Annotated in this window: 72 protein-coding genes, 1 tRNA gene and 4 pseudogenes (2 of these 77 only partly in view); 11 read left to right on the forward strand and 66 right to left on the reverse strand. The window is 40.1% G+C overall.

The features are described 5' to 3' along the window. The 12 genes from M2369_RS03410 to M2369_RS03465 all read right to left on the reverse strand — a co-directional run. Positions 1 to 440, reverse strand: partial view of a hypothetical protein gene (locus tag M2369_RS03410; protein WP_056702528.1) — the 5' portion only. It extends 409 nt beyond the left edge of the window; 440 of the gene's 849 nt are visible here — the first part of the coding sequence; it begins with the start codon at positions 438 to 440; its stop codon lies beyond the left edge, outside the window. A gap of 201 nt (positions 441 to 641) precedes the next feature. Continuing rightward, positions 642 to 1,346, reverse strand: coding sequence for an MBL fold metallo-hydrolase (locus M2369_RS03415; protein ID WP_056702533.1), 705 nt, complete (start codon positions 1,344 to 1,346; stop codon positions 642 to 644). After that, entirely contained in the window at positions 1,343 to 2,266 is a 924-nt protein-coding gene (locus M2369_RS03420) for a recombinase RecT (RefSeq protein ID WP_056702535.1), read from the reverse strand. Before M2369_RS03420 ends, M2369_RS03415 begins: the two co-directional genes overlap by 4 nt. Positions 2,267 to 2,334: 68 nt before the next feature. Then, positions 2,335 to 2,496 carry a hypothetical protein gene (locus M2369_RS03425; protein ID WP_226650601.1) on the reverse strand — a complete coding sequence of 54 codons (162 nt, stop codon included), beginning with the start codon at positions 2,494 to 2,496 and terminating at the stop codon, positions 2,335 to 2,337. After that, a complete protein-coding gene (locus M2369_RS03430) occupies positions 2,493 to 4,475 on the reverse strand; it encodes an AAA family ATPase (RefSeq protein WP_056702537.1) in 1,983 nt (660 codons plus the stop codon). Before M2369_RS03430 ends, M2369_RS03425 begins: the two co-directional genes overlap by 4 nt. Positions 4,476 to 4,576: 101 nt before the next feature. Then, entirely contained in the window at positions 4,577 to 4,795 is a 219-nt protein-coding gene (locus M2369_RS03435; RefSeq protein WP_056702540.1) for a YqaI family protein, read from the reverse strand. Beyond that, positions 4,792 to 4,989, reverse strand: coding sequence for a helix-turn-helix domain-containing protein (locus tag M2369_RS03440; RefSeq protein ID WP_056702543.1), 198 nt, complete (start codon positions 4,987 to 4,989; stop codon positions 4,792 to 4,794). Before M2369_RS03440 ends, M2369_RS03435 begins: the two co-directional genes overlap by 4 nt. Positions 4,990 to 5,167: 178 nt before the next feature. Continuing rightward, positions 5,168 to 5,290, reverse strand: coding sequence for a hypothetical protein (locus M2369_RS03445; RefSeq protein WP_259253392.1), 123 nt, complete (start codon positions 5,288 to 5,290; stop codon positions 5,168 to 5,170). Between the two features lie 54 nt (positions 5,291 to 5,344). Then, on the reverse strand, positions 5,345 to 5,620 hold the full coding sequence (locus tag M2369_RS03450; RefSeq protein WP_056702549.1) for a hypothetical protein: 276 nt from the start codon (positions 5,618 to 5,620) through the stop codon (positions 5,345 to 5,347). A gap of 2 nt (positions 5,621 to 5,622) precedes the next feature. Continuing rightward, entirely contained in the window at positions 5,623 to 5,868 is a 246-nt protein-coding gene (locus tag M2369_RS03455) for a helix-turn-helix domain-containing protein (protein WP_226650616.1), read from the reverse strand. Between the two features lie 108 nt (positions 5,869 to 5,976). Further along, positions 5,977 to 6,174 (reverse strand): helix-turn-helix domain-containing protein, encoded by a 198-nt coding sequence (locus tag M2369_RS03460; RefSeq protein WP_056702556.1) that lies wholly within the window; start codon positions 6,172 to 6,174, stop codon positions 5,977 to 5,979. A gap of 54 nt (positions 6,175 to 6,228) precedes the next feature. Then, entirely contained in the window at positions 6,229 to 6,468 is a 240-nt protein-coding gene (locus M2369_RS03465; RefSeq protein WP_056702559.1) for a helix-turn-helix domain-containing protein, read from the reverse strand. 121 nt (positions 6,469 to 6,589) lie between these two features. Between M2369_RS03465 and M2369_RS03470 the strand changes: the two genes are divergently transcribed. From M2369_RS03470 to M2369_RS03490, 5 genes are all read left to right on the forward strand, one after another. After that, complete coding sequence (locus tag M2369_RS03470) at positions 6,590 to 7,009, forward strand: helix-turn-helix domain-containing protein (RefSeq protein WP_003213755.1); 420 nt, start codon at positions 6,590 to 6,592, stop codon at positions 7,007 to 7,009. Positions 7,010 to 7,027: 18 nt separating this feature from the next. Next, positions 7,028 to 7,678: a hypothetical protein gene (locus M2369_RS03475; protein WP_056702562.1), complete on the forward strand. Its 651-nt coding sequence runs from the start codon at positions 7,028 to 7,030 to the stop codon at positions 7,676 to 7,678. 77 nt (positions 7,679 to 7,755) lie between these two features. Next, the gene (locus M2369_RS03480) at positions 7,756 to 8,250 is read left to right on the forward strand and encodes an ImmA/IrrE family metallo-endopeptidase (protein ID WP_226650599.1); all 495 of its coding nucleotides are present in this window, start codon (positions 7,756 to 7,758) and stop codon (positions 8,248 to 8,250) included. Continuing rightward, a complete protein-coding gene (locus M2369_RS03485; protein ID WP_056702570.1) occupies positions 8,243 to 9,526 on the forward strand; it encodes a tyrosine-type recombinase/integrase in 1,284 nt (427 codons plus the stop codon). The genes M2369_RS03480 and M2369_RS03485 overlap by 8 nt, the downstream gene beginning before the upstream one ends. Before the next feature lie 98 nt (positions 9,527 to 9,624). Further along, positions 9,625 to 9,697: transfer RNA gene (locus M2369_RS03490), tRNA-Ala, on the forward strand. Between the two features lie 59 nt (positions 9,698 to 9,756). Here M2369_RS03490 and M2369_RS03495 read toward each other — a convergent pair. The 20 genes from M2369_RS03495 to M2369_RS03590 form a co-directional block, all read right to left on the reverse strand. Continuing rightward, a complete protein-coding gene (locus M2369_RS03495; RefSeq protein ID WP_058336837.1) occupies positions 9,757 to 10,203 on the reverse strand; it encodes a hypothetical protein in 447 nt (148 codons plus the stop codon). Positions 10,204 to 10,291: 88 nt separating this feature from the next. Beyond that, entirely contained in the window at positions 10,292 to 11,119 is an 828-nt protein-coding gene (locus M2369_RS03500; RefSeq protein ID WP_259253393.1) for a peptidoglycan recognition protein family protein, read from the reverse strand. 19 nt (positions 11,120 to 11,138) lie between these two features. Next, positions 11,139 to 11,402, reverse strand: a complete 264-nt coding sequence (locus M2369_RS03505; RefSeq protein WP_019743388.1) for a phage holin — start codon at positions 11,400 to 11,402, stop codon at positions 11,139 to 11,141. A gap of 12 nt (positions 11,403 to 11,414) precedes the next feature. Further along, entirely contained in the window at positions 11,415 to 11,627 is a 213-nt protein-coding gene (locus tag M2369_RS03510; protein ID WP_008344062.1) for a BhlA/UviB family holin-like peptide, read from the reverse strand. 56 nt (positions 11,628 to 11,683) lie between these two features. Beyond that, the gene (locus M2369_RS03515) at positions 11,684 to 11,830 is read right to left on the reverse strand and encodes an XkdX family protein (RefSeq protein WP_079920581.1); all 147 of its coding nucleotides are present in this window, start codon (positions 11,828 to 11,830) and stop codon (positions 11,684 to 11,686) included. Then, complete coding sequence (locus tag M2369_RS03520; protein WP_058336839.1) at positions 11,831 to 12,169, reverse strand: hypothetical protein; 339 nt, start codon at positions 12,167 to 12,169, stop codon at positions 11,831 to 11,833. A 14-nt stretch (positions 12,170 to 12,183) separates the two neighbouring features. After that, a complete protein-coding gene (locus tag M2369_RS03525) occupies positions 12,184 to 13,605 on the reverse strand; it encodes a pyocin knob domain-containing protein (RefSeq protein WP_259253394.1) in 1,422 nt (473 codons plus the stop codon). Next, a complete protein-coding gene (locus M2369_RS03530; protein ID WP_058336841.1) occupies positions 13,577 to 13,786 on the reverse strand; it encodes a hypothetical protein in 210 nt (69 codons plus the stop codon). Before M2369_RS03530 ends, M2369_RS03525 begins: the two co-directional genes overlap by 29 nt. After that, positions 13,783 to 14,112, reverse strand: a complete 330-nt coding sequence (locus M2369_RS03535) for an XkdW family protein (protein ID WP_058336842.1) — start codon at positions 14,110 to 14,112, stop codon at positions 13,783 to 13,785. Before M2369_RS03535 ends, M2369_RS03530 begins: the two co-directional genes overlap by 4 nt. A gap of 10 nt (positions 14,113 to 14,122) precedes the next feature. Beyond that, positions 14,123 to 14,995, reverse strand: coding sequence for a hypothetical protein (locus M2369_RS03540; protein WP_259253395.1), 873 nt, complete (start codon positions 14,993 to 14,995; stop codon positions 14,123 to 14,125). Between the two features lie 15 nt (positions 14,996 to 15,010). Beyond that, complete coding sequence (locus tag M2369_RS03545) at positions 15,011 to 15,394, reverse strand: phage tail-collar fiber domain-containing protein (RefSeq protein ID WP_017359000.1); 384 nt, start codon at positions 15,392 to 15,394, stop codon at positions 15,011 to 15,013. Between the two features lie 11 nt (positions 15,395 to 15,405). Continuing rightward, positions 15,406 to 16,329, reverse strand: a complete 924-nt coding sequence (locus M2369_RS03550; RefSeq protein ID WP_178929944.1) for a YmfQ family protein — start codon at positions 16,327 to 16,329, stop codon at positions 15,406 to 15,408. Further along, positions 16,316 to 17,362, reverse strand: a complete 1,047-nt coding sequence (locus M2369_RS03555) for a baseplate J/gp47 family protein (RefSeq protein ID WP_039169972.1) — start codon at positions 17,360 to 17,362, stop codon at positions 16,316 to 16,318. The genes M2369_RS03550 and M2369_RS03555 overlap by 14 nt, the downstream gene beginning before the upstream one ends. Beyond that, the gene (locus M2369_RS03560) at positions 17,355 to 17,777 is read right to left on the reverse strand and encodes a DUF2634 domain-containing protein (RefSeq protein WP_024719684.1); all 423 of its coding nucleotides are present in this window, start codon (positions 17,775 to 17,777) and stop codon (positions 17,355 to 17,357) included. The genes M2369_RS03555 and M2369_RS03560 overlap by 8 nt, the downstream gene beginning before the upstream one ends. A 14-nt stretch (positions 17,778 to 17,791) precedes the next feature. Continuing rightward, positions 17,792 to 18,058, reverse strand: a complete 267-nt coding sequence (locus tag M2369_RS03565; RefSeq protein ID WP_039169977.1) for a DUF2577 family protein — start codon at positions 18,056 to 18,058, stop codon at positions 17,792 to 17,794. After that, positions 18,055 to 19,065 (reverse strand): XkdQ/YqbQ family protein, encoded by a 1,011-nt coding sequence (locus M2369_RS03570; protein WP_017367933.1) that lies wholly within the window; start codon positions 19,063 to 19,065, stop codon positions 18,055 to 18,057. The genes M2369_RS03565 and M2369_RS03570 overlap by 4 nt, the downstream gene beginning before the upstream one ends. Positions 19,066 to 19,076: 11 nt before the next feature. After that, entirely contained in the window at positions 19,077 to 19,745 is a 669-nt protein-coding gene (locus M2369_RS03575; protein ID WP_007500584.1) for a LysM peptidoglycan-binding domain-containing protein, read from the reverse strand. After that, the gene (locus M2369_RS03580; protein ID WP_483861612.1) at positions 19,738 to 23,877 is read right to left on the reverse strand and encodes a transglycosylase SLT domain-containing protein; all 4,140 of its coding nucleotides are present in this window, start codon (positions 23,875 to 23,877) and stop codon (positions 19,738 to 19,740) included. Before M2369_RS03580 ends, M2369_RS03575 begins: the two co-directional genes overlap by 8 nt. Position 23,878: 1 nt before the next feature. Next, positions 23,879 to 24,016, reverse strand: coding sequence for a hypothetical protein (locus M2369_RS03585; protein ID WP_008344097.1), 138 nt, complete (start codon positions 24,014 to 24,016; stop codon positions 23,879 to 23,881). Positions 24,017 to 24,057: 41 nt separating this feature from the next. Beyond that, positions 24,058 to 24,498: a phage tail assembly chaperone gene (locus M2369_RS03590; RefSeq protein ID WP_012011040.1), complete on the reverse strand. Its 441-nt coding sequence runs from the start codon at positions 24,496 to 24,498 to the stop codon at positions 24,058 to 24,060. A gap of 152 nt (positions 24,499 to 24,650) precedes the next feature. On the opposite strand from M2369_RS03590, the gene M2369_RS03595 reads away from it, so the two are divergent. Further along, on the forward strand, positions 24,651 to 24,740 hold the full coding sequence (locus tag M2369_RS03595) for a putative holin-like toxin (protein WP_072368332.1): 90 nt from the start codon (positions 24,651 to 24,653) through the stop codon (positions 24,738 to 24,740). Positions 24,741 to 25,015: 275 nt separating this feature from the next. Here the strand turns inward: M2369_RS03595 and M2369_RS03600 are convergent, their stop codons facing one another. The 18 genes from M2369_RS03600 to M2369_RS03685 form a co-directional block, all read right to left on the reverse strand. After that, positions 25,016 to 25,459: a phage tail tube protein gene (locus M2369_RS03600; RefSeq protein ID WP_003213309.1), complete on the reverse strand. Its 444-nt coding sequence runs from the start codon at positions 25,457 to 25,459 to the stop codon at positions 25,016 to 25,018. A gap of 1 nt (position 25,460) precedes the next feature. After that, positions 25,461 to 26,807, reverse strand: coding sequence for a phage tail sheath family protein (locus M2369_RS03605; protein WP_024719687.1), 1,347 nt, complete (start codon positions 26,805 to 26,807; stop codon positions 25,461 to 25,463). A 3-nt stretch (positions 26,808 to 26,810) separates the two neighbouring features. Beyond that, on the reverse strand, positions 26,811 to 27,023 hold the full coding sequence (locus tag M2369_RS03610; RefSeq protein ID WP_008344108.1) for a YqzN/YkzM domain-containing protein: 213 nt from the start codon (positions 27,021 to 27,023) through the stop codon (positions 26,811 to 26,813). Then, entirely contained in the window at positions 27,010 to 27,465 is a 456-nt protein-coding gene (locus M2369_RS03615; protein ID WP_047946736.1) for a phage tail terminator family protein, read from the reverse strand. The genes M2369_RS03610 and M2369_RS03615 overlap by 14 nt, the downstream gene beginning before the upstream one ends. Before the next feature lie 4 nt (positions 27,466 to 27,469). Further along, positions 27,470 to 27,967, reverse strand: a complete 498-nt coding sequence (locus tag M2369_RS03620) for an HK97 gp10 family phage protein (protein ID WP_025207873.1) — start codon at positions 27,965 to 27,967, stop codon at positions 27,470 to 27,472. Next, a complete protein-coding gene (locus M2369_RS03625) occupies positions 27,964 to 28,320 on the reverse strand; it encodes a YqbH/XkdH family protein (protein WP_056702588.1) in 357 nt (118 codons plus the stop codon). Before M2369_RS03625 ends, M2369_RS03620 begins: the two co-directional genes overlap by 4 nt. Then, positions 28,317 to 28,700 carry a protein YqbG gene (gene yqbG / locus M2369_RS03630; protein ID WP_024719690.1) on the reverse strand — a complete coding sequence of 128 codons (384 nt, stop codon included), beginning with the start codon at positions 28,698 to 28,700 and terminating at the stop codon, positions 28,317 to 28,319. Before yqbG ends, M2369_RS03625 begins: the two co-directional genes overlap by 4 nt. A gap of 13 nt (positions 28,701 to 28,713) precedes the next feature. Further along, on the reverse strand, positions 28,714 to 29,637 hold the full coding sequence (locus tag M2369_RS03635; protein ID WP_008344119.1) for a phage major capsid protein: 924 nt from the start codon (positions 29,635 to 29,637) through the stop codon (positions 28,714 to 28,716). 22 nt (positions 29,638 to 29,659) lie between these two features. Then, the gene (locus tag M2369_RS03640; RefSeq protein WP_259253397.1) at positions 29,660 to 30,748 is read right to left on the reverse strand and encodes an XkdF-like putative serine protease domain-containing protein; all 1,089 of its coding nucleotides are present in this window, start codon (positions 30,746 to 30,748) and stop codon (positions 29,660 to 29,662) included. A 35-nt stretch (positions 30,749 to 30,783) separates the two neighbouring features. Continuing rightward, entirely contained in the window at positions 30,784 to 32,241 is a 1,458-nt protein-coding gene (locus M2369_RS03645) for a phage portal protein (protein WP_259253398.1), read from the reverse strand. After that, the gene (locus tag M2369_RS03650; protein ID WP_256689362.1) at positions 32,238 to 33,539 is read right to left on the reverse strand and encodes a PBSX family phage terminase large subunit; all 1,302 of its coding nucleotides are present in this window, start codon (positions 33,537 to 33,539) and stop codon (positions 32,238 to 32,240) included. Before M2369_RS03650 ends, M2369_RS03645 begins: the two co-directional genes overlap by 4 nt. An 8-nt stretch (positions 33,540 to 33,547) precedes the next feature. After that, a complete protein-coding gene (terS, locus tag M2369_RS03655) occupies positions 33,548 to 34,195 on the reverse strand; it encodes a phage terminase small subunit (protein ID WP_008344125.1) in 648 nt (215 codons plus the stop codon). A 152-nt stretch (positions 34,196 to 34,347) separates the two neighbouring features. After that, complete coding sequence (locus M2369_RS03660) at positions 34,348 to 34,866, reverse strand: sigma-70 family RNA polymerase sigma factor (RefSeq protein WP_096881788.1); 519 nt, start codon at positions 34,864 to 34,866, stop codon at positions 34,348 to 34,350. Between the two features lie 124 nt (positions 34,867 to 34,990). Next, positions 34,991 to 35,176: an XtrA/YqaO family protein gene (locus M2369_RS03665; protein ID WP_370648332.1), complete on the reverse strand. Its 186-nt coding sequence runs from the start codon at positions 35,174 to 35,176 to the stop codon at positions 34,991 to 34,993. Between the two features lie 17 nt (positions 35,177 to 35,193). Then, on the reverse strand, positions 35,194 to 35,598 hold the full coding sequence (locus M2369_RS03670) for a RusA family crossover junction endodeoxyribonuclease (protein WP_041507685.1): 405 nt from the start codon (positions 35,596 to 35,598) through the stop codon (positions 35,194 to 35,196). Positions 35,599 to 35,700: 102 nt separating this feature from the next. Further along, positions 35,701 to 35,895 carry a hypothetical protein gene (locus tag M2369_RS03675; protein WP_226650593.1) on the reverse strand — a complete coding sequence of 65 codons (195 nt, stop codon included), beginning with the start codon at positions 35,893 to 35,895 and terminating at the stop codon, positions 35,701 to 35,703. Next, complete coding sequence (locus M2369_RS03680; protein ID WP_162835675.1) at positions 35,873 to 36,025, reverse strand: hypothetical protein; 153 nt, start codon at positions 36,023 to 36,025, stop codon at positions 35,873 to 35,875. Before M2369_RS03680 ends, M2369_RS03675 begins: the two co-directional genes overlap by 23 nt. An 18-nt stretch (positions 36,026 to 36,043) precedes the next feature. Continuing rightward, complete coding sequence (locus M2369_RS03685) at positions 36,044 to 36,283, reverse strand: helix-turn-helix transcriptional regulator (protein WP_017358976.1); 240 nt, start codon at positions 36,281 to 36,283, stop codon at positions 36,044 to 36,046. Positions 36,284 to 36,443: 160 nt separating this feature from the next. On the opposite strand from M2369_RS03685, the gene M2369_RS03690 reads away from it, so the two are divergent. The 3 genes from M2369_RS03690 to bioB all read left to right on the forward strand — a co-directional run bounded on the left by M2369_RS03690 (position 36,444) and on the right by bioB (position 38,557). After that, a complete protein-coding gene (locus M2369_RS03690; RefSeq protein ID WP_007500560.1) occupies positions 36,444 to 36,821 on the forward strand; it encodes a helix-turn-helix domain-containing protein in 378 nt (125 codons plus the stop codon). Positions 36,822 to 37,064: 243 nt separating this feature from the next. After that, positions 37,065 to 37,415, forward strand: coding sequence for a hypothetical protein (locus M2369_RS03695; RefSeq protein ID WP_003213146.1), 351 nt, complete (start codon positions 37,065 to 37,067; stop codon positions 37,413 to 37,415). 146 nt (positions 37,416 to 37,561) lie between these two features. Further along, positions 37,562 to 38,557: a biotin synthase BioB gene (gene bioB / locus M2369_RS03700; RefSeq protein ID WP_045034531.1), complete on the forward strand. Its 996-nt coding sequence runs from the start codon at positions 37,562 to 37,564 to the stop codon at positions 38,555 to 38,557. A 40-nt stretch (positions 38,558 to 38,597) separates the two neighbouring features. Here the strand turns inward: bioB and M2369_RS03705 are convergent, their stop codons facing one another. The 4 genes from M2369_RS03705 to M2369_RS03720 all read right to left on the reverse strand — a co-directional run bounded on the left by M2369_RS03705 (position 38,598) and on the right by M2369_RS03720 (position 41,802). Continuing rightward, on the reverse strand, positions 38,598 to 39,071 hold the full coding sequence (locus M2369_RS03705; RefSeq protein WP_007500557.1) for a hypothetical protein: 474 nt from the start codon (positions 39,069 to 39,071) through the stop codon (positions 38,598 to 38,600). Between the two features lie 171 nt (positions 39,072 to 39,242). Next, a complete protein-coding gene (locus M2369_RS03710; protein ID WP_024719699.1) occupies positions 39,243 to 40,076 on the reverse strand; it encodes an undecaprenyl-diphosphate phosphatase in 834 nt (277 codons plus the stop codon). Positions 40,077 to 40,200: 124 nt separating this feature from the next. After that, positions 40,201 to 41,343, reverse strand: coding sequence for an AI-2E family transporter (locus M2369_RS03715; RefSeq protein ID WP_061420059.1), 1,143 nt, complete (start codon positions 41,341 to 41,343; stop codon positions 40,201 to 40,203). Between the two features lie 54 nt (positions 41,344 to 41,397). Continuing rightward, positions 41,398 to 41,802, reverse strand: a complete 405-nt coding sequence (locus tag M2369_RS03720; RefSeq protein ID WP_259253399.1) for a DoxX family protein — start codon at positions 41,800 to 41,802, stop codon at positions 41,398 to 41,400. A gap of 200 nt (positions 41,803 to 42,002) precedes the next feature. Between M2369_RS03720 and M2369_RS03725 the strand changes: the two genes are divergently transcribed. Further along, positions 42,003 to 42,992, forward strand: coding sequence for a Gfo/Idh/MocA family protein (locus M2369_RS03725; protein WP_061420063.1), 990 nt, complete (start codon positions 42,003 to 42,005; stop codon positions 42,990 to 42,992). 55 nt (positions 42,993 to 43,047) lie between these two features. Here the strand turns inward: M2369_RS03725 and M2369_RS03730 are convergent, their stop codons facing one another. The 9 genes and pseudogenes from M2369_RS03730 to M2369_RS19445 form a co-directional block, all read right to left on the reverse strand. After that, positions 43,048 to 43,572, reverse strand: a complete 525-nt coding sequence (locus M2369_RS03730) for a type 1 glutamine amidotransferase domain-containing protein (RefSeq protein WP_008344162.1) — start codon at positions 43,570 to 43,572, stop codon at positions 43,048 to 43,050. A gap of 90 nt (positions 43,573 to 43,662) precedes the next feature. Next, positions 43,663 to 44,616 (reverse strand): methyl-accepting chemotaxis protein, encoded by a 954-nt coding sequence (locus tag M2369_RS19410; RefSeq protein ID WP_370529237.1) that lies wholly within the window; start codon positions 44,614 to 44,616, stop codon positions 43,663 to 43,665. Next, a pseudogene (locus tag M2369_RS19415) lies at positions 44,608 to 45,651 on the reverse strand (HAMP domain-containing protein); the annotation flags it as partial. The pseudogene M2369_RS19415 and the gene M2369_RS19410, both read right to left, overlap by 9 nt. Before the next feature lie 370 nt (positions 45,652 to 46,021). Beyond that, a complete protein-coding gene (locus M2369_RS19420; RefSeq protein ID WP_370539194.1) occupies positions 46,022 to 46,969 on the reverse strand; it encodes a methyl-accepting chemotaxis protein in 948 nt (315 codons plus the stop codon). Continuing rightward, positions 46,961 to 47,998 (reverse strand): annotated as a pseudogene (locus M2369_RS19425) (HAMP domain-containing protein); the annotation flags it as partial. The pseudogene M2369_RS19425 and the gene M2369_RS19420, both read right to left, overlap by 9 nt. Before the next feature lie 177 nt (positions 47,999 to 48,175). Then, entirely contained in the window at positions 48,176 to 49,126 is a 951-nt protein-coding gene (locus M2369_RS19430) for a methyl-accepting chemotaxis protein (protein ID WP_370529239.1), read from the reverse strand. Further along, positions 49,121 to 50,164: pseudogene (locus M2369_RS19435) on the reverse strand (HAMP domain-containing protein); the annotation flags it as partial. The pseudogene M2369_RS19435 and the gene M2369_RS19430, both read right to left, overlap by 6 nt. Before the next feature lie 126 nt (positions 50,165 to 50,290). After that, complete coding sequence (locus M2369_RS19440) at positions 50,291 to 51,241, reverse strand: methyl-accepting chemotaxis protein (RefSeq protein ID WP_370529240.1); 951 nt, start codon at positions 51,239 to 51,241, stop codon at positions 50,291 to 50,293. After that, positions 51,233 to 52,282: pseudogene (locus tag M2369_RS19445) on the reverse strand (cache domain-containing protein); the annotation flags it as partial. The gene M2369_RS19440 and the pseudogene M2369_RS19445, both read right to left, overlap by 9 nt. A 156-nt stretch (positions 52,283 to 52,438) precedes the next feature. Between M2369_RS19445 and M2369_RS03755 the strand changes: the two are divergent. After that, entirely contained in the window at positions 52,439 to 53,179 is a 741-nt protein-coding gene (locus M2369_RS03755; RefSeq protein ID WP_008345763.1) for a protein-glutamine gamma-glutamyltransferase, read from the forward strand. A gap of 21 nt (positions 53,180 to 53,200) precedes the next feature. On the opposite strand, the gene M2369_RS03760 is transcribed toward M2369_RS03755, so the two are convergent. The 3 genes in view from M2369_RS03760 to M2369_RS03770 are tightly spaced (at most 24 nt apart) and all read right to left on the reverse strand, a layout consistent with a single transcriptional unit that may run on beyond the window. Beyond that, a complete protein-coding gene (locus M2369_RS03760; RefSeq protein WP_041507693.1) occupies positions 53,201 to 53,449 on the reverse strand; it encodes a hypothetical protein in 249 nt (82 codons plus the stop codon). A 24-nt stretch (positions 53,450 to 53,473) separates the two neighbouring features. Beyond that, entirely contained in the window at positions 53,474 to 54,505 is a 1,032-nt protein-coding gene (locus tag M2369_RS03765; protein ID WP_041507694.1) for a nitronate monooxygenase, read from the reverse strand. Positions 54,506 to 54,520: 15 nt separating this feature from the next. Next, positions 54,521 to 54,822: the 3' portion of a secondary thiamine-phosphate synthase enzyme YjbQ gene (locus tag M2369_RS03770; RefSeq protein WP_041507695.1), read on the reverse strand. 100 nt of this gene lie beyond the right edge of the window; the window shows 302 of its 402 coding nt (coding positions 101-402); its start codon lies off the right edge, out of view — the gene reads right to left on this strand; the stop codon is at positions 54,521 to 54,523.

The raw sequence follows: 54,822 nt of genomic DNA on the forward strand, positions 1-54,822 counted from the left end.
AATTCTTGTTTTGGTTCTGCAATCGTTCCGCAATCGTTCTGCAATCGTTCCGTTGAAGGTTCATTAGCCGTTCTGTAATTAGAATTGTTTTGACCGTCTAAGCCTTGGTATGACTCGTATTTCACTATGGTGAATAGTGTTCCAATATCCGTTTCGCAAACGGTGACCATACCGTTCTCAACAAGTTTCTTTATGGAACGTAAAATTGTACTTTTAGATACTTTTTTCAGGGCTCTTCGTTCCTTATAACCAAGGTCCTCACACAACTTAGAATAGGAGCGGATATACTGACCCTTCTTCAATTCAATGCCGTTAATTTTGATCCCGTCTTGATGGCTTGCTTTCAATAACAACAATGTAAAAAGCCTAAAAGTAGTAACATCATTCCAGATTTCATGATCAAATATCTTTCGATGTAGTTTAATCCATCCAGTAGACAAACAAATTCCTCCTTCCCAACTATTTGCGTTTGAGTCTACAAATAGCGTATTTGCCTTTGATGTCGATCAATTCGAGATGCGGTTCATACTTGGCCATATATGTCGTGATATACATCATCAATACCTTTTTCCGCATTTGCGGAGCGGCTGACATCGCCAACGTAATAAAACAATAAGGATAAGCTGTTTTAAAAAGCTCGCTCATAAGGGAACATAGACAACCTTTCCTGTTTCTTTTGCTATTTCTTGTTTGAATAGTTGCTCATCACTGTTTGTGTCAGATAGGTGCAATAACCATATTTCCTGCACTTTTGACAAGTCATTTGCAGCTAGGAATGTCTTTACATTCTCAAGGCTGAAATGCGACTGGATGAGCCGGTTACGCATGCTTTTGTGAATACTCCCATTCTCAATATTTGCATCCAAGATTGCTTCAGAATAATTGCACTCAACCATGATGTGCGTGAGTCCAGGGAACTTGTATTTGATGTAATAGGTATCAGTAGCAAAGAGGAGCTTGTCTCCGTCTTCATTAGCCAATAGGAAGCCATACGGCTCTGATACGTCGTGTTGAACATCAAAGGGCATAATAAGCCACGTGCCGACCCTAAATGTTTGTCGGGCTTTTACAAGATTGATTCTGTGATGATTTTCCACTCCAAGAGCTTGTGCCGTCCCAAGAGACATATAACAATCGATTCCTGCACGCAAAACATCTTTTATAGCCTTGCAGTGATCACCATGCTCATGAGTGATGAGACAACCAGCAAAGCTCATATCGAAATCAAAAGCACGTTGCATCTCTTTGAAAGTGATACCGCACTCCAAAAGGAGCGGGGTTTTACCATCAGTCACCCGATAGCAATTCCCCTTACTGCTTGACGAGATAGCTTCGATCTCAATCAAAATGGTGGCTCCTCATTCAATGCAGAAGGCTTTTCATCATGTCCATTTGATGATTGTGGCTCAGGCTCTTCACGTTGCTTTATTTCAGGTGTTTCTTGGTGCTGTTCTGAATCTTCTTCAGGTTCATTGAAACCAACATCAATAATTTCTGAATTAGCATTCTCACTAATTTCTTTTTTCACTTCATCCGGTGTAACATCAACCCGCTCATTGTCATACTCATTCTCGGTTGAATTATTGATTGCTTGGACAAGTAGATCGCTGTCATCGCTTGTGTTTATATATCTTTTGGCAGCACGATTAATCACTGTTCTTTGGGCCATTTCCTGCGGAAACTTTTTCTGAACCGCACCACTTGTTTTCGATTGACTCCAAGCAGTTTCGATTTCTTTCTTTGTCATCGGGGTTAGTAGCTCAATGTCATCAATGGTTTTTACAACTGCATAAGCTCCAATGATGTCTTTATCTCGGTTTTCAAGCTTCGTTTCATGTTTAATAAGTTTTTCTTGCCCTCCATCAATCTCATATTCAAAGACATCCCCTTCATAAATCACGTTTGACCATATATCCTTGACATTGGTCAAACGTTTCAGCACTGCTTGTGTGCCAAAATATGAGCGGTTCATCTGCAATTTATTCCCGTACACAATGAAATAACATTGAGTTTTTGCAGGGCTTAAACCTTGAACGACCATATCTAGCAAGGAATTGGCAATAGATTCTCTGGTGCAGACTTCTAAAGCAGGCCTCCCTGATTTATCCTTCACTTCTTGAAGTTTAAAAAATGCACTCTTTAATGCATTGCTAGCATTATAGTTTGATGGCAGGACTAACCCTTCATCTTGTAATCTGCCTAGACTATTGTTCACATCATCAGTAATGTTTTTTTGTATATGTGCCAATTGATTCTGATTACTCATCCGTATCCTCCTCATAAATAAATCTGACCTTTTTGCCTTTATGCTCTCTTAGAAAGGTCTTTAGCATTTCAGCAAAATCCGATGGACCTTTTTTCCAAGATTGCATCTTCAGGACATTCAGAAAGCGGGCGAACGTCCATGACCTGTTTACCATCAATCAGAAGTTTTTCACGTTTGCAATCTTCCCAACCTATACCTGAAAGAACTTTCACCTCTACCACTTCACTCATGCGATCACCTCACAATCTACAGTCAGCAAGTTGTCATCAGTTTCAACTCGCAGCTGCTTGTCTGGTTTGGAAACTATCAAGCTGATAACTTGTGCATTGACTTCTATCAGATCAGTAACCGCCTCGCTGTTATCAACGAAGATCGGCGCAGAAATACCATAATGCTCATTTAACGTATTAATGATGTCTAAACCGACATTAATACGTGCCGCATTGTTTAGACCTTTAGAGTAAGGCACGCCTTCATAAAGCGTTTCACAGGTTTCTGTTAAACCGCCGTTGACTTGCTCTTCAAAGAGCTTGAAGCGGGCAAATTTGAATTTGCTGTTTATCTGTTCTTCCATAAGGTTCATTTTGGTGCGTATAAACTCCTCAATGAGATAAGTTTCTTGTTCTACTTCGTTATATTCATCAGCCATTTTACGTTCTTCTTCCTTTAGCTCCTCAATTCGGTTGAGGGCTTTTTGAGCTTGATCGATGCGAGAAAGATCATTGCGGATCAAGGTCATTTCCTGCTGTTTTCCCTTGATCTGTTCATTAATGGCTTGAACAGTTCCACTTGTCTCCTGCTCACCAGACTGGATCTCGTTATTGATCTTTTCAAGCTCCTCTACCTTGGCTAGATACTTTGGATTATCGGAAAGCGGAGCAATGGACGCTTCAGCTTGCTCCATATCTTCTTTCAGTTTTTCAACGGCTGCTGTCGTAAATTTCTCTTCCAAGATCAAAAGCTGAATCTTCTCATCAACCTCGTATAACTCGTTCTGCTTATTGTCATATTCAATCCCTAATTGCTTTCCCTTATCGACTATGCGCTCTAGGGATTCACTTTTTTGTAAATTGAATTTCTCAATAGCAGCTTGAATTTTTTCTTTTGGCAATGCCTGTCCACATGTTGGACAATCTGTTTGATGATCCTCAAACGATTCTTCGTACTTTTTAGACCATTCTTCTCGCAACTCAAAGCGCTCTTTATCTATTTGAGATAGAAAAGATGTTAAGTGCTCTTTCTTCGTGATCAAATTACTGAGATCATTCTGGATTTGAGAAAGATCGTTTTTCGCTTTGTAGTAGGCTTCTTTTTTCTCATTCACTACCTGAAATCTTTTTGAGTCATACTCATTCATAATTTGTTGCAGATCGCCTTCGAGCTGAAGCATACGCTTCTTTCTATCTGCTCCTGCATCCACTCTGATAGAGCGGGCTTCTTTCTCCAGATGATCTATCGATGTTTGGAGTGCTTTTAAATCTTCTTTCAATTGCTCCTGGTCTATATCCGTTACATCTTCAATAGAACGATTGATTTCGTCAATCCTGACTGGAAATTGCTCCAGGAGTTTAGTGATCTTTTTACGTTTTTCAGCAAGTATGCTCTTTTGTTCATCGAGACTTCTTTCATCTAAGATTGAATAGAGATCGGATAAAGAACTGTTCTTTTTAATTACGTCCTCATCAGTCACAGCTCCGCCGATCTCCATGAGTACGCCCAAACGATCCTGCCACTTCATCTGTTCATTGAAATAAGAAGGAGAAGTTATCAGTTTAAAAATATCCTCAGAGATGATCTCATTGACCTTCTCAGCAAACTCTTTTTTCTTAACTGGTACACCATTCACATGATAATTGGTGGTATGGCCAGAAAAGACTTGCTTTGCTGATCCCCGTTTCTTGGTCCATTTCTCTGAATAGACCTTTTTCAATTCGACAGACTTTCCGTCGATTAAGAGTACAGCCGATACCTCATGATCAACGCCGCTTACCGCTTTGTTATCTTTTGAGAGCGTCTTGATCTCAAAGTCTTTTTTGTTTTGACTATCTTTATCAAAGAGCAGCCACATGAAAGCATCAAATAATGTTGTTTTGCCTGTAGCGTTATCACCATAGACCTTTGCACTTTCTCCACCTGTTTCAAGGGTGAATGATTTTACACCCTTGAAATTCGATAGATGGAGTTCTGCCAACCTGATATTTTTGGTCATGAACAAGCCTCCATTGATTTACAGTGCCAACCTGCTATAATAGGGGTTGACACTTTTATTTTCTTTTTTTGTAATTGGTTCACTTGTGGGAGTGAACCTTTTTAATTTGCATTCACAAATTTGAAGTCAAGTTTCTCCTTCAAATAGCGGTTCAAATTGTCTAAGAGGATCATTTCTCCAACATTCTCATCAATGACGTATTCATCATTTGAGAAAATCTCATCCCCGAAGTAGTCAGTTCCAACAACATCAACCACTTCAACGCCCTTTGGGTATCCAGTGGCATTTATTTGAGTGATCATTGGATGTTCAATGTTCACGTTAAAACACCAACCTTTCTTCGGATCGCATCGGCTTTGAGCTTTTTGAATTTCTCAAAAGCCTCTTGATTAGGGAAATAGAAGTGCGGATTTCCATTGTTGTCCATGAGAATGGAGCCATTTACTTTAGATAGTCTTACTTGGTCGCCAGTGTGATCACTGAATGGTTGTATAACCGCTTTTTCAAAAAACATAATCTTCTTCCTCCTATGATTTATTGATGCTTATTCGCATCGTCCGACTGCGGATGGTGCATGATTTGAGGGGATGGGGTGTGTGCGCATTGTCCATCCGCAAGCCGGACGACAAGAATAAAACTTGTCGTGCTCTTTAAAGAGCGATATAATAAATTCGATCATTTCGATATTCGATTTAAGCAGTGAGTGTAGGAGCTTGCTGCTTTTTTCTTTGTCCTAAACCTAGTTGAGACTTTAAACGGGTTTCAGTTTGAAAATGAGAAATCTTCACAGCCTCGTCATCACGTAACTTACACATTTCCTTTACTTCCTTAGCCTTCATCAACTTGCTTGCAGTGAACATGTATTTCATTTAAATCAACCCTTTCATTTTGTTTTTTAGTGATTTTGGATATGTTACTGGCGTAATCTTTGCAACTGACATCAACAATTGCACCTTTGCTTGTTTTTCATAGCGCTTGATTTCTTTTAAAGATTTAGATATATCTTGATGAGTCGTTAACGCCGTCTCGGTATCACCTTTCTTTAAAGCTTTCATCAATCGTTTTTGCAGTTCTTCGATGCAAATCATTTCTCTTGTTATTGCATCGTTATTGATATTTTTGAAAATCGTATTTCGTTTCTTCATCTTCATCCTCCAAACAAAGCCATAATGGCGGTAATTTGCTGTGTGACTGCCAGTGGATCAATGCCGCATAATGTAGCAATCATTGCTTCTTTAGCGTTTGTGGCTTCCATCCACCGTACATATGTAGGTACATCAAGTACCTTCTGATCATTTTCGATCTTTGATATGCAGCTGCGAGAGCGGCTAAGCATTTCCGCTAACTTCTCTTGGGAAATGCCTGCCTGCACTCGGGCTTTACGAAGCACCACACCCAACTTCACAACCTCCCCACCCCCTTTCAATGTTCCTATCTGGAACATGTTCCGAATTGGAACAGCAAACCTCATATATCCGCTGTATTCTAAGGTGGTAAATTCTTAATCAATCACTGGCTGAAAGTTGGATTCCATTTGTGACATTTGCCATTCTTCAAGAATTTCTCGTTTAAAGAAAATTCTTTTTCTTACTCGGAAGAACGGTATTTGTCTTTCACGAACCATTGTGTAAACAGTGTCGTGATGGACTCCAAGAAAATCAGCCGTTTCTTGAACGTTCATAGTTGATTTTTCCGGCATTTTGAGAACCTCCTTCAGAATTTGTAAACCATAAGAACCGCAAAAATCAATTTATTAACCGGTATTCTCTTTTTCATTTTGTAATTCTTGTGTACCACTTAACTCAAAAAAAATATCCCTTGGATCTTTATTTAAAACACTTGCAATTCTCAGCATAGTGAAACCAGATGGCTCTTGTCCATGAAGTTCAATCTTCGTAATGTTTGCGCGAGACATTTCAGTTCTTCTTGCCAATTCAGATATTGACATTCCAACACCTTTTCTGATCTCACGTAATCTGTTAGTGAAAACCATGTGTTACACCTCCTTGAACAAATAGTAACACAAGGTTTACAGTAGTGTCAATCATGTTTTACACATTTTTTGTTTTAAAGAATTTAAATATAATGTAAACTACGTATTACAGGTGATGCTAATGTCCAAACTTGGAGAATATTTGATAAAAGCAAGAGGAAAACTGTCTCAAAGAGAAGCTGCCAAACGAATTGGCATAAGTCATACCTACCTTGGGAAAATTGAAAACGGGAAAGACCCAAGAACAGGTAAAGAAATCAAACCAACTCCAGAAACACTAAAATTAATTTCTAAAGCATATCAATGTGATTATGAAGAATTAATGATCAAAGCTGGTTACATCGATGAGAGTGAGACAAGTAATTCTGAAAGTCCCAAACTGACTCAGTATCAAAGAAAGATTTATGAATGGGCAAAATCCCATGATGGATTGTTCTTTGATAGTAAACCGGAAGATGTGGAAGAATTAATTGAAGAATTTGAAGTGGTATACGAGTTGTTTAAAAAGAGAAAAGAAAGAGAAAAAAAACAGAACAAATGATTCCTTTAGGGGGCAATTATGAGGAAGAAATTAATGTTTGTAATTTGCCTATCATTGCTCGTTCTCTTAGCTGGATGTAACTCAACTAAGACGACAGATGAACCTTCTGCAAACTCACAAGAAAAAGTTTCAGAGAAAAGGCAAAAAGAAGCTAATGAAAAACAGACAAATGACAGTTACAAAGATGATGAAACAGGAGAATTATTTAATTACTTAAAAAGCCAAGAAAAAATTAAATCACAGAAAATGGGCCCGCTCAATATAAATTTTGAACATGTCAACTTAATGAAGTTGTCAAATATTCCTGATGATCGACTAAATGAATATCAAAGTTTAACTGATTTAGAACTAACAAACCCTTTTCATTTTATTGATATTAAATTTTCTGTAGAGAATACAGATAAAGAAACTATCAATTTTTCTGGTATTAGTCATATAATTTTAGACACTAAAGAACAGATTAAGGTCAGTAATAATAACCTTTATACTGACATTGAACAATATGATATGAAACTTTTTGGTAACGCGAAAAGAGAATATCAAATTGCTGTACCTATTGATTCTGATGTTTCTAAAATACAAAGCGTTAGAATTGTGATGAGTGCTCCATTTGACGAAAATTTGGATAGCGTTTCCGAACCAAAAGAATTAACAGTTAATTTAAAATAAATGCTCGATAAGAGTATTTATTTTTACCCAAAAATAGAACACCAGTTCCTAAAACTGACTTGAAGGAGCTTATTAAATTGAAATATATCTATACTCATTTAGAAGATAACGTTAATAGACTATATGCAGAAATGAAAATCTTAAATCCTTCTGAACAATCTATTGATACTATTTCTGAAAAATTAGGGATTGAAGTTTGTTATAAAGACATTTCATCAAGAGCCATAATTAATCAAGATACCCAAATTATTATCTTAGATAAGAGGTTGAATAAAAGCATTAGATGGGAAAAGTTTTGTCATGAAGTTGGCCACATTCTTTTTCATAAGGGAAATCAACTGATGATGCCCGATTCATTTAGGTTATATCAAGAATGGAAGTCGAATAATTTTATGTACCATTTTGCAGTACCAACTTTTATGTTGAGATCAGTAAATATACCTGTGGACCCTGACCAAGCAATTCAATTTTTAACTAAAACTTTTAAAGTCACTCCATCATTTGCGAAGCATCGATTAAACCTTTACAATCAAAAAGTTTTTTCTCAGACAAGGAGCGTTTTATATGGCTAGCATTGAAAAAAGAGGCAGCAATTCTTTTAGATTAGTTGTTGAAACTGGATATGATGCTAATGGCAAAAGGTTAAGAAAATATAAAACTATTCGTATAGAGGATCATAAACTGTTAAAAACAAAAAGAAAATTGCAGGAATACCTTTCAGATCAACTCTATCAATTCAAGATGGAAGTCAATTCTGGAGAATATATCGAACCAGAAAAACTAACCTTTGAATCCTTCATCTATAAGTGGAAAGAAAAAAAGCTCTACCAAAAGAGTGGAAAACCTTATTCTTTGACAACATCGGATGTTTATTGGAGTCTCTTAAAAAATCACATTCTCCCCGTTTTTGGACATATGAGGATAGAACGAATAAAGAGTTTACATATCGTAGACTTTTTAGATGATTTATCAAAGGATGGTGCAAGAAAAGATGGTAAGCCAGGAGGATTAGGAGAAAGATCAATATTAGATATTTTTAAATTACTACAGGTGGTTTTTAAAACCGCAGCTGAAGAATGGAAGATTATCAAGATTGATCCAATGCAGGGATTGCCCTTGCCGATCAACGAGAAGAAGGAAATGAACTATTTTGAAGCTGATGAAGCTGCTCAATGTATTAAGGTTCTATATGAAGAAGTTGATATCAAATGGAGACTTTATTTCTTAGCAGCGATGATAGGAGGATTGAGACGCGGTGAAGGACTTGCACTCGAATGGCATTTAGATGTAGATTGGGATGCTGGTGGATTTAAAATTAATCGTTCACTTTCAAAGACAGTTGATGGCAAACCACATGTGAAAGAACCTAAGTCCAAAAGTTCAAAACGATTTGTGCAGATGCCAGATTGGTATATGAATGAATTGTCTCTGTTTTATCATATGTGGAAAAGAGAAAAGGAAAAGCTAGAGGATGCCTGGGAGGGTGGGGATCACCAATACATTTTTCATAGTGGGTTTGGAAAGCCTTATTATTACACAACACCAACTACCCAATGGAAACGAATCACACAAAAATATAAAATAAAAAATATCCGTTTACATGATTTGCGTCACACTATGGTTGCTTTATTGATGGAAGCTGGTGAAAGCATAAGTGCTATTCAAAGACGTGCTGGACATGCTAGCGCCAGAACAACAACTGATATATATGGCCATGTAACAGATGAAATGAAAAAGAGTGCAGCGAGTCACTTTAACAAGTTTGATCCTAAACATCTGAGAAACACAAATTCAGAGATAGGAAATTTCCGTCCCCAAGTCGTCCCCAAGGTTAAAAATAATGCATAATACAAATTTGAGAGTTTTCTCATCAAAAATAAAAAAATAGCCTTCCCCCTTGTATTCTAAGGGGGAATTAAATATAATAATATTTGTTGAAACATCCCGGGGCATTAGCTCAGCTGGGAGAGCGCTACGCTGGCAGCGTAGAGGTCAGCGGTTCGATCCCGCTATGCTCCATTATCAAAAGCCTATCCAATGATGGATAGGCTTTTTCATTTGATTTTACTCATAAAAGCTTATTTGTCTGGTTCTTGAATTTGATAACCAAAGACTCCTTTTATCTCAACATCCCCACAGCCTTCTTTTTTGGTCAGTTTAATACCATGGGGTCTATAAATGTAGCGCCCACTTGATAAAATTCGGTCTGTTGCACTTAGATCATATTGGTTACCTGTATACTCTTTGACTGATGACGGAAAATCCGTTCCTGATAAGGATGTTCTGAAGAGTGTCACCTCTAAAGTACAACCCTCTGCATTTAGTATAGAAAATTGGTAGCCGTGAGTAGATGGATATTGTTCAGGATTATTTTGACCTCCTGGTACCCACAGATATTTTTCCTGTTCCGTCATGATGAAATCAACTTCTACTTCTCGATAAATGGTCTTAGCTGCAACCTTTTCCATATTAAAATGGAACATGACAATGAACCAAAGAGACATCATTACACTTATCCGCTTCATACAACCCCTCCATTCATTTTTACCATTATACAACAAATAACACCAAAAATGGTTTTATTTTACTTTTTTATAATGAATAAGGGTTGCTTCATTCCATATGTGTTTCTATGACCTTTCTTAATGTTTCTTTGGTCTTTGGACCATATATGCCATCTGGGGTTAACCCATGCATCATTTGAAATCGAGACACTGCATTCGCAGTCTTGGGTCCGTAGTACCCATCGATTCCATTATTGATCGCTCCCTTATCAGGATAAAAATAAATCGATGCTAAGGCTTGTTGTACAGTTTTTACAGCTGACCCTTTTGTAAGAGGCTTCGTCACTTTTAAAATACCTGCGGGCAAACTGTATGTTTTTTTGACCTTGTTGGTTTTAGATGTTGATCTCGTTGATATGGTTTTGATAGATGTTTCTTTCACAGGTTTAGCTGTTGTCATTTGACTTGATGCTGATGCAATACCAGCCTTGAAGCCATCCCACCGATTTAACAGCTTACGCGGACACTCTTTCCCGCTCCAATGCTTATGCGGCACCACGTTTGATAAAGGAATTCCTAAATCCCCCATCAGTTTTCGAATGAGCCATTGGGCGTTTTTAACGGCTTGTTCAAAGTTACCGCCTGCATTTTCACAAATTTCAATTCCAATTGATTTCATATTGCCGGTTCCCCTGCCATCTCCTGCGTGCCAGCCATTTTCGTTTAAAGGTAAATGCTGATAAATGACCTGATCATCGACCGTGTAGTGCCAGCTAACCCCTGTACTTGCCCGAGCAACAAATGCTGCATGATTTGCCGCATCAGCCCCCCGTCCAGTGTTCGATGTATTATGCACCGTAATATAGAGCGGCTTCATCCTGTTTCCTGGTCTGTTGCGATTTTGTTTTGGGATGAGTGCTTGAATGATCTTCACCATATTGTTTCTCCTTCAAAAATTATTTTGTTAACCCTCTTTGTTTCAGGGCATCTTTTTGCAATTGACCTTTATAGGTCACATAATTATTTTTAAACCAAGCGATCACGGCAGTGACCATAGTGAAAATTGTGGAACCTGCCACATATAGTGCCTCTCCTGCGGTTTGCACTTGCTCCTCGCTAATCGGCAGCACTGTTTGTCCAAACATGACAAGCGTTTGGTTGATAAGCGCAATAAAAAGAAGCACTGTGCGAATCACAGTGCCTTTGTCGAATGTTTTCATGATGTTTTCCTCCTATTTTAAATTCCGTTCAATTTTATCGAGCTTGTCGATCACGACGTCATACTTCTCACTAAACTTTGCTAACACATCATTTTGCGCCTCGATTTGCTCATTGAGTTTGTTTTCTCTTTCCTTTGTTGTGTTTAATACGTAAAACAGCACCCAACAGAACAACACCGCAAACGGTCCTTGTGTCATTAAATATTGAGTCAAATCCATTTCCACTACACTCACCTACTCCCTCACTTTGCACATTCTAAAAGAAGGCAAAATAAAAACGCCTATTCAGCGTTAGTTGCATATTCTTCGTTTGTTATTTCTTTGTATTGTTTCGGCGTAATCTTCTCAAAACGAACAAATTTTGCTACATCTTCATTTTCATAACACTTCCATTGATAGAACAATGAAATACTATGGAACCAATTCAATTAAATTACCCCCTTTTCAGTCAGTAACATGACAAGTTCTGCTGTTGTTTTTGATTGTTCCTCTGCTCTCTTTTCTGACTCTGCAAGTTGCTGAAGCAGATTAGCATTTTGCTTCTTTAAAAGTTCTATATCACTTGGTGGAAAAGAGGCTGGCTTTAAGCTATCGATATACTCTTTGGATGATGATTCAAACCACTCTCTCGTTTCCTCATCATATTCAGGAACATATAAATTCTCTTTCGGTCTTACATCCGTCGCTTTTTTCGGCATCTCATCATAATCACTTATTACATCTTCGCCTTGATATTTAAACTTCTCGTCATAGTAATAAATGTGCATTTATCTTCCCTCCTTTACCATAGTGGAATAGATTCATTTAATTCAAATCTGCTTACATACGAGTTGTCATTGGCGGACATTCCATCAAAACGTAATGAACCATCTGTATCGAGTATAAATCTAGCAGCTCCATAGGACCCTACCGTTGCGCCGACAAACACAGTTTTAGCTGAAGGTTTTTGAGTAAAACGTGCTATGACTGTTTCATTTGCTGGAACTCCTTCAAACGATCCCCGAATGTGTAAAGTATTTAGACGTATGGAGAATTTGAGAGGGTTTCCCGCAAAATGTTTTATTGTTGTGCCAGCGACTAACGTTACTTGATTCCATATACTGCTTAAATCAGCATCAGTTATCACGCGTCGCCAACTAGTAAATATACCGTCAGTGTGGACAGTGCCGAACCAATGCGAATTATCAACACTTCTTATGACATGGAAATTTTTCCGTGTGTTCGCTTTTTCAATATCAATATTGAACCACGATGTATCGTTTGTGGTTGGCATGTTTGTAAGATATTGACCAGCTGCATAATACCGTCCAGGCGGTAAAGACAATATATCGGTTCCATTCAAAACAGTTGGAAGCGACTTACGGTCACCCGAATCTTGTGTGATTTTATAGAGTTGTCCATTGTTCCATTTATCTTTCTCACTCTGGGGTATTATATCTTCTTCTGTAAGGACACGTGTCCACTTAGTCCATGTAGAATCTGTTTTTTTAACTCTGTAGTACGATTTACTTCCTGCTGTCTCATATACAGTTTGTAATAGGGTAGTCCCATAACTGACTACAATCATAAAGGCTCCATCAATTAATTCAGGCGCATTTAGACCTTTGTTATATATAAGATAAAGACCGGTATCAGTTATCTCGTTGTAATCTGTGGTCTCACTTGTCCCTTTATAAATAGGCTTACCATTATTTTGAGTCAATCTATATAATTGACCATTATTCCATCTATCTTTATCAGCTTTTGTCGGCAACTGCGTCCAAGTGATAGATATATGGTCAGAGTTATAGTAGAAGTAATATGCATTTCCTGATGTATCAATCGCAAATCCAGTCCCGATCTTGTTTTGTCCCACCGTTTGTATTCCTCTTAAAGATGAGTTTGTAGGGGCGGGGGAATCCCCTATACCTGGAGGAGCATAAAATGTACATGTTCCTTTATCTCTTATCGCATCAAAAACACTTCCATTAGCTGGAACCGCAATTAAATGTTTACCGTCTTCAGCTGTGATCTTATATAACTGCGATTCATTCCATTTTTTCTTCTCTGCTGCAGATGCATGTGGCTGAGTATCACTAGTATGTCCAATGATTTGATCTAACAGAACAGAGTCATTTTCAAGCAGCACTTTAACCATTTCATTGAACAAATCCGCATGGGCTTTGTCGCTAACTTCAAATAACTTTGGTTTTTTTATCTCCATTTCGATCTACTCCTTCTTTTAAAACGTTTGGGTCAATTTCTTTTAATTGCTCTAAAGTCAGTATGTGCTGCTCATATCCCTCAATCATTTCTTCCGTTGTACAATCCCCTAATTCAATGGCTTGTTTCACCAAACCGGGTGTCACCCATTGAAAATATAATGCCATGACCCAATAATTCATGCTTCACTCCCTCCTTTAATTAAGAGGATCTCATTTTTCAGCGCTTTTAGTTCGTTTGTTAGAAGATCACATTGATGTTCAAGCTGTTTTCTCACTAGCTTTTCTTTGGCTACTTCTTGTGCTAGATAATCTAGTGGAAGAGGTGGTTGATACCTCGGGTTGGTTTGGGATTCCTCCCACCATTTTTTCAATTCTTCTGTCGTTGGCTTTTTCACATCTAAATGCCACTCGTTTATATACGAACCGTCACCATCATTTCTTAGTTCAAAATCCTTTTGTGGGTCCGCATCGGGGTATTTATACTTAATGGCTTCATATAAAATCATCTGAATCCTCCTACACTATCGGGAAATTTCGACCGCCTAATTCTGTAATATCGAAATAGTTGAACCAACCTGATTTATCTGATACATAACGACTAACGTCTCCCTCATAATTTACATAAATATAGATTTCTAAATAATCACCTTTATTAGCCGGTACATTGGCAGCACCATAAAGACCCATATTTAAAATCCCTGTATCAGAGGGGCTTTCAGGTCGTTGTCTGTGATGTGCAATGTTTTTATATCTTTTTCCATTCAAATAGATCGATAATTCAAAGTTGGTATATCGTTGAAAGCTTTCAATATAAACACCTGCATTTACTAAATACATTCCATTTTCAGGGCAGATGAACCGATTATTTTTGATATCAAAATTGTTATGACTGTCTTTAATTTTTCGATTAAAAAGGACTTTTTGATACTCTGCTTTGGTTAATAACTGCTTTCCAGTTGTACCAATATTGGTATTAAGGAACCCAGAGATTTTGTGCCACTCGGTCCACCCAGAGGCGATATACCATTGTCTAAACCAAATACCAGTACTAGTAAAATAACTAGTTGTTTCATTACCGTTGCCATAATAATATTGTATAAAACGATACTCATTCATTTTTTCGTTCTTCACAAAACCTAATTTTGTAGGATATCCGGTATCATTCGCTATAGCCATCAACGTAATCCCATTTGGATATTGCTCACCGCTGACTGATGCATCTTGAATGGCTTGGTCGCCTGTTAAAATAAACAAGCTTTCATTCGTGATCCCTGCTATTTGTTGACTGAGCGCATTGTCATTCTCCACAAGTGTGTTGACCATCCGGTTAAATAAGTTGGCATGGGCTTTGTCAGAGGTTTCAAACGGTAAAGGTGATTTTATGTCCACTTCTTTTCCCCTCCATTAATAAATATCATCAATCTCAAAAACAAATTCGATGTCGCCGTCTTTTTGTTTGTCTGTCATGGTGCGGATGGCGGTGAATTTGCCGGCCTCGTCGACAAGGGCTAGTTCATTGATGACTTCGCCTGCGAGTTCTCCTTCAGCGATGGTGCAGGTGTAGCGGATTTTTGCCGGTTCCATGAAGGTAAACGAGTCAATATTTTTTTGAATCAGTTCTTTTTTGAGTGCTTGTTCGGTTCCGTCAAGAGAGATCGGTTTTCCATCCTTTGTTCCTCCATTTCCGAATGCCATTTTGACGACTTTTGTGAGTTTTGTTCCTTCTGCTCGTGCCTTTGCCATTTGTTGACGTGCATAGAGTGTGGTTACGGTTAATTGATCAGCCATTGTGATCCTCCTTATAGGTCTATTTTTTTAGAAGTTGCTGCTAGCATTTTTGATCCATCAAGCGGAATGGATCCATCGAGAATCCAATAATGCTCCTTGATCAGTAAACTGCCGCCTTGTTCATTTTGAACATGTACCGGTAAGCGGAACGTCATCCTCTTTTTCGTTTGATGTGAAAGCTGGTTCTTTGCGCGCAAAGTCAGCGTAGCTGCTTGCTTCGTTTCATGCGATGCTCCAGTCATGACATAATTCAGACGATATGCTGTTTCTTTCTCTTGTTGAAGCGGCATTCTCATCTTTAATGAATGCCGAAAGCGAGCAGGGACCTCCGTAGTACCTCGTATCCCGCTGAGATAGAACGTTCCATTTAATACGAATTCACCATTGAGTAAAATTGGAATATGATCGAAAAAGCCCACTCTGCTTCGCAGTGTGAGCCGCTGGTGATGATCATTTGTTTCATGAACATCGGTATGATGAATGGCGGTGAACGTATACGCCAAATGTGCTGGCTTTAACGTTTCGAGTATTTCGACGATATATCTTGTGTTTTGCAGGTCATCCAGGTTCACACGCAATGCAAAATGATAACGGTTGACTGTAAGACGGATGATTGCACTCGGATTTTTAAGAAATCGATTCACAGATTTCTCTAATGACAGATACGTAATTGGTGGAATGTTCGACATCATATTGATTAATCGTGCCCTGCGCAGCTCAATCGAATCATCTGACTCTCGCTGCACCTTGAGCATTCTTTCCCAACGATTCAATCCCCACGTCGCTGTTAAAGGGAAAAATTGATCCGTTACATCAAAAATGGATTCGTCCAATTGTTCAAACTCTGGCGCCTCTGTTTTTAGTAAATGATCCACATCATAAATCTCTGTGAAATAAGGCGGCAAGTAGTTTTTCATTTCATCAAGTTTGCTCAATAACCTTCACCTGCCTCAGACGTGGTATCTCAATGTCCTGTAATACTAAGTTTTTTGACTCCCCATTCAATAAGACGTTTGCATAATCGGACACACTCTCTGAATGGTACAAAATATCATTTAAGGCGGACATTCGAATCGTACTTTTTTCAAATGCGATTGATTTTAACAGTGCTTTGACCTTTTCTTCTATTTCTTTTTGCGCACCCTCAAGTGTCCAGTCCATCTGAAGTTCGACGGACACTTCTACGTCAATATCCAGCCACTTGGCGCTTTCCACAGTTGCTTTTGAGCCAATAGGAGCTTGCCCTTCTCCTTCTCCCGGTACAGGATCGATATACTCCTGGACCCTTTTGACAAGAAGCTCAGATGCTACATCTAGATTGCCATCTGTGATGACAATTTTGACCGTTCCCTCTCCATTCCATAGCGGGAATACTTTCGCTCTGCCGACACCAACCACTTCCTCGGCCCACTTTTTGTAATGTGCTCTGTTGGCACTGACAGCCTCTCGCCTTGCGCGTATTAAATACCGATCGTATAATGACGCATCATCTTCTTCCTCTTGCCCTGGTATCACCAATTCCTTCATGATCATCGACTCTAGACCCGGAATGGTATCAAGCGATAGCAGCGGCTGACCTGTTAATTGCCCATTGCCGACTGTACCTGTTGTCTCGCATTCTAGTGTACCGTCCTTTGAAAATTGAAAATAAACATCTTCAATAAAGAATCTTGATCCTGCTGGAATGTTTACGTTCTCTGGTTGAATGGTTACGGACCAGACCGCTTTGGTGGCTGGCTTTCGTTCAATCCCCACTTCTGCTGCTCGTCGATCTAAAAATTCCCCCTGTGCTGTATCAGCAAAGACAAGCTCAAATACTTGATCAAGCCAAATATACGACTGAGCCAGTTCAGCAGCAGCAGGTGCCAAGGCATTCCAAATGACGCTGTTTTCTCTTTTATCTATGTCATCTGGCAGCCTGTCCAGCATTCTTTCCATCAACGCCTCATACGTTTGCTCCTCAAACATCTCCCTCCATCACCTCCTCTATTTCTAATGTGCCTTCATCTGTGACAATGGCTAGTTTGACTTGAAAGGCATCATTTTGCTTCGTGACCTCTATCTCTTCAATATGATCAATCCGCTCATCAACGACCAATGCTTCTTCTAGCAATCTTGGAATCTCCATTTCTTTGTATTCATCTGTTGCTTCTGTATCGGTCAATAGCTCCTGAATTTCAGTACCAATGTCGTGACTGTAAATGGGGTGTGCATAGCGCTCTGTTCGCAATGTCATATAAATAAATTGACGGATCGCTTCAATGCCTGTAATGGCTTCATTTGTCAGCCTACCATTTTCAAAATCTATGCGATACGTCGTCGAGGTTTCTACCTCTTCGTCTTCTTCTGTTTCCTCGATTTCTTCCTCTGGTGAAAGTGCCACATTCATCACCTCCCTTACAATTTGTCGATGATGTAAAAGGACTGCCCTCCTGCCATTGCAAGTACCATAATGCTGTCTCCCTTTTTCAACTCATCATCCTCACCCTTATTTAAGCGTTTAGGCCAAATAAGCAGTTCTTCTGGAATGATCAGCTTACTATTTTCATTTAATCGGATGTGAAGAGGCGAAGCCATTGTGACCTCTCCAATCACCAGATCAATTGGAGAAGCTGCATCTACTGCATTGACAGCGAGTCGTTTAATTGCTTCACTTAATCTCATGCTTGATCACCCTTTGGCATGGAATTTTTCTCAACGACGTCAATTGTCATGGTGTGCTTCACTCCATTGAATTCATGTTTGTCTTGATCGATCCAGTAGGTTTTTTTGATGTTGATTTCAGGGATTTTCAAATAGATTGGCAGACCGCTTTGCAGTTCAGGGATTCCTAGTGCTTGTATGCTTTTCACTTCTTGTTTGACGCCTTTTTTTTCAGCTAGACGTACTTTCGCTCTTTTTTGAAGCTGCGGCTGGTTGATTTGACCTGTGACCGTCTCCACATGCTGTAAAATGCCGTACTGACTCTGACCCGCTTTGTCCTGTTCGATCACCACAATATCTGATTTGCTACCTTTTTTCTTATTCTTCCCCTGTTCGTCTACAGACGTGCGCATCTTCACACGTGTTGCTGTCTCTTCAATGGAGGTGCTGTACTGATAACCGATGAGGTTGACGCCTGATTCAATGACCCACACGTCCTCTGGATCGGGCCAAGCTCTCAGTCCCATCTTGCCTTTAGCAGAATAAATTTGATAATTTCTACCGGTTTGCCGCTTCGTTTCTTTCAATGCTTTTAAAATGATGTCATATAAACTCGTGTCATTTTTAAAAACGAGAGACTTCATGACATGTCCTGTATTTGCGATGGATGTCATAGGAATTTGAAAGTCTGCCCCGATCCGCCTCAAAATTTGATCTGCCCGTTGATTTGAAAAAACATATACATCTTGGTTTTTCACTAAATATTGGAGCATATCGTATGCGGTAAAGGTCAGCTTTCCTTCAACAGGCGTCCTAGAAAACACGATGCCTCTGAACAGCTCTTTTCCTTTCCATTTAAAAAGAACCGTGTCTCCTTCTGAGACACGGTAATATGTTTGACTGCCTTGCTTTGTGATAATATTCGCCTGAATAGAGCGAGGGGCCTGATACCTTTGCCCCTGAAGTGTCACACTCTCTGTGACAAGCTCATACATCGTGCCGCTTCTGATGGCAAAAAGCTCAATCAATGTCAGCCCCCCTATTGTGGTATTTTCAATTTTTGCCCTGGAAAAATCCAATGTCCCGGCTGTTTAATATTCCGTTTACTTCGTTTGATCATCGCTGCTTTATTGGCATTCCAAATACGCCGCCATTTTGTACTATCGCCATAAAAACGGCCTGAAATGGCCCACAGAGTATCTCCCTTTTTGACAGTGTACAATTTTGGTGGTGTTTTTGAGGGTCTTTTCTTTTTGGTTTGTTTCGCTTTTTTCTTTCGTTTGATTTTCCTAGGCGATGCGGTTTTATATTCCTTTAACTCGATCGTAAATTCACGATCCCCTATGTCATAAGACCCTTCCTTGTGTGTGAAGCTCTCAATGCTGCACGTCATGTTGATTTTAGTCCCTGTCACAATCAGTCGCACAGACTTCTTTGAACGCATCATTCGTTCAATTTTCGCTATTGCATTCTCTGGTGATGGAATGCTTTTATATTCAGCAATTGGCGAATATTTCTTAGGAAATAATGAGGTGAATGATACTTGTTTAGCCGATGGTACATCAATAAAAGTCAGTTCTCCAAAGGAGGAGACCTTCACTGTTTCATTTTGTACGTTATTTGTAATCTCAAGTTCGGATGGAAGCACAGGGAATCGCAACTTCTCCTTGCCTTGGGAAATCCACAATTGATACACTGATTTACCCATCGATCACGACCCCTTTCGTTCCTGTCTGAAGCTCTACTTCCAGTTCGTCTACAAGCATTTGTCTAATTTTTTCGACAAGCGATTGCTGATCCTGTCCATTATGGAAATGCTGATCACCATTGAACTGGATGGTGATTTGTTTATTGCCTGACGTTGTTGCAGTCCCAGCTGGCTGTGCTGAGGTGACTTGCTGCATCTGTGATTCTGGTAAAGGAGCAGATGCATTTGATGGATCATAGACTTGCATCCCAAGTGCCTTTGCTGCCTGCGTCAATAAATATCTCCCGCGAATGCCTCTTTCTTCTGGAATAATCCATTCGCGTTTGTTTCCTTCACCGACTCTAGCTACCTGCTCCTGAGTAATCAGACCGCCATTGGCGTAGCCTTTATAAGGACCGCCTCTTCTCATACTCCGTAATCCCGGTGTATTGAAGACTGTTCCATATCTGCCCTTAATGTAGTTAATGGCTGCTACGGCATTATGAATTGGGTTCCAAATATCATTCATGCCCTTGCCTTTATTGGAATGGAAGGTCGGTCCAATGGTTTGCATTAACCCTTTAGAAGGCGTTCCCTTCTTGGCGTTGGAATCCCACAAGTTGATGGCTTTCGGGTTACCATTTGATTCGTGCTGAGCGATTGTCATAAGACCTGGAAGCCAGCTCATCGATGTGCCAGTCGCCATCAGAGCTGCCATGAGCCATTGCTGAACACTAAGACCTGAAGCACCCATACCGCTGAACGCTCCGATTAATGAACCCGCTTGATTTTCAGCAAACTTTTTCACATCAACTGAATCGAGCCCTTTGACGACACCGATCGATGCGAATTTCCCTAGACTCATCATGACACGCGAAGGAGAATGAATGTCTAGTTCTTCTCTAAACGCCTGTTCCACTTTCTTCGCCATTTCTTTGGCAGCTTGTGTGACTTCACTTGCTTTTGAACGCATGCCGCTATTGAAGGCGTCGATCATTCCTGAACCCCATCCTGGTGATTCTTGTTTGGCTTGCAGGAATGGTTGTTTGACGTGTTGGTCTACGTATTGGCTTGTGCCAGTAGATGTCATGTTTTGACCTGAAGCAAAGCCAGCAACAGTTTGTGAACCATAAACCGAAGAAGCTGCTTGAATTTGATTAAATGGTTGGTCAATATTGGCTTGTTTCCACTGATTAAGAGAAATTTTATTACTATTCATCCCCTTCTCAAAATCAGAAGTAAATTCTTTTCCATAACTAACGCCACTTTCGGAGTTGTTCATTGATATTGAACCTCTTCCAGATAAAGAAACAGATGAGGTTACGTCTGTCCTCTGCTTAGCTGAGACATTCGATGAAGCCAAATTACTAGCGCTTTTTGGCACAACATTCATCCCAAGGTGAGTTGCTGCTTGAGCAAGTAACATCTTCCCTCGACCTCTATTGTTTTCCGTTGGAATAACAAACTCCTTGCCCGCTTCCCCTATCCAAGAAAGCATAGGTTTAGTAATATACCCCCCAGTAGCTTTATGACCAACCTGATTTAAACCGGTTTTCTCTTCGCCTTTACCTATGAAAAATTCTATTACTCCGCCGCCTATTTCTTTTGCTTTATCTACTATTCTACCAATAAAACCAAACATTTTTTCCCACGTTTCTGTTAGTTCCTCAGCATGTTTCTTTAATGGCTCAAAGACATTTTTATTGAACCAATCACTCACTGTTTCCCAAACACCTTTGATCGTTTCCCAAACTGATTTAAACGTTTCCCAAACAAATTTTATTGCTGGTTCTGCATATTTTTGATACGGTTGCCATACGTTTTCATCAAACCAAGTAGAGAGTTTTTCCCATGTAGTTTTAATCCAGTTCCATGTATTTTGAAACAAATTCCACACAAAAGTAATGGCTGGCAATGCATATGTTTTAAACGGTGTCCAAACATATTCATTAAACCATTCAGAAAATGCACTCCATGTTTCTTGAATCCAGTTCCACGTTTCAACAAGTTTGTTCCATACCCAGCCAATTGCTTCTATCGCATATTGACCGAATGGGTCCCAAACATTTGTTAAAAACCATTCAGAGAAAACACCCCATGTTTCTTGAATCCAGTTCCACGTTTCAACAAGCTTGTTCCATACCCAGCCAATTGCTTCTATCGCATATTGACCGAATGGGTCCCAAACATTTGTTAAAAACCATTCAGAAAAAATACCCCATGTTTCCTGAATCCAGTTCCATGTGTCAACAAGTTTATTCCACACCCAACCAATTGCTTCTATCGCATATTGGCCAAATGGTTCCCAAACATAATCCATGAACCATTTTGATGCTACTGCCCAAATATTTTTGATAATTGTCCATGCAACATCAAATACGCCAACTACAAAATTGATAATCGGAACTGAAAAATTATAAATAGGCAGCCAAACTTTTTCCATGAACCAAGAAGAAAGTTGTCCCCATTTTTCAGTGATCCAATTCCATGTCTCACCGAAGAATGTTGTAATAGGAGTTAATACATTATTATTGATCCATCCTGAAACTTTGTTCCAAGTATCTTTAATCCAATTAACTGCATTTTCAGCACCTTTGACAATGTCATCCCATTTTTTCTTCAAGGTTCCGTCATCAAACATCTTTCCGACCCATTTTCCTAAACCTTCACCTAAAATGCTTCCTAAAATTCCGCCGATTGCTGTTCCAATACCTGGTGCAATCATTGTTCCTATCGCGGCACCACCCATACCACCAGCAATGCCCCCGCCGAATCCTCCTACTTTTTCACCTACATTTTCTTTTGTTGTGCCAATTAATTCTGTTGCACTAAGTAAAGGCCCAAGTATGGGTACTTTTTTTAATAACTTGCCTGCACCTTTACCTAAATTTTTAAATGTATCTCCTAAGCCTTTTAGCTTATCAGTATCTTTGAATATCCCAGCGAGACCAGCTATAGCCATAATACCTGGAATTTTTTTGGTTAAACTGCCTAATTTAGTTGGAGATTTTTTATTCTTTTCAACCCTCGTAGTTCCAGTTGGATTATTCGGTTTGTTTTTCGGACCATTTCTATTATCTGTTTGGGTAGTTCCAGTTGGATTTAAACCTTTTGCACAACAAGAACAGCAGCTTATTTTAAATAAACCTTTTCCGTTTTGCGTTTGGTCTGAGTTCTGGTTACCCAACTGACCTGGTGAAGTATTATTATTAGACCCATCCGAGTTATTTGAAGGGTTTTTCGGACCAAGGATCAAATCTAATCCTTTGTTAAACCATTTATCTAGATACTCTTCAGGATTGATTTTAATTTTCTCACGAATTCGTCCGATTACTTCTTGCTTGTATTCGTCTATTTTCGTTTCAATCCAAGGTAGCGCCTTTTCATCCCAAAATTTCCTAGGGCTTAATTTTTCCTTCAATTTATCTGAGACGTCACCTGCATATTTTTCAATTTCTTTTAACGCCTTGTTCCCCAAATTCCCCAGCCAGCTTTGTTTGTTTTCCTGCGTTTTTGTAGCAGCTGTCGCATTAGTTTTCTTTTTGATTTTCTTTTCTTTCACAACTGACTCTGCCTGATCTCGTTTTTTCAACTTACTCTTTGCATTGTCTTGAACAGACACTCTGATCTCATGTTTAGCCATTGTCAAGCTTTTGAGTGTCTTTTTGATTCGTTGAATGGCAGCGGTGGCTTGGTCAACCATGTTTAATCTCATATAGTACGTTCTGTTCATGAGCTGAAGGATTGATTTTTTGATTGATGACATTTTTCCTGACAACTGATCATTCAGTTTGAACGTCAGCAGGATTGGACTTGCTTGTGATTGTTTCAAGCGATCTATACTGGATTTAATGACATCTAGTCCTTTTGCTTGAATGGTTATGACCATCTGTTTCGGTATCATGTTCAGCTGGTTTGTTAATGATTTGAGATCACGATAGATTCCTTGATCTAGCTTCATGGATAATACAGATAACCTTCTAATCGATAAATTGAGGTTCCTTAGCTTCTTTTCATCCATTTCCAGGCTTATTTTCACCGGTTTTCTAAATGGTTTGAGCTGCTTCTCAAACGTTTGAAATCGTTTTTGAATGCGCAACAGCTTCTTTGATACTTTGTCTTCTAATTCAAATCGTGCAGTGAGCTTCGCCAGTTTATTTCCCTCCTTTCTTTGCTTCTTTTTCTAGCATGTCGAGTTTGTAGCTGATGAGTCCGAATAAGAATGCCTTAAATTGTCTTGGTGCTTCGTATAAATCGAGGAGTTCTGATGGAGAATAGTGAAGCTCATGCATGGCGTAATATAAAAACACCGCTTCCTTATCCCCATCTTTTATTAGTTTTTTGCTGCTTCTTCTAAATCTTCAATTTCGTCTTCAAATCCATTGATTTCAATCGCTTTGTTTAACCAGTTTGCATATTCACCGCCGACAGATAAAACACGTTTTGCAACTTCAACTGGATCTTGTGTGCTGTAGGCTTCTCTTAATTCCTTTGAGCGGAAATCTGGATAAATCGTCGATTCAATGGCAATTCGTGCATAGAAGCGCTGGCTGTCTAAGTCTTTTACGCGGCCTCTGCCTTTGACATTTTTGAACGTGGTGTTTTCTTTTTCCAGTTCATCAATACGTTCCGTGGTAATCGCTTTGAAGACAAAAGGAATGACATTCCCTTTTTTATCAACAAAACGCTTAGAAATTGGTACTTTGACCTCTTCTGCTTCTACTGTTTGTCCTGGCATAAAAAATGAAAGATCAAATGTTTGTTTTTCGCTCATGTTTAAAAACTCCCTTTTGTTTGTTTTTTTTGAATACAAAAAAGCACATCCATTTTTGAATGTGCTTTCCAATCTTTTCATGTATAATTGAGAACGTACAATTGAACGGCTTGCTCAAGGGCGTCTGGCTCATCCCCGATAGGAAGGGGGTGATGCTCATGTCAACATTCCAAGCACTGATGTTAATGCTTGCTTTCGGGTCATTTATCATTGCCCTGTTGACATATATAGACAAAAAATAGACTCCCCCTTGAGCTTTGGTAGGTGAAAGGGAAAGTCTATCCTGAACATCCTATTCGATTGGCCAGCCCCTTGAAGAGCCTCATTGTACATTGCCGGGATGTTAGCGCATCCTGGCTTCTTTTTATTGTATGCAAATCTCTTTGCATGTAAACATAATTTTGTGTGTCATTTATTGCAATGTGCATTACAAATGCATTCATTTTTCATTACATTTGCATTATAGCATATTTGGTTTTTATTTAGCTAATTAATTAGCTAATTTCCTCCACATTTCTTAGAAAGAATTCTTCAGCTTTTCAGGCAGATCAAAGTCTTCAAATGTAAATGGAACTTCTTCTTCAAGTGCCTCTGAATCGACATCTAGTCCAGCAATTTTAGCTGAATCAAAGTTGACATCGAATAATGTCACACGCTCTGTGCCTCGGCCTGATGATTTATCATCAATTACCGCTTGAAGAGTGAAATAAGGATCTTCCCCTTTTTTCACATAGTTGAGCATGAGTTGAACGAAACGTGACGTAACTTTATAGAATGTTGCCGTTCCTGTTCCGTTTGCCCCAGTTGTTTTATGGCCAGTCATTCGGCGGCCCATTACGTTCACTTCTGATTTATTTTTCTCCACGTTTGCTTCAAACGTTTTGATAAAGGCAAGTTCCTCACCTTCTAAGAAAAGACGACCTTCTTTACCTGAGATTGTATTTTGCGCTTTAAAAGCCATCTTACTTCACCTCCACATTGAAATAGAATTTTTCTGCTGCGTCTACTGGCTGTACTGCTAAATCGATGATAAATCCATCACGATCTTCATTGAGGCCAATGACGATATCTGTTTCTGAGTTAAAGCCTGTAATACCGCTGCCATCTTGAAGTTGTGTGAGATACTGTGTAATCAGTGTTTTCACAAGCTGCACTCCATCATCAGATGCTGGAATGTCATTGCCATTGGCTTTGCGTAATTTAATCAAATTTTTCAGTTCAAATGTTAAATCATTGTTGATTGCATCTAGCACACGGATGATTTTGTTTTTCGCCATTTGCTGGTTCTTTTCAACCGTGAAGCTTGTCAAAGAGTTAATATCTTTTTCAACGCTCACCGTGCGGTCTCTTGCATCGAAAGTGAAAAGAAACTCTCCTTGTGATAAACGGTATTCTACTTGATCATTATCAAGACGCTCTAATGTATCGACTGCGCCTTCGTATTCAACAAAGGTCAGTGACTGATTAAAAGTCGCTCCTGCACTTGCTCCTGCGACCCAAGCTGTTGTTTGAGCAGGCGCGAGTTCTGTTCCGTCTTCTAAAACAACACCGCTTGTGACATTGATGATACCTTCTTGATCAGCTGCATAGTTAGCCACAACGCCTTGCACCTTACGTCCTTGCTTATTACGTAAACGCTCAATAAATGACGCGAATGTTGCTTTTAATTGCTCACTATTATCGACTGGGAGTGCAATAACATCAAAGTATTCCGTTTCAGCTGCTTCTAGGAAAGCTGTATAATCTGCGACACTTGCCACACCGTTTTTCCCGCCGCTTAAAGCCGCTCCAGCAGTAATGACCGCTTCGCCTTCACCAGAAAATTGAACGTATTTGTTTTTCACAAGATCTTTGACATCTGTGACCACCTGTTTATCGACAATATCTGTTCCAAGATAGGTGATGACGTCACGTTTTGTGCTGTCGAGTACATTTTCTGCCACTTGAATGGTAATCTCATTTCCTTTTTGACCACCGTAATTGGCAGTAACCACAAAGTTTTCTGCGATTTCCGCTTTGGCTGGCTCTCCTTCGTTTAGGCGGTAAAGCAAGACCGTTTGCGCTTTTTTCTTCGCTTCACGGAAAAGAAGAAGTGACTTATCATCAATGTTGAGCCCGACCTTTTTATTTAAGTCTTCCATATCGGAAACGGAAATAAAGGTTTTTGGTTCTCCCCAGCTCATGACAAGAGGAAGTGCAACTGTTCCTCGCTCGCCTAAAGTAATTCGCTGCTCTGCTGTTGTTTTAAAATTAAAGTAAATGCCAGGACGCTTTTTCTCTGTACCTGGTGTAAAAGTGCCTCCGTTCATCCTTTAAACCTCCTTGGACAAAAAAGCATCGATGTGCTTCTTTGCTTCTGTTTTTGTAATTGGTTGATGTTTGATATAAAAAAGAGCACCTTCAAGGATTTCTGGTTTTACCCCAAAAAGATCCTTGCTGTGCTCTTTTAAGGCTTCAAATGAAAAGCCAAATTCTTTTTCTTCGCCCGCTGTTTGATCGAGCTGTGTTTTTTTAGTCTTGCTCACGTTTGATCACCCCATCTGAAAAATTGATATCTTCTAGGCTTGGCTGTTTATCTCGGTTGTACCAATAGCTGCTATCCCATGTCAGGACAATCGCTGCTACACCTTGATCTATGATTCTTGTTTCCACTCTTTTTATGCGGACATAATCATCAAGCACCTCTCCATCTTCACTGATCATCTGAATGATTTGACGATCAGCAAGCAATGCATCGACGACTGTTTCCGCCGCATCATGCGCTTTTTCTGTATCCATATGAAACACTTTCACTTGCAGCGAATAAGATTTCATAAAAGTAGACACTGTATCTGGACCACTAATGACAGTCACTGGCGGCACATAAACAGATGGCACTTGAAAACGCTCTGGCAGAAGACGATCATACATTTTCACTGGATAGCGTGTGTATATATAATGCATGATTGCCCCGACTTCTTGATTCATTCCATCACCTCCCAAAATGTCGATCGATCCAGCTTTGAAGCTTTCGATCCAGCGAGTGTTCAAACATTTGTTCATAGAGCATGACGGCATGATCCCAGTACCCATTTCCTTCAATCCATTGAGATGAAAGCATCATGCCAGTACTGGCATTCGGATCATATTCAAAGCGGCTGCCGTTCCATCTGCCAGGCACCCATCTTCGTTCTCCATTTGAAGAAATGGCATGTCCATCATTCACGTAAGAGGCATAATCGAGCTGTGTCCCTACTTCTAGCGTGAGCCCGCCTCGGGAAGTGAGAAAGTGATTCTCCTTGTCACCTTTTTGAAAGGAATTGAGGAGACGTCCTGTATCAACAGCCTTTTCTTTGATGATTTCATCTTGAATGATGTCTAAAAACTGTAAGCCCATTTCCTGTAACCACTCTTGATATTGCGCCGTTAAGCCGCCACTATTTGCCTGTTGGAGCTGGGATAGCAGCCGGTCAAGTCCATCAATTTTCATAGGTTTTCCTTTCTGACGGCCATCACTTCCATGTGATGATTTTTCACTCTTTTTGGCTGCTGCAACTTGAGTGAGATGCCGTTCCACACCATTTTGTCATGCAAGCGAATGTCGCTTGCTAAAGGGAAATGGACGAGATAGGACTGATAGATGACTGTATTCGGTTCTTCTTGCACGAGTGACTGGCTTTTTTCTACAACATAGCAAGACACATCTCTCATACTTGGTGTATCAGGATAAGAGATGTCCGTTTGCAGATCTCCTGCTGGTATACCAAATTTGCCGCGGACTGCCTCTTCATTCTCTAAGTGAAAAAGATCACAGCGATCCGTTAATAGAGAATCATAACTCATAATGATCTCACCTTTAAATTGGCGCTGCCGCCAGTTAGTGAAGGTTCAATATAATCAACAAGAAGGGCATACACATAAGGTCTGCCTTTCACTTTGTCCGCTGCCTTTGCATATGAATAATCACCCATTTTTTCTGAAGTCAAGCCTTTCATCATGGATTCATCATCATTCAGCATGGCAAAATACTGGGCCATTTTTAATAAGGCGATCCTTGCTTTTTCAGGAATGGGCTGATATTTTTCATGTGTAAAATCGTGCCCGACAATTTGAAATACCGCTGCTTCTGCTTCAATAATATCTGCCGCTAGTCTCTCTACAGAACGATTTTTCACGCGATCAAATACAGAATAGGCTTGTAGTTCCTCAGCAGAAATGATCATAGCCTGCTGTCACCTACTCTTTCACTTTCATTACTTTGGCTACAGCATCCTCTTCCTCAAATTTGCTGTCGAGCTTCGCTGTCAGAACAATGATAAACTTACGGCTGCGAATATCTTTTTCTACTTCAATACGAATATTGCGAGAAAACCCTACGATAATGTTTTTCGGATGTGTCAGTAAAATATCTGATACGTCTGTTCCTTCTTCATCATATGGCTGCATATTGGCAAGACCTTTGACCGGAACACCGAATGCAGAAGAAAGTCCGCCTTGAATCGCCGCATCTCCGAGACCTGTCTGACGGTTTGCTACTTGGTCTTTCCACTCGACCTCTAAACTTGGGGATGTATAAAAACGGAAATCCTGAGGTACACGTAAATATTTTGACGGCATCGCTTTATAGGCTTGTTTGAACATTTGACGGCTAATTTCCGCTCCATTCGCATCGACAATATGAGAAACTGCCTGTTTTCGTACGCCATCCATTTGAGCTAAAAATGGATCTTGTGATGTTGTATCACCGTTGACGATCAGTTCTTCAATATCGACTGCCGCTCGTTCCGCCAGCATTTGCATAATGGTCTGCTGAATCCCGTCTTTTTCAATGTTGTTTTCAATGCTGTCGTACGTCATATGGATCTCAGCAATGACTTCTTTTGCATTGAGCTGGACAGTGCTTGTCGCTGGAACAACACGGTCTTTTGCATCAAGCGCTTTGCCTTCTTCTGCTGGGCGTAAAATGCGCTGACCGAAGCCGATTTTTTCGATTTTTTGTGAATCACTTTCCATTGGAATGATACGTGCATCATTTAAAACGGTTGGTGTATTTTGCATCATTCTAATGAATGTGTTGGATTGGGCTGCGTTCATGAGACCGCCTGTTTTTAAGCTGGCAAGTGTCATTTCAGCCTTGCGAATCAACTCTTGATTTCTCACACTTTTTCCTCCTTATTTAGGCTTATAGTAAGCCATCCCATATGGGCTTTGTCATATCATTTTGTGTATCGTAATTTGTTTGTTTAGAAATGCCCCGCGCTTTTTCAAGCATGTGTATCCGCTCTGAAATAGGCAGTAGCTGTTGCTGAAGCACTTCCTGAATCGCTGCTTTTTCTCTGCCTGCTGATTTCTCTAAGGTAGAGAGCTGATGACGAATTGGCGCAACCACTTGCTCCAGCACTTTTTGCACAGGTTCTTCTTCACCTGTTTGATCTGTCCCTTGTTTATCCGCTTGTAAAACGTTGTCGATGGCCATTTTTGCTTTTTCTAGTTCGCGTACTTGATCAGTCGTTAATCCGGCATCTTGCTTTTGAACGGATGCTGGTCTTTCACCAATCGTTTGGAGGACATCATTTGTTTTCAACACATCCTGCACGATTGGAATCAATTGTTCAAGTGCCGCTCTTACGCTAGACTCATCACCATCACTTGACTGCAACGTTTCCAGCAGATGATCTAAAACGCTCCAAAATTGTTGTGGCATATTTGCACCTTCCTCTTTCAAAAAGAAATTTTTCAGCAAAGAAAAAAGCCCTCTCTCGTTCGTTTCTTGAGATAGGAGCTGATCGTGTTCCTCTATTGCGATGATGTCTGCTGTTCCAGCCATTGAGTAGCCTGTAATATGGCCTTGCTGAATTTGGTCCCAAATATCTTGTGATGCCTTTGTCACAAGTACCCAAGATCCTTTTTGAATCAGCTCCCCGCCTACTTCAAAATCCGCTGGGGCAATGTATGATTCGACGACTTCACCAACACCATCTTGAAAATCATGCTGTTTATCAATGTGACGGGCATCTTTCATAAAACCGTGTGCTGCTCTTTCAATTTCTTTGGCCGACATAAAGTCTTGATGTGCATCAGGTGTATTCGGTTCATACACGACGCCATATACGAGGCGATGCGCATCCTCTGCCTTCGTCAGGACACTGACTTCTTTTTGAAAGTCAGACTGCTTTTTCTTTGCTTTCATCAAGAAAAATTTCTTTTGGTTGGCGGCCTTGTCCACATAGGAAACATGTGTAATTTTTGCGTTTTTTAATTCCCTTGGCATATGTTCACCCCCTTTCAAAAAAAGCTCACGTCCTTTTATTTCTCCAGCTGGTTTGACTCGGATGGAGACAGCCCATTAGCTGTTTTTATGCGGCTTTCTAAAGGTCGGTGGTAGAATTCTTCCGGCCATTCCTCTAACGTCTTACCAAGAATACGCCCCGCAAGATCTCGTAAATCATTTGGCGATACTGCCCCAGCCTGAATAAATGGTGTTAGAACCTTCGCTATCTCTAATGGATCTCTAAAGTCAGGACCATTTAATAGAAAGCGGACATGCCATATATCTAAATCCGGGAGAAAAAGAGTATTGAGTTTCCCTGCAATAAGATGCCGCTCTGGCTGAAACACTTGCTCCTCCGTTGTTTTTCGCGCGGTATCTGCTGTAGCCTTGTTATAATCTTGTGACTCTCCTGTGTAAATAGGCGGCAGACGAAAAGCGGAGCGGATTTTGTTTCTCGTCTTTTCATCGTATTCTAAAAAGAGCGCATCCTCTTGCAGGATTTCCGCCAAGGATTTAAAATTCACTTTGACATTTGATACATCTTCTTCACCTGTTAATCCTTTTTCTGTCGGAAGCCCTTCTACTTCGAGCAATAAAAACTTATGCGCATGATCAGACCCTTCAATATCATCCATATAATCTTGTAGCTGCTGATAAGAAGTCTCTGACAGCATGCCGTTTTCAACAATGATGGCACCAGGTACATGCCTTCCTTGCTTAAAATAAAGATAATTCAGCTCTTCTGCTTTTCGTGCGCCATACATATTGACGATGTTGCCAATCCAGCGGGGAATCCCATACGTCCCACTGCCAATTTTAAAATGAATGACTTCTGTTGCTTGAAGTGGTTCTGGTGTAGCATCATCGTACTTGCCTGTTTCATAATTTAATATGCGCGGATCACCATACTCCTTGAAAAAGACTTTCTTCTCATTGATGACCTGCACATATTTTCGGAATCGTTTCTTGCGATTCATCGTCTTTAATTCGCCGTTTTCTGTGTAGTGGAATTCGACGTCGACTGGCTCACTCAACTTGCAAATGCGAATATGGAGTGCATCCAAATACTCGATTCCTGCCGGCTTTCCTTGTCCATCCCGCAGCACCTCTAAAAAGCCATTTCCTGTTTTCTCCCGGTCTTCTAGGACATAACCAAGAATCACGTCAGCAGACTCATCATAGTTCATGTATTTCGTAAACTCTTCGAGTCTTGTCCATTCCTTCTCGGCTGTCTTCTTTTTGACCGGTTTCACATCTTCCGCATTAAAATCAAAGGCGTATTCCACCCCAAAGCCAAAGCCTAAAATGTTTGTTCGATACGCATCTATACATTGCTGAAGAATCGTTGAGTATTCTGCCATGCTTTTTAATTCATTGATATGGTAGGGCGGCGGGACAATGTCATCTTTTTCGTATGAAAATTCATCCTCATACATTTGTTTTGTATGATCAGACATGTTGGCCTTCATAATCGTTGCTTTTAATTGTTTCATTGTATGGACCTCCTCTCTCGGTTTGGACGGACACGCTCTGAAGCAGTCTGTTTCAAATCGGTCACCTCATAATCATCTAGCGCATACCAAATGGCGGATAATGTGTGTGGATCGATTTGAAATTCATCTTCTTCTAAGCGGCCGTTCTTATCTGCCTTATAGGTTAGTGATTGAAGTTCATAGATGGTATAAGGGCAAGCATCAGAACAAATGATTTTCTTAAATCGTTTGATTTTCTTTGTATATTGCAAACGTGACCCTTGGAACTTATGCGCAGCGACCATTTGAAATCCGCGCTGCCGAAAATAGTGAATCGTTTTAGGCTCTGCTGCGTCTGCCTTAATGAGTTCCTTTGATTCAACAAATTCTTTCAAATCAACAGCTGTTTCATCATCTGTTTTCCCGCGGTCGTAATATTCCCAATAAATATATAAGTACTTTTTTTCATGATCGACAGCTAACCGAATGAGCGCATTGTAGGATTCGACAAATCCAAAATCCATCCCCGCTCGTTTCAGCGGTCTTTCAATCTGCCCGATCGCATCTAATACGTCAGCATGCTGTCTGACCTCAAATTGCGGAAACACTTTTGTGCCATTGATACCGAAGTATCCCTTTCTTGCAATTCGATAAAGATCTGGATCGTATTCTTTCAGCTCATCCAGCTGCTTGACATAGCTTCTAGGAAGAAATAGATTGTCTTCTGCTGTTGAGTGGTGATAGTACGTATCTTTTATCACGATGGTTCGCTGTTTGTATAAGGTTTCGTCATCAAGGACAAATCGTTTCAGCTGTTCATCTCTAAAGAAATGTCTGTACGTCCAATTATCCTGACCAACGGGATTCGTCGATAACATCATATAAAGAGGTAAAACCGGATGTCTCAGCCTTCCAAGCAGTTCTTTAAACCCTTCATATGAAACCTCGGAACACTCCTCAATCCAAATAATTGAGATGTTGTTGATCGACTTCAATTTCTCAGGCTTGTCCAGTCCTTTAAATAAAATGCTGCTCCCATTGCGAAAAGTGAGAGCAAGCGGTGAACTGCGGCACTTTACTAGATGATCAATGCCAAGATCGCTGACGATTTCTTGTAAAAGAGAGTAGGTCGACTCCCGGTGCGTATCATACACTTCTCGAATGACAAGTGCTGTTCGTTTTTCCTCAAGCAGTTTTAAAATCAGCTTTAAAGCAATGTGATAGCTTTTGGAGGAGCCATAACCGCCTACTAAAAACTGAAACTTTTGATTCCAATCGAACAAAAAGTGTTCAAAATGAGGATTGACTTCTTTTTCAATCAACGGCGTCATGAATCGTCCTCTTTTCTTTTGATCATGATATGAAGATCTTCTTCTTTTTCCTCACGAACTGCTTTTTTTGTTTTTTCGATTGTCAGCTCAATTTGCTTCAGCCTTAATCTTCGTTCATCTTTCGCATGAGCGAGCTCTTCAAACTGTTTAATCAGCCGTCTTAGTTCTCCCATTGCACGAGATTGGGCATTTAAAAAAGTAGCATGCCGATCCCATGAAAATTGAAACGAAAATTCCTCTGCCGTGATCTCTGGCTCTGGATGAATGCCTTCGCCTGTTTCTTCCTCTAATGAAGAAGGCAAGTACGTCGCCTTTTTCAGTTCTTTGATCATGTCATCTTGATCTGCTACATGCATGATGCGCTGCGCTCGAATAATGGCTGCGTATTGAATTTGAATTTGATCCCAGATGATATCAAGAGATGTGCGCCCATCCATTTTTTCCATGATTTCAATCGTTTCATCTGAAAGAAATTGGTGAAAGATCGAGTGCGCCTGCTTTGACGGTGTTTTTTGTCTTTGCCAGCCGTATCGTCTTTTCCATGATTTAACGGTATGGATGGAGACGTTGTAATGATCGGCTAGTTGCTGGTACGTCATCCCTTTCATATAATCCTGCTTAGCCTCTATCCGTTTATCTTTCATTTACATTCACCTGCCGCCTCCTTTTAGTTCGAATGATTCCCTGAAGAGAAATCATTTGTGCCGGGCTAGCAAACATTCGTTTGGTCTTTCTAACTATAGGTGGCAACTGTAAGACAAGCTTTTGAAGATTGATGTGATGAAAGAAAAAACGCCTATTCAGCAGCTCTGAATAGACGTTCTTGTACTTTTTTGGACATTTTGGTCCGAGCTCTTTCCATATGTTTTTGGACTGTTCCTTTTTTTACATCTAGCATGATCGCAATCTCGCTAAATGACAGACCCTGTGTTGTGTGCATAAAAAACACGTCTTTCTCTCGATCTGTTAAAACAGACAAAGCTTCATCGATTCGCTTTTTATCCCGCTCACTTACCTCTCTTTCTTTCTCTTGAATGAGGGTGTATTCATGTGATAAAGCCTCTAATACCTCTTGATTAGCAAGAATGGTTCGCTGATACACAGACCGTCTATCTAATCCTCTGCGTGCGCCTGGCTCTCTACCGATTTGAAGCCATTCCACCACGTATTCTAAATCACTGACCATACTGGCGATCATTTTTTGATCATGTTTGTCCTGATCTGACATCTGTTTCTCTTCTTTGTCTTTCAATTGTTCATATCGTTTTCTGGCATCTTTTAAACTTCTTTTATATTCAATCAGTAAATCTTGCATCTATGCTCTCTCCCTTTTTTAAGAAAATAAAAAACGGACACCAATCAGCCCCTTTTTATAGGGTCTTGATCAGTGTCCGCAGGCTTTCCGTCTTGGACTTATTCAGTTGTTCTTGTTCATCAGACTAGCTGATTTTAAAACCAATCTCATGATCGACTCTTGCAAAATGTCCTTTTGCTGTTTGAATAATCGTTTTTCCATGCTCAGGTACATCCATCATATAAGCCGTTCCTACGTTTCCATCTAACACAATGACTTGAATCTTTCCTTTTTCCATTTCACCGACAAATGTCTGGTTTTCTTGAATCATGAGTTGTTTTGGCTCGTTCATATGCTTGTCTCCTTATTTGGTGGTGAGGATCTCATATCATCACCCATCGTATTTAAAATGATTTCCATTCGAGGACGCATGCTATAAAACTGTGAAACTCTTAATTCTACAATCTGTAAAGAGGCGTCATCGGTAACGGCATGAAGTGCTTCTTGTATATACTGCAAATTTGGTTGAAGAATGCTGATGTGTACCGGGCGTATCAAGCCTTTTTCAGCAGATGTACGCGTGTCTTGGCTGTTCGCTAGATCAATGGGCATATTGTAAAATGAGCGAATGTCGAGTGATAATGCGCCTTTTATTTTGCTTGTGCATTGCGCTTTAGCGGCTGTTTGAATTCTGTTTATCAATGTCTCTTTTGTGCATAAATGTTCTTTTTCAATGATAAAATGAAGGACCATGCTACGATCTCCCGTCATCCTTCGCCCACTGCCGAATGTCTTGTTCGTTTTGACCCGCATTGAGCAAACATTTCAGGAATGTCATGATTTGCTTCAATCGATTCATGTCGCATTCATCCTTTCCTTCTTCTTGTCATCAACGGCTTTTTCTGCCATGAGGGTCATGTATGTGCGTTTTTCTTCTGCCGTGGGGAAAGCAAAAATCGGCTCTTTTTGATGAAAAGTGATCCAGCCGCCAGCTTGTACTAGGCAATGCTGGGCTTCTTTTCGGGCATCAAATGTCATCTGATGTCTCATCATCATCAAATCCTTTCTCGCGGTCCTCGTCCTCTAATCGATAACCATTTCGGGACATTTCATATGGCCAGTAACGTTTTGGATAGCCGAAATCATTCATTTGTGTCACCATCGGATGTTCGATATTCATTCTGTTTGTCTCCCCTTTTTAAGAACGGTCTTCCTCAAGACTATTACTCTTTTTGTGTAACTTTTGACCAAAAAAAAGCTCTTGAACACCGATATTTAGCAAATCTGCAATATGCTTGGCTATTTCTAAGCTGGGCTTTGTTCGGCCCATTTCTATATTTGCATAGCCACTCGTGTACTTATATCCAAGTTTTTTCGCCATATACGTTTGTGTTTTTCCTTGTAATATTCGTTCTTCTCGTAAATTTTCAAGTTTCATGTTTCCACCTCTTACTCATTATGTGTAAGTTATATTCATTATGATAATATACACAAAACGAGTAAGTCAATCATATTTTTATTCTTTTTGTGTATTTATTTATCTTTTCCGTGTAATTCATGATAAAATTTACACATAATATGAAAAAAAGGTGTTTCCGATGGATAATTTGACTGGAAAGATTCTAACTGAATTAAGAGAGAAACATGGATGGAGTAAGTCTACCGTTGCCAAAAAACTCGGGTTAAAGGCGATGTCGACCTATGCTAACTGGGAGTATGGATTGAGAAAGCCAGATGGTGAAATGATTGTGAAAATCGCCGAGTTATACGGGGTCTCAACAGATTATCTTCTCACAGGTAAAGACAAAAACGCCTCTGATGACGATCTTGCAGATGATCCTGATTTACAAATTGCGTTTAAAGCTGCCTCCGATTTTTCTGAAGAAGCACGAAGACAAACCATCGACTTTATTAACTACATTAGAGAGAAAGAGAAACAAAAAGGCCGTCAGCCAAAACAGACAGACGACAAATAAAAGATCTCTTTTCATAAAGCATCACATAGCTGGGTAGATACCCAGCTTTTTTTATGTCTCTTTTTCCCCCTAAAAAAGAATGACATATGAATAAAAAATCATGTGTTTTTTGGGTAAAATCGTCTTCCCCTACATAATATGTGACAATTTTCACCAAAAATACTCATTTTTCCACTTATTTTGATTGACATATAATTCTATTATTATTAATATATGTATATACCAAAAAAAGGAGTGTTACCGATGAAAAAATTAATGAAAGCTTGTACATTGTCTTTAGCTGCTTTAGGTGCTCTTACGTTCTTCCAAACAGAAGGTGCTCATGCAGCTGCACAGCCTAAAGAACCAGTTATAGCAAAAGCTCCTATTATGAATAAAGTGATTACGGTGAACCGCACACTTACTGTAGGTTCTTCAATCGCTGTTTCACTTCCAGCAAGTCAAATTTCTGTCTCAGGCGCAACGTATGCCATTCAATTAGACCAAACTGCTCCAAACTTCACTTGGATCCGTGCTGTACAACGCGGTTCTGTTACAGTGTCTTACTATAATTCACTAGGTGAGCTTGTAATTAACTATATTACTGTTCGTTAAGCGATTTTTTTCATATGAAAAGGCGATGACTATATGTTCATCGCCTTTTTGTGTTTTTACTTAAGCTGCTTACCAGTGCTTGCCAATCTCTATCTATTATGTTAACTTTTAATAAAAATAAGTTTACATATTGAGAGGGGCTTATGATGGGAAAAATAACGTCTTTGTCTTGGGAAACGCTCGTGAAGAAAGCCATCAATCATGAACCGATTACTATGGAAGAAGGTCTAAAAATTCTTGGAGCAGACGACGCAGAGTTGCTGCCTATTATGCATGCAGCTTATCAGGTGAGATTTCATTTTTTTCAAAAAAAGGTGAAGTTAAATATGATCTTTAACGCCAAAAGCGGATATTGTCCTGAAAACTGCGGGTATTGTTCACAATCGGTGATTTCAACAGCTCCTGTTGAGAGGTATACAATGCTTGACCAAAAAACCATTGTGGCCGGTGCGCGTGAGGCGTTAAAAAGAAAAGCAGGGACTTATTGTATTGTAGCAAGTGGGAGAGCACCTTCGCACCGTGAATTAGATGAAGTCACCGCAGCAGTAAAGGAAATTACCGAGACAATGCCTTTGAAAGTTTGTGCATGCCTTGGGTTATTAAATGAAGAAAAAGCGAAGCGGCTGAAGGAAGCGGGTGTTCATCGGTATAATCATAATCTCAATACACATCAAGATCATCATGCTCAAATTACAACGACCCATACGTATGTTGACCGCGTATCGACCATTGATAAGGTCAAACAGTCAGGGATGTCACCATGTTCAGGGGTTATTATTGGAATGGGCGAAACCAATCAACAAATTGTCGAAATGGCTTTTGCGCTGAGAGCCCTTGATGCGGATTCGATTCCCGTCAACTTTCTCCATGCAATTGAAGGAACGCCTCTTGAACATCAAGAACGCACACATCCAATCAAAGCGTTGAAGGTTTTGGCACTGATGCGATTTATCAACCCGGCTAAGGAAATTCGAGTATCTGGGGGAAGAGAGTTTAATTTACGAACGCTTCAGCCTCTCGCATTATATGCAGCGAACTCTATTTTCGTTGGCGATTATTTAACGACAAAAGGACAGCAAGTTCAAACCGATCATCACATCATTGAAGATTTAGGTTTTGAAATAGAAGAATGTGCGCTTTAAAAAAGTCTGCCGATGGATCGGCAGACTTTTGACGTTGAGATTAGAATCTTTTATGGAAATCGACAGTACCGCTTCCTTCTTCGCGGTCAAAGCTGCCAACAAAAGTCCAGTTAATATAGCCGCCGTCACCATTGTTGACAAACGTACCATCTTCAAATACCCAAATACCAAACGTAATGCCGTCATATTCAACACTATCATAATAAACAACATTGTTCAGTCCGCTAAAGTCATGATCTTGGCTTAAGTTTTGAACAACTACGTTGTAATTTTGACCTGCTTCATAGAATGCACTGTATGCCGCATTTTTTACAAATCCATCACGATTTTGAGATGATTTTACTGCTTGTTCAATTTTATCGGCAATGGCTACTGGATCAATCGAGACACTTCCATCGACACCTGTTGTCGTAGCAGCTTCAGCCTTTTGACCAAAAGTCGTAAGAGATAAAGGGACAGCAACCATTGACGTAGCAATCATAGAGCTAACAAAAAATTTACTTGTTTTCCTCATTATTTCTAACTCCTCCTTTAATTGGTATGTCTATGTACTACCCTTTTCTTTGTCACTTAAACACTAATTTAAGAAAAAACTTCTTTTTCTACCAATTAAGAGGCCGTTTTTACTGTTTAAAAGGGCAAAACAACAAAAAAACTACTCTTTTAAAAGAGTAGTTTTCCATCATTACATAAACAGGATAAATAAAATCAGACCTAGGATGATTCGGTAGATCGCAAAAGGCACAAGTTTGATTTTATTAATCAGTTTTAGGAAGAATCGAACAACAAAGAGAGCCACAATAAACGCACTCACAAAACCCACAATAAAGAATGGAAGCATGTCTGTTGTTAAATATTCGGCATTTTTAACAAGTGTTAAGAGGCTTGCTCCCGCCATAATCGGCATGGCCATAATAAACGTAAAGTCAGCCGCCGCTCGGTGATTCAGTCCAAGAATAACACCACCTGCTATTGTAGAACCTGAACGCGAGAAGCCTGGCCATAGTGCTAAACATTGAAATAGCCCGATATACAGTGCTTGTCTGTACGTCATATTATCCACAGAGCTTGTTTCTGTTTTACGTTTATTGATCCAATCAGCGACAAGCATCAGCACAGCCCCTAAAATCAAACCGACAGCGACCGTTCTCACATCAAACAAATATTTATCAATATAATCTTCAAATAAGAATCCTAAAATGACGGCTGGGACGAGTCCAACAGCAATTTGAGCAATGGTCAGCTTATGTCCGCTACGTTTTTGTTCTTCTGTGATATTTTTCTTTAAGCCTAACAAGTTCAAAATACGATCTTTAAACACGATCATGACAGCTAAAATAGAACCTAACTGAATCACGACTTTAAATGTGTTTGCAGCCTCTGGCGTAATGATGTCTTTTGATTTTAGCCAAAGATCATCAACAATGATCATATGCCCTGTAGACGAGACAGGTGCATACTCTGTTAATCCTTCGACAATTCCTAAAACCAGTGCCACGAATAAATCCCATAGATTCATGATTTTCTTTCCTTTCAATTCTGATCTTTTGAAGGCAAACATCTATGTCCACATAAAGACAAGCTTTCTTTTTCGAAAGCTCGTCTTTATGATACTATATTTTTTTCTAAAAAAGATTATGACATCAAACCTTTTCTTCTTTATACAAATTGGATCGCATTTTGAACCAATCAAACAGGTGGGTCGTGATCACTTTCAGAACGGCATACGTCGGAATCGCGACAATGATGCCGACTACACTGAACAATTTACCTGCTGTTAATAGAACAAAAATAATCGTAATCGGATGGATATGAAGGTTTTTCCCCATGACCTGAGGAGAAATGAATTTCCCTTCAATGAGCTGAACCACTGTCCAGACAATGATCAGTTTCAGTAGCATAATGGGTGATGTAACAAGTGCAATCACAATCGCTGGTGTAATGGCAATTGTTGGCCCAAGGTAAGGCACTACACTTGTACATGCCGCAATAATCGCCAGCAGCAGCGCATAGTCAAGTCCAATAATCAGATAACCGATTAAAAGAAGAACACCAATACAGAAGCTGACAATGATCTGTCCAAGAATATAAGAGCTTAATCGATGGTTCATTTCGTGAAGCACGATATGTGTATGCTCTCTAAACTTATTCGGAATAAATTTCAAGAAATAGTCAGGCAATTTTTTGCCGTCTTTTAATAGATAAAACAGAATGAACGGAACCGTCACGATCGAGATGATAATTTCAGTAAGCGCCCCTAAGAAAGTGCCGACTCCGGTAAAAGTGCTTTCCAAAATCTTCGTCGCTTGACTTGACGCTTTACTTACCAATTCAGAGACGTTAAAGTTCATCGTTTTCTGCACTTGACTAATAAAGTTGCTTCCAGTTAATTGTCTAATCTGTTCTTCTACCGTATCAACGTATTTTGGCAGATTATGAAACAGACTCATCGTTTGTGCTTGTAAAAAAGGAATAATAGATACAATGGTCACTGTAATGATCCCAATAATGACGATATATAAAAGCAAAATCGAAAAGATCCGTTTGACCTTAAATCTCTCTAATAAATTCACAATTGGATTTAATAAATAATACACAACCCCCGTTAAAATAATCGGTAAGGCAATGGTTTTGATGAGTACAATGAGCGGTGTGAAAATAAAAGATGCTTTCATGAAAACAAGGATATTCAACCCTATTAATAGCAGGATGAGTAAAAAGAGAACAAACTTGTTATCAAGAAAAAATTTTCTAAATCGACTGCTCCACATTTGCATAGAATTCATATCTTTCCTCCAAACACGGGCTATTTTATTAGTAAATTGTACACTACTTGATCATCATTTTGTGATCATTGTTTTAGTTTTTTTTTCACGTTTCGCAATGGACATGGCCCATCCAATCAAAATCGGTTGTCCGATTAATCTCATCCATAACAAGGCTTGTTCTGTGCTCTCTTGCCCTGGAAATGGAATCCCTTCTCTCGCAGCAAATAGGTTCGCAGGGAAAATGAGCACCAGATAGACAGCGATCATTTTTGCTGCCACAATCCTTACGTTTGGAAGAAGCAGTAAAACGGCCAGCAGCCATTCCAAGCATGCGGTGGCATAAATGATGCCAGAGGGAAATGGCCATCCAGACATCATGCGGGCAAAGCCGCTTGGCTCTATCACATGAAAAACACCGGCTGCTATAAATAAAAGCGCGAATGCGTATGTACTTCCTATATGTAGGATGCGCTTCATGTTCGTTTCCTCCTCCCTCCTTCTCAAGTATTACCCGAATGAAGGAGGAAACTATCCACTTTTCGTACATTTATATTCTTTATGTAAGACGCATCAGCTAAGGTAAAGGTTTCATCCGCTTTTCAATAAAAAAGAAGATTCTTTCATACAAACGCTTTCAAAGCATGTATAATCAGAGAAAAGCAGAAGGAGGGAATGTGATGATTCGATTTGCTGTCATCGGAACGAATTGGATTACAGATCGATTCTTACAGGCTGGTGAAGGAGTGGCGGATTTTACATGTACGGCCGTCTATTCTCGGTCTGCTGAAAAAGGACAGACATTTGCAGACAAGTATGGCATTGATACCGTCTTTACTAATTTACAGCAAATGGCGGCAAGTGATGCGTTTGATGCTGTGTATATCGCAAGTCCAAACGCCCTTCACAAAGAGCAAGCGATGCTGATGATGGCGCATCAAAAACATGTATTATGTGAAAAACCATTGGCCTCTCACCGGAAAGAGGCTGAAGAAATGATTGCTGCTGCGAAAAAATATCAGGTGTGCTTAATGGAAGCGATGAAGACCACATTTCTGCCGAATTTTCTTCAAATCAAACAGCATCTTGATCAACTAGGCCCCATTCGGCAAGTGATCGCTCATTACTGTAAATATTCCTCAAGATACGATGCCTACCGAAACGGTGAGATTCCAAATGCTTTTAAGCCGGAATTATCCAATGGCTCCTTAATGGACATCGGCGTGTATCTTGTCTTTCCCATCATTTATTTATTCGGGCTGCCACATCAAATCACCGCGAGAGGCTATACACTTTCTTCTGGAGTAGATGGGAGCGGTTCATTACTTTTACAATATGAAGGGCATCAAGCACTGCTTTTTCATTCAAAAATCTCAACATCTCATGTATCTGCTGAAATTCAAGGGGAGGATGCCACAATGGTGATTGATCAATTCCATCGCCCTTCTCGTATCATCATCCATGATCGGAATGGACAGCAAACCGATATTTCTCTCAAAGATGATCAACCTGCTATGTATTATGAAATCGATCACTTCATTCAATGCATCAAGCAAAAAAAGGGACAGTCGCCAGTCAATACATTTGCCTTATCCGTTCAAACCATGTCCGTCATGGACGAGGCGAGAAGACAAATGGGCATTATCTATCCAGCCGACAGACAAATGTAATGAGGCATTGAATGAACAAAGGGCGTTTTACAGCCCTTTGTTTGTTCGTGTGAATCTAGTTTGCCGCTAATACATCGGCAAATGCTTTCACATATGGCGGAAGGTCCGGCGGGCGTCTGCTTGATACAATATGACCATCTGTCACAACGGCTTCATCAAACCATTCCGCTCCAGCATTCGTCATATCATCTTTAATACCAGGTGTACTCGTCACTTTTTTACCTTTCAGGATACCAGCAGAAATGAGTACCCATCCGGCATGACAGATTTGTCCGATCGGTTTGCCCTTTGCATCAAACGTACGAACGATGTCTAATACTTCTGGATATCGGCGCAGTTTATCCGGTGCCCAACCCCCAGGAACTAGAACCGCATCATAATCATCTGCTTGAATGGAATAGAAGTCTGCATCTGATACAGCTGGCACTCCGTACTTCCCGATATATTCATGATCTGCTTTTTCGCCTACGAGATGGACAGTTGCCCCCTCTTCTCTTAATCGCAAAACGGGATACCATAGCTCTAAATCTTCAAAATCATCACTGACTAACGCAATGACCTTCTTATTTGATAAACGCATAACATCTCTCCTTTTCTTCGGATTTCCTCTATTGTACGAGATCATCTCTTAAAAAGAAAAGCGGTTCCCCTTGAGGAGAACCACTTTCCATTATTCACTGATCTTGAATTTTTTAATTAAGTCACGCAATTCTTCCGCCATTTGGGAAAGCGTCGTCGAAGAAGAACTAATCTCTTCCATTGATGCCAGCTGTTCTTCTGCTGATGCCGCGATATCTTGAATACTTGCTGAACTCTCTCTCGATACATCTGCAATTTCATTCACTGCTTTAGAAATTTGCTCAGATCCTTTTGAAAGCTCACGAACTGTCGTATTCATTTCATTGATTCTTGTCGCAATTTCTGCCGTTTGCTGATTGATTTGTGAGAAGCTTTCTTTTGTTTGGTCTGTAATTGATAGGCCATTTTTTACTTCTTCATTCACAGATTTGAACATATTTTGAGACGTTTCTATTTCAGAGACAATTTCTTTGACGAGTTTTTCAATCTCTTTTGCAGAATCTGATGATTGAACCGCCAGCTTACGGACTTCTTCTGCTACAACCGAGAAGCCTCTGCCTGACTCGCCCGCACGTGCTGCTTCAATGGCTGCATTCAGAGCCAGTAAATTCGTTTGATCTGCTATACCGTTAATGACACCTAAAATGTTGGTGATATCTTTTGATTTATGCTCTAATCCGTTAATCACACTTTCAGCTTCTTTCACTGAATGATCAATCGTTTTCATTTGGCCAACTGTCTGTTCAACAAGCTGTCCGCCTGTTTCTGCGACTGTTTTTGATTGAACCGATGATTCTGTAATGACATCAGATGTTTGAGCAACTTCATTTAGCCCTTCGTTCATTTGTTTCAAGTGGGCTGCACTTTGTTCCACCATTTCACTTTGATTTTCGTTTCCATTCGAGAATGTTTCAATGGATGATGTAATATGTTCGGTTGCTTTTGTCGTTTGACCTGCACTTGCCGTCAGTTCTTCAGACGATGACGCCACGTTCTCAACAGATGTCTGTACAGCTTGGATGACGTCTCTGAGTGACTCACTCATTTCATTAAAACTTGTACCGAGCTGACCAATTTCATCATTTGATTTAACATCAATTTTTTCTGTTAAATCTCCTTCGCTAATCTTCTTAGAAGAGGAGACAAGCATGGAAAGTGGTTTTGTAATAGAACGGATGATAAAGAAGATGAGAATCCCGCCAATGATGAGCGCACCAGCTAATATAATAGCCGCCATGTTGAAGACTGGCTGCGCCGCTTCTTCTACTTCATTGACAAACATTGTACCGGCAATTTTCCAACCAGTCGCTTTGTTTGTTGTGAACTCCATTTGCTTTTCTTTTCCTTCAAACATATAACTCATTGAACCTTTGTCTTGTGTATAAAGCTTGTCTACCCAATCACCTGTTAATTTTGTTCCTGCTTTTTTTGTTGGATGTGCCACGTATGTTCGATCTGGGCTGCCGATAAAAGCATGACCCTCTTTACCAATATTGATACTATTAGACTCTTTTACTAGATTTGCAATGTCCAGGTTCATGGCAATAACACCAGAACCATCCTCTAGTTTTTTAGAAATCGTCACAACAAGCGTACCAGTTGATGCGGTTGGATATGGAGCGGAAACAGACAGCTCACCATTTTTCGCCCAGCCATCTTTGTACCAATCCCGCTCAGTTGCGACATAATCAGCAGGCATTTTTTGATTAGGATATCTTGAGAACACTTTTCCATCACTTGAAGCAACAAAGATGCCTTCTGTGTCATCATTCATGCTCATGAACTGCTCAAAGCGTCCTTGAATATCAGTCGTTCCTTTTTGCCCCAGCTTTTTCTCCGTAATCCATTTGCTAAAGAAATCGGCTGCGTCTGTTTTTACTTTTACAACCTTCGTAATGTTTTTGTCCAGCTGTTCTACATTTTCCTTTGCACTTTGCATGATTTGATCATTTAAAGAGGTGCTCGCCGTATGATATGAAGAGAATGCCAATACGATAATTGGGCATAAAAGAATAAATAAGAAAGAGAAAACGAGCTTTTTTGATATCGATGGTTTTTTGAAATACTGTATGAAATTCATAAAAAAGAAAACTCCTTTTAGTAAGATAGTATATATATCGGAAGTACTACTAGGTTCTTTACTTTTTTAACTTATTAAAGTCTAGATAAGTCCAAAATACCCAAATTATGTGCAAACAACGGAAAAACACCTGACGTCAAAACGTCAGGTGTTCCAGATTATTGACAAAGGGCTAAAATGAACTTTATTTTAGCCCTTTGTCTTCTTTTCAGCGTGATAGAAAACCTTTGCAGCCCTAGGAAGGACGAGTACTGGCGCGGAGCGAATTTGAATTCGTGAGCACCAGCACGCAGGACTGACACCGAATGCGAGGGTTTGTCTACACGCTGAAACCCCTAACGTCAAAACGTCAGGGGTTCTACTATGACTCTTATATTTTAAATTGTTTGATGAGCTCTCTCAGTTCTTCTGCCATTTGAGATAAAGTGGCGGAAGATGAGCTGATCTCTTCCATTGATGCCAGCTGTTCTTCTGCTGAAGCCGCAATATCTTGGAAACCTGCGGAACTTTCACGTGAAAGCTCTTTGATTTGATTGACTGCTTGTGAAATATCGTTTGAGCCATGAGAAAGTTCTTGGGCTGATCCGTTCATTTGTTTCATTTGTTCTGTCATTTCTGATGTCTTATGGGTGATTTTCTCAAAACTCACTTTCGTTTCATCTGTAATGTTTAATCCAGATTGCACTTCACCTGCTACTTGTCTAAACATCTTCTGCGACTTTTCAATTTCATCTACAATTTCGTTCGTTAGGCTTTCAATTTCTTTTGAAGAGCTGCCTGATTGCTCTGCCAGCTTGCGGACTTCTTCTGCGACCACAGAGAAGCCTCTTCCTGCCTCACCTGCACGTGCGGCTTCTATCGCTGCATTTAAAGCGAGGAGGTTCGTCTGATCTGCAATGCCGTTGATGACTCCAAGAATGCTTGTAATGTCCTTAGATTTCTGTTCTAGCCCTGCAATCACAAGCTCTGCTTCTTTCACTGCTTGTTCAATCGTTTGCATTTGACCTGCTGTTTTTTGAACGAGCTCTCCACCAGCCTGAGCGGTTTTGCTAGACTCGATAGATGATTCCATCATGTGAGAAGTCGTGTTGACCATATGTGATAAACTGCGATCCATGTCGTTTAGCTGGACAGAGCTTTTTTCAATCATCTCATTTTGATGTTCATTGCTGTTTGAGAACTGTTCAATAGATGAGGTAATATGCTCAGTTGCTTGGGCTGTCTGTCCTGCGCTAGCCGTTAATTCTTCAGATGAGGCAGCAACATTTTCAATTGAATTCTGGACGGCTTGAATGACTTGTTTCAGCTTTGCCGACATATCGTTAAAGCTCTGTGCAAGTTTGCCGATTTCATCATGTGTGCGCACCTCAATATGCTGGGTAAGATCCCCCTGACTGATTTTCTCAGCCGATTCAGAGAGCTCTATGAGTGGTTTTCGGATTGATTTAATAATAAAATAAATCGCGATTCCACCGATGACAATCGCAGCAGCTAGGATGATCATGGTTAAGTCAAGCACTGGCTGCGCGGCTTCTTTCACTTCGTTGACATACATTGTTCCCGCAAGCTTCCAGCCTGTCGCTTCATTTGTGTCATAAAACATTTGCTTCGGCTGTCCGTTGAATTCATATTCGAAACTGCCTTTTTTATTGTTATACATTTTTTCGATGAAATCGCCTGTCAGTTTCGTCCCGGCCTTTTCCGTTTTATGAGCAATGTAACGTTGGTCTGAGGTAGCGACAAACGCATAACCTTCCTGACCAATTTTGATGCTGTTTGTATCTTTCACAATTGTGTTCAATCGTACATTTATGCCGATAACACCAGAACCATCTGCTAACTGTTCTGATATTGTGATGAGCAGGTCATCTGATGACTTGTCTGTAAAAGGATCTGAAATGATGAGTTTGTCATCTCCCATTGATTGTTGAAACCATGGTTCATTTTTTGCGCTTTTGGCACTGCCTTTATGAATCTCGGAATATTCAGTTAGTTTACCATTCTGATCTGCAACAAATACTTCTACGACATCGTCGTCTGTTTCCGATAGTTGCTCTAATTTCACCTTAAGTAAATCCTTATTTTTAGAGGCCAGTTCCTTTTTTTTCACCGATTTAGATAAATAAGAAACAATATCAATTTTAGGCTGTACATCTTTATTGATCAGTTCATTTAATTGATTCACACCATTTGCAGCGCTAGACATAATCTCATCATTGAGAGACTTAGACGCCACTTCATAGGAAAATGCGGCCAACACAAGAATGGGCACTAGGAGAATCGCTAAGAATGCAGTAATTAATTTCTTTGACATCGTAAAGTGCTTAAAAAAGTTGATTTTTTTCATGACTCTACTCCTTTTGGTTTATGATTTGGGATCACCCCCCTCTATTCTTAGGTAATACGGATTATTTTTCAAGGTGTAATGTTCAAAAAACCACCAAAATAAGCATATTTACCTATTTCTTTCGATTTATTCACTTCAAAAAAAGAACCCCCTAGCTGGAGGTTCTTTTCATTTGGTTTATTCGACTTTAAATTTGCTAATCAAATCACGTAATTCTTCTGCCATTGAAGAAAGGGTGGCAGAGGATGAGCTGATCTCTTCCATTGATGCCAGCTGTTCTTCAGCTGAAGCGGCAATGTCTTGAATATTGGCGGAGCTTTCACGTGATACGTCTGCAATCTCACGGACAGCCTCAGAAACATGTGCAGATCCTTTTGACAACTGGACAACTGTTCGATTCATTGTTTGGAGCTGATCTGAGATTTCTTTGGTCATGTCGAAAATATTGTGGAAGCTGACTTTCGTTTGTTCAGTAAAGCTTAATCCTGATTGAACTTCTTGATTTACTGCTGTGAATACTTCTTGTGATACATCAATATCTTGAACGATTTCTTTGATTAAGTTTTCAATTTCTTTCGCTGAGTTGGCAGATTGAACAGCAAGTTTTCTTACTTCTTCTGCTACAACGGAGAAACCTCGACCAGATTCTCCAGCTCTTGCTGCCTCAATTGCTGCATTCAGCGCAAGTAAATTCGTTTGATCTGCGATGCCATTAATGACACCAAGAATCTGGGTAATATCTTTTGATTTGCTTTCTAGCGCACTGATGACATTCTCTGCTTTTTTCACTGATTGATCAATCACGTTCATTTGAGAAGCGGTTTTTTCTACTAGCTGTCCGCCTTCTCCTGCAATCTCTGTTGATTTGATGGATGAAGCGGTAATCGATTCGGCCGATTCATTCATGTGCTGAAGGCCTCTGTTCATTTCTTCTAACTCTTCTGAGCTTGATTCCACTTTATCATTCTGGCTTTCGTTACCAGTAGAGAATTGTTCAATGGCTAATGTAATATGCTCTGTTGCTTTACTTGTTTGTCCTGCGCTTGCGGTCAGTTCTTCTGATGAAGAAGCGACATTTTCAACGGAGGTTTGGACGGCACCAATGAGGGATCTTAATGAGTCAATCATCGTATTAAAGCCTTTACCAACTTGTCCTATTTCATCATCTGATTGAATCTGAAGTTTATCACGTAAATCACCATCGCTGACCTTTTTCGAGAAACGGGCCAGATTGGATAATCTATTTGAAATAGAGCGGACAATAAAGAAGATGAGGGTTCCTGCTACGATCAGTGTCACACTGAACACAATAATGGCTGTATTAAAAACGGGTTTAGCTGCATCCTCTACTTCTGATACGAGCATCGTACCGCCGATTTTCCAGCCGGTTAGTTCATTGGTGACATAAGCTACCTTTTTATCTGTTCCATTGAGTGAATAGCTGCCGTTTCCTTGTTTGTTTTTAAAAATAATGTTCGCCAAATTCTCATTGACTTTGCTTCCTGGCTTTTGGGTTGGATCTGCTAACACGGTTTTATCCTTCTCCATGATGAAAGCATATCCTTTTTGACCTATTTTGATTTCTTTTAGCTTTTGAATGAGGCTGTCAATTTCCATATCAAGACCAATCACCCCTGAGCCATCTTTCGTTTTTTGGGCAATGGTGATGACCATTTTACCTGTAGATGCTGCGACATATGGCTTCGTGATGACTTGTTTACCATCAGCACTCATGGCCTCTTGATACCATGGACGCTCTCGCGGGTCATAGCCTTCAGGCATTTTTTGAACTGGGTATTGCATGAACAAACCCTTTTCTGAACCTGCATAAATGGCTGAGACATCTTTTTCATTAATTTTTCCATATTGCTGCAATTCTTTAATGGTAGCTTTTCTATTTTTTTCTTGAAGATTAGCCGCCTTGAGATCATCTGTAAACAGGGTCACAGCCTCTGCCTTGTTCCCAATATTCTCATCGATTAAGGTATCAAATGCATTGACCTGACTCATCGCACTGCCCATAATCTGTTTGTCTAACTCTGTCTTTGATGTGAAAAACGCACTAATGGTCAGTGCAACTGTTGGCAGTATAAGGACTACCAAAAAGGCAATAACTAATTTTTTAGAAATGGATGGTTTTTTGAACCATTGGATCATTTTTCCCATTTTCTCTTTCCCCCTTTACTTCTCTAAAGTTATTATCGGATGAAAGGTTTATTTTTAGAGGGCTGGAAATGACGTTTAAAAATAAAAAAAATACCCAGACAATTCTGGATATTTTTTCATCGTTTTTTAATCAATTTTAAATTGACTTGTCAGCTCTTTTAATTCCTCAGCCATATTGGCAAGTGTGACAGAAGAGGACGAAATTTCTTCCATAGATGCCAATTGTTCTTCAGCAGATGCCGCAATATCTTGAATGTTCGCCGCACTTTCTCTTGAAACTTGACGCATCTCTTGCATGGCTTGTGATACAAGTTTTGATCCGCTTGATAGGTCAACCGCTGTATCATTTAATTGAGTGAGTTTTTTCGACATACCTTCTGCCGCCTCATAGATGTTTTGGAAGCTTTCTTTTGCTTCTTCTGTCATCCCAAGTCCTGCATTTACTTCTCGGTTAACAGCTTTGAACATCTCTTGAGATTTGGAAATTTCCAACACAATTTCTTGGATCAGCTTTTCAATTTCTTTCGCTGAATCTGCAGATTGGACCGCTAGTTTTCTGACTTCCTCTGCTACGACAGAGAAACCGCGCCCTGATTCACCTGCTCTTGCTGCTTCTATGGCTGCATTGAGTGCAAGTAAATTCGTTTGATCTGCGATGCCATTAATGACATTTAAAATGCTCGTAATATCTTTAGATTTGTATTCTAATTCTTTCATGACTTGTTCGGCTTCTTGTACAGATGTATCGATATGTTTCATTTGATTCGCTGTGCTTTCAACGATACGTCCGCCTTGTCCAGCCGCTTCTGTCGATTGAATGGAGACAGCAGTCACTTCTGATGAAGTTTGTGACATACCTTGTAATCCTTCATTCATTGCGACAAGCTGATTCGTGCTAGATTCGACTTTCTCATTTTGTGCTTCATTCCCATTTGAGAATTGTTCAATCGACATGGTGATATGCTCTGTCGCCTGACTTGTTTGGCTGGCACTAGCAGTCAGCTCTTCTGAAGCTGAAGCTACATTGTCGACAGATTGCTGGACCGCTCGGATAACTTCACGCAAAGATTCACTCATCTTACTAAAGCTTCTTGTGAGGTCTCCTATTTCATCCTTCGATTTGGTTTCGAGGGTTTCCGTTAGATCCCCTTCACTCACCTTTTCTGAGAAATCAACAAGCCTTCTAAGTCCAATTGTGATGGAGCGAACGATAAAGAAGATCGCAATACCGCCAAGGATAAAAGAAGAAATTAAAAGAATAATGGCAGAATTCCAAACTGGCTGTGCTGCTTCTTCTGTTTCTGATACAAACATCGTTCCAGCAATTTTCCAACCTGTTAAATCATTTGTTACAAAAACGAGACGTTTTTGCTCTCCTTTATTCTCATAAGTTGATGTTCCTTCTTTGCTGCTGTAAAGGATTGATGAAATATTTTCAGTCACTGCAGATCCTGATTTTTCTTCTGGATGAGCGACAATCTGTTTATTTTTATTTGCAATAATTGGATATCCTTCTCGTCCAATTTTAATATCTTTGATTTTATCGACGATATCCTGAACATCAATATCAATCCCAATGGCTCCCGATCCGTCCTTTAGACGCTGAGCGATTGTGACAACCATGCCGTTTGTTGTGGCAGAGATGTATGGATTGGTGACCACAGGTTCACCTTTTTCGTCCTGCATCGCCGCTTTATACCAGTCACGAGTTGTTGGATCATAGCCTTTTGGCATGTCCACTTTAGGGAACTGAATAAAGTCACGATTTTTACTTGCTGCATAAAACCCAACCACATCATCTTCATTGATTTTACTGTATATCTCAAAATGCTCATACAGTTCGTCCTGGTTTTTCTTTTTAAAGTCTGCAGCACTGGATGTTTCGGTAAACAGTTTGACTGCGTTCTCCTTATTCAAAAGCTTTTGCTCAATCATGTCATTCAGCTCATTGACTCTTGCGTTTGCTCCGTACATGATTTCATGATCTAATTCTTCTTTGGCAATCTGATATGAAATCGTACTGAGTGTAATGATAGGCAAGACGAGAACAAGTGTGAATGAAATAATCAGCCTTTTAGAAATCGATGGTTTTTTCAACCATTTTATGATACTTTTCATGTTTTTCCTCCTTTTAAACGTTATGTTTTATATCGGACAGCTTCATATTATTTTCATGTTTTTCAAATAAAAAGGATGACTTTTTGTTTATTTTCACAAATTGATTCCTTGCCCAAGCATCCCGCATACGCTAATACAAAAGGGGGCGTTTTTCATATGATTATCCTTTCAGGACAGCCAGTGACAAATGAGCAGCTGGCATCGTTTCAGCTAGAAGGACAAAAGCGGATCATTTTGATGCAGTTACAAGCCTCAAATGATACGTTCCGTTATAGGCAGGCATCTGATTTGTTATTTGAGGTGACTTTAAGATCGAATATCATGAATGCGGCAAGAGATTTGAATAAGAGCGGTGCCTCATTTGCTATCTTTCAAAGGTCCCGTGCGAATGACGCCTATTGGCGTGTATCAGAGGCCGGAGCGTTAGAACTGCGCTATCAAGTCGAGCCATCTACAGGGATTAAAGACATCTTTGAAAATGGCTCAAAATATGCCTTTGAATGTGCCACAGCGATTGTCATTGTGTTTTATATGGGAGTCTTGCAAACGGTAGGAGACGAGAAGTTCAATCGAAGACTTAGAAGTTTAACACTGTATGACTGGCACTATGATACATTGTCCATTTATACAGAGCGCGGAAATGATTTTATTTATGGGGATTGCCTATATTTCGAGAATCCAGAGTTTAGCTATCAACAGTCTCAATGGCGCGGAGAAAATGTGATTTACTTAGGGGAAGATCAATATTATGGGCATGGGCTTGGGATCTTAACAGCTGCAGAGATTATCGATAAATTAAATGCCAGAAGACGGCCAGGGGCGGTTCAGTCCGCTTATTTACTGCCGCAGACTACTAGGATGGATGTTATTTATCTCAGGCAAATGTTTGGCAGCTAAAAAAGGCCTCTTGTCTATAGGTTATGACAAGGGGCCTTTGTATGCCTTGCGTTTTCGGTAATCATGGAGCGTGCCAAGCATTGCGTTTGCTAGGATTTCCATTTCTTCTAGATGGTTTCTTGTGACTGGAGGGTCGTGCTGATTCCATTTCACATAACGAACAAAATAGTAATGACGAATGGGGGTAAGAACGGCAGGGGAGTGCGGAAAATCATCAAATAGAAATTCAATTTGTCCTTTTTTCCGATATGAATGTTTTAAGATTTCCATCCTGTCACACCACCCATCATCAAATTATATCTGCGTGAGTTCATGCATGATCTCTTCAACGGTTAAAATGGAATGAATACGGCCAACCCCCTGACCTGCCCAAAGAGCCATTTGTTCTGGGTTTCCTGCAGCAGCTGCCGCTTTTCGCATCGGTGTTGTCCATACATGCTGTATAGGATAGGGAAGAACCCGGTCTTCATTTCGTCTTTCTTCCTCCATCCACTGATTGACAATACCTCTGGCTTTTTTTCCAGAGAAAAGCCGTGTCATCGCTGTTTCACTGCCTTCTGCCTGTAACAGCGCCTTTTTGTACACATCTGCCGCAGCACTTTCTTGACTCGCTAAAAATCGTGTCCCTATTTGAACCGCACCTGCTCCAAGTGCTAGTGCAGCTTTCATAGTGGTCCTGTCTGTGATACCTCCAGCGGCAATCAATGGGATATGACAGACAGACCTGACATCACTGATCAGGCAGAAAAGTCCCTGCTGAGCATCTCCCTTTGAAGGTAAAAAGGTGCCTCGATGCCCTCCTGCTTCGCTTCCTTGTAGAACAATGGCATTCATTCCTTTTTCTTCCAAAAGCAGTGCTTCTTTTTTTGTTGTAGCTGTTCCGATGAGAAAGATCCCCTTTTGTTTCAGGTGATGAATTGTTTGTTCGTTTGGACAGGCAAATGTAAACGACACAGCTGGGACTTCTTCTTCTTGAAGAATGTTGATTTTTTCTTCATAGTCCTTCCATAATTCTTCTTCGCTAGGGATTATCTGTGCTTCTGGTATGACAGGCAGCCGATCTGTCCAAAATGATACATCTTCTGTTTTCGTTTCTGAAATGGGTTCAGGGACAAACACATTCACTTGAAATGGACGAGATGTCAGCTGTTTGACCTGTCTGATTTGCTGCCTCATCTTTTCAGGCTGTACATAACCACTTGCTAAGCTGCCGAGACCGCCATATTGTGAAACAGCGGCGACAAGCTGCGGCGTCACCGCTCCTCCTGCCATTGGTGCTTGAATGATGCCATGTTCAATTTGAAGTAACGCTGTGAATTCTCCCATCTTCTCCCCCCGCCCTTACTCGTTAGATGACACCTGTACATAAAAGTGACGATGTCTCGGTCCGTCAAACTCACAAAAATAGATTCCCTGCCACGTTCCAAGCACAAGATCACCATGATGGACAAGAACATGCTGAGATGCTCCCATATAACTAGCTTTCATATGCGCTGCTGTATTGCCTTCCATATGACGATCTTTTGGATGTTCCCATGGAAAGACTTCGTCAAGCCGGCGCAGCATATCTCGTTTGACGTCTGGGTCGGCATTTTCATTAATGGTGATTCCAGCCGTCGTATGTGGACAATAGACCATAACCG

Origin of the sequence: Bacillus sp. JUb11 (assembly GCF_024807925.1) — a bacterium.
Lineage (GTDB): Bacteria > Bacillota > Bacilli > Bacillales > Bacillaceae > Bacillus > Bacillus altitudinis.

What these genes read in the sequence shown, in the direction of transcription:
- M2369_RS03420 (WP_056702535.1), bottom strand. Translation starts at nt 2,266, where the DNA reads ATGAGTAATCAGAATCAATTGGCACATATACAAAAAAACATTACTGAT.
- M2369_RS03425 (WP_226650601.1), bottom strand. Translation starts at nt 2,496, where the DNA reads ATGAGTGAAGTGGTAGAGGTGAAAGTTCTTTCAGGTATAGGTTGGGAA.
- M2369_RS03430 (WP_056702537.1), bottom strand. Translation starts at nt 4,475, where the DNA reads ATGACCAAAAATATCAGGTTGGCAGAACTCCATCTATCGAATTTCAAG.
- M2369_RS03440 (WP_056702543.1), bottom strand. Translation starts at nt 4,989, where the DNA reads ATGTTTTTTGAAAAAGCGGTTATACAACCATTCAGTGATCACACTGGC.
- M2369_RS03445 (WP_259253392.1), bottom strand. Translation starts at nt 5,290, where the DNA reads ATGTGTAAGTTACGTGATGACGAGGCTGTGAAGATTTCTCATTTTCAA.
- M2369_RS03450 (WP_056702549.1), bottom strand. Translation starts at nt 5,620, where the DNA reads ATGAAGAAACGAAATACGATTTTCAAAAATATCAATAACGATGCAATA.
- M2369_RS03460 (WP_056702556.1), bottom strand. Translation starts at nt 6,174, where the DNA reads ATGCCGGAAAAATCAACTATGAACGTTCAAGAAACGGCTGATTTTCTT.
- M2369_RS03465 (WP_056702559.1), bottom strand. Translation starts at nt 6,468, where the DNA reads ATGGTTTTCACTAACAGATTACGTGAGATCAGAAAAGGTGTTGGAATG.
- M2369_RS03470 (WP_003213755.1), top strand. Translation starts at nt 6,590, where the DNA reads ATGTCCAAACTTGGAGAATATTTGATAAAAGCAAGAGGAAAACTGTCT.
- M2369_RS03475 (WP_056702562.1), top strand. Translation starts at nt 7,028, where the DNA reads ATGAGGAAGAAATTAATGTTTGTAATTTGCCTATCATTGCTCGTTCTC.
- M2369_RS03485 (WP_056702570.1), top strand. Translation starts at nt 8,243, where the DNA reads ATGGCTAGCATTGAAAAAAGAGGCAGCAATTCTTTTAGATTAGTTGTT.
- M2369_RS03495 (WP_058336837.1), bottom strand. Translation starts at nt 10,203, where the DNA reads ATGAAGCGGATAAGTGTAATGATGTCTCTTTGGTTCATTGTCATGTTC.
- M2369_RS03500 (WP_259253393.1), bottom strand. Translation starts at nt 11,119, where the DNA reads ATGGTGAAGATCATTCAAGCACTCATCCCAAAACAAAATCGCAACAGA.
- M2369_RS03505 (WP_019743388.1), bottom strand. Translation starts at nt 11,402, where the DNA reads ATGAAAACATTCGACAAAGGCACTGTGATTCGCACAGTGCTTCTTTTT.
- M2369_RS03520 (WP_058336839.1), bottom strand. Translation starts at nt 12,169, where the DNA reads ATGCACATTTATTACTATGACGAGAAGTTTAAATATCAAGGCGAAGAT.
- M2369_RS03525 (WP_259253394.1), bottom strand. Translation starts at nt 13,605, where the DNA reads ATGGAGATAAAAAAACCAAAGTTATTTGAAGTTAGCGACAAAGCCCAT.
- M2369_RS03530 (WP_058336841.1), bottom strand. Translation starts at nt 13,786, where the DNA reads ATGAATTATTGGGTCATGGCATTATATTTTCAATGGGTGACACCCGGT.
- M2369_RS03535 (WP_058336842.1), bottom strand. Translation starts at nt 14,112, where the DNA reads ATGATTTTATATGAAGCCATTAAGTATAAATACCCCGATGCGGACCCA.
- M2369_RS03545 (WP_017359000.1), bottom strand. Translation starts at nt 15,394, where the DNA reads ATGGCTGATCAATTAACCGTAACCACACTCTATGCACGTCAACAAATG.
- M2369_RS03555 (WP_039169972.1), bottom strand. Translation starts at nt 17,362, where the DNA reads ATGTTTGAGGAGCAAACGTATGAGGCGTTGATGGAAAGAATGCTGGAC.
- M2369_RS03565 (WP_039169977.1), bottom strand. Translation starts at nt 18,058, where the DNA reads ATGAGATTAAGTGAAGCAATTAAACGACTCGCTGTCAATGCAGTAGAT.
- M2369_RS03575 (WP_007500584.1), bottom strand. Translation starts at nt 19,745, where the DNA reads ATGGGTAAATCAGTGTATCAATTGTGGATTTCCCAAGGCAAGGAGAAG.
- M2369_RS03585 (WP_008344097.1), bottom strand. Translation starts at nt 24,016, where the DNA reads ATGCATGAGCTTCACTATTCTCCATCAGAACTCCTCGATTTATACGAA.
- M2369_RS03590 (WP_012011040.1), bottom strand. Translation starts at nt 24,498, where the DNA reads ATGAGCGAAAAACAAACATTTGATCTTTCATTTTTTATGCCAGGACAA.
- M2369_RS03595 (WP_072368332.1), top strand. Translation starts at nt 24,651, where the DNA reads ATGCTCATGTCAACATTCCAAGCACTGATGTTAATGCTTGCTTTCGGG.
- M2369_RS03600 (WP_003213309.1), bottom strand. Translation starts at nt 25,459, where the DNA reads ATGGCTTTTAAAGCGCAAAATACAATCTCAGGTAAAGAAGGTCGTCTT.
- M2369_RS03605 (WP_024719687.1), bottom strand. Translation starts at nt 26,807, where the DNA reads ATGAACGGAGGCACTTTTACACCAGGTACAGAGAAAAAGCGTCCTGGC.
- M2369_RS03615 (WP_047946736.1), bottom strand. Translation starts at nt 27,465, where the DNA reads ATGAATCAAGAAGTCGGGGCAATCATGCATTATATATACACACGCTAT.
- M2369_RS03620 (WP_025207873.1), bottom strand. Translation starts at nt 27,967, where the DNA reads ATGAAAATTGATGGACTTGACCGGCTGCTATCCCAGCTCCAACAGGCA.
- M2369_RS03625 (WP_056702588.1), bottom strand. Translation starts at nt 28,320, where the DNA reads ATGAGTTATGATTCTCTATTAACGGATCGCTGTGATCTTTTTCACTTA.
- yqbG (WP_024719690.1), bottom strand. Translation starts at nt 28,700, where the DNA reads ATGATCATTTCTGCTGAGGAACTACAAGCCTATTCTGTATTTGATCGC.
- M2369_RS03640 (WP_259253397.1), bottom strand. Translation starts at nt 30,748, where the DNA reads ATGCCAAGGGAATTAAAAAACGCAAAAATTACACATGTTTCCTATGTG.
- M2369_RS03645 (WP_259253398.1), bottom strand. Translation starts at nt 32,241, where the DNA reads ATGAAACAATTAAAAGCAACGATTATGAAGGCCAACATGTCTGATCAT.
- terS (WP_008344125.1), bottom strand. Translation starts at nt 34,195, where the DNA reads ATGAAAGATAAACGGATAGAGGCTAAGCAGGATTATATGAAAGGGATG.
- M2369_RS03660 (WP_096881788.1), bottom strand. Translation starts at nt 34,866, where the DNA reads ATGCAAGATTTACTGATTGAATATAAAAGAAGTTTAAAAGATGCCAGA.
- M2369_RS03665 (WP_370648332.1), bottom strand. Translation starts at nt 35,176, where the DNA reads ATGATTCAAGAAAACCAGACATTTGTCGGTGAAATGGAAAAAGGAAAG.
- M2369_RS03670 (WP_041507685.1), bottom strand. Translation starts at nt 35,598, where the DNA reads ATGGTCCTTCATTTTATCATTGAAAAAGAACATTTATGCACAAAAGAG.
- M2369_RS03675 (WP_226650593.1), bottom strand. Translation starts at nt 35,895, where the DNA reads ATGAGACATCAGATGACATTTGATGCCCGAAAAGAAGCCCAGCATTGC.
- M2369_RS03680 (WP_162835675.1), bottom strand. Translation starts at nt 36,025, where the DNA reads ATGAATATCGAACATCCGATGGTGACACAAATGAATGATTTCGGCTAT.
- M2369_RS03685 (WP_017358976.1), bottom strand. Translation starts at nt 36,283, where the DNA reads ATGAAACTTGAAAATTTACGAGAAGAACGAATATTACAAGGAAAAACA.
- M2369_RS03690 (WP_007500560.1), top strand. Translation starts at nt 36,444, where the DNA reads ATGGATAATTTGACTGGAAAGATTCTAACTGAATTAAGAGAGAAACAT.
- M2369_RS03695 (WP_003213146.1), top strand. Translation starts at nt 37,065, where the DNA reads ATGAAAAAATTAATGAAAGCTTGTACATTGTCTTTAGCTGCTTTAGGT.
- bioB (WP_045034531.1), top strand. Translation starts at nt 37,562, where the DNA reads ATGGGAAAAATAACGTCTTTGTCTTGGGAAACGCTCGTGAAGAAAGCC.
- M2369_RS03705 (WP_007500557.1), bottom strand. Translation starts at nt 39,071, where the DNA reads ATGAGGAAAACAAGTAAATTTTTTGTTAGCTCTATGATTGCTACGTCA.
- M2369_RS03710 (WP_024719699.1), bottom strand. Translation starts at nt 40,076, where the DNA reads ATGAATCTATGGGATTTATTCGTGGCACTGGTTTTAGGAATTGTCGAA.
- M2369_RS03715 (WP_061420059.1), bottom strand. Translation starts at nt 41,343, where the DNA reads ATGAATTCTATGCAAATGTGGAGCAGTCGATTTAGAAAATTTTTTCTT.
- M2369_RS03720 (WP_259253399.1), bottom strand. Translation starts at nt 41,802, where the DNA reads ATGAAGCGCATCCTACATATAGGAAGTACATACGCATTCGCGCTTTTA.
- M2369_RS03725 (WP_061420063.1), top strand. Translation starts at nt 42,003, where the DNA reads ATGATTCGATTTGCTGTCATCGGAACGAATTGGATTACAGATCGATTC.
- M2369_RS03730 (WP_008344162.1), bottom strand. Translation starts at nt 43,572, where the DNA reads ATGCGTTTATCAAATAAGAAGGTCATTGCGTTAGTCAGTGATGATTTT.
- M2369_RS19410 (WP_370529237.1), bottom strand. Translation starts at nt 44,616, where the DNA reads ATGAGTGAGTCACTCAGAGACGTCATCCAAGCTGTACAGACATCTGTT.
- M2369_RS19420 (WP_370539194.1), bottom strand. Translation starts at nt 46,969, where the DNA reads ATGTCGGCAAAGCTGAAACAAGTCATTCAAGCCGTCCAGAATTCAATT.
- M2369_RS19430 (WP_370529239.1), bottom strand. Translation starts at nt 49,126, where the DNA reads ATGATTGACTCATTAAGATCCCTCATTGGTGCCGTCCAAACCTCCGTT.
- M2369_RS19440 (WP_370529240.1), bottom strand. Translation starts at nt 51,241, where the DNA reads ATGAGTGAATCTTTGCGTGAAGTTATCCGAGCGGTCCAGCAATCTGTC.
- M2369_RS03755 (WP_008345763.1), top strand. Translation starts at nt 52,439, where the DNA reads ATGATTATCCTTTCAGGACAGCCAGTGACAAATGAGCAGCTGGCATCG.
- M2369_RS03760 (WP_041507693.1), bottom strand. Translation starts at nt 53,449, where the DNA reads ATGGAAATCTTAAAACATTCATATCGGAAAAAAGGACAAATTGAATTT.
- M2369_RS03765 (WP_041507694.1), bottom strand. Translation starts at nt 54,505, where the DNA reads ATGGGAGAATTCACAGCGTTACTTCAAATTGAACATGGCATCATTCAA.